Genomic DNA, 56,127 nt, shown 5'->3' with positions numbered 1-56,127 from the left:
TGTGTATCTTACGCCAGGTGCGCCGTTTGGACCCGCCGTGCTTGCGGGCATTCCATTCGCCTTCACCTTCCGACTTGATGCCAGTGCTATCGATAAGAAGATTCAACGGGCCAGTACCGCCGCGATACGGCAGGCTCACGTTCAGCGTCTTCTGACGACGGCAAAGAGTGCTGAAATCAGGTGCGGCCCAGTCCAGTCCGACCAACTTTAGCAGGCTTTGTACAAAACCAGTGGTCTGCCGTAATGGCAGTCCGAACAGAACCTTCAAGGTCAGGCAAGCTTGGATCGCAGCGTCACTGAAGCTATGTTGCCGACCGCGCTTGCCACTCGGCGGTGGCACCCAGACCATTTCAGGATCAAACCAGATCGACAGCGATCCACGCTGCTTCAGACTAGCATTGTAAGAAGACCAGTTTGTGGTCTTGTACTTTGTTGGGGTCCAGCTGCTCATACCTACTAGCTATCATGCTGGATTCACGACATGAATCCCTACAACCGATTTGTGCAACAAAGCCCCGAAAAACATTTCCGATATCGACTACTTCAATAGTCTTGGAAGCGATTGGGTCGTAATCTCAAAAGATCTTCAAAACAGCAAAAAGCAAGCTGAACGGGCCGCTATTTTGAGAAACAATGTCGTGGCATTTTACCTTGCCCCGTCGTTGCAAAAGAAGAAAATTGGAGAACAGGCCGCTGCGATACTGTGGCACTGGGACAAAATTCTTCTGCAACGATCCGCAGTTAGAAATGGGTTGTTTCAATTACCTGAAAACAGATCGAAGTTCAGGTCCTTGTAAGAACAGCGATATTTACCGAAGCCCAATACTTCCCTGTCGACACTTCAACCTTGCAGCCCAGCGCTGCCTCCTCCACATTTGAAATCACAGATTGTGAGTCCAAAAGGTTGCCATGACGAACCCAAACACCCTGCCCAGCACGCATGAGGTCCAAAGCGCCATTCACAGGGCGCGCGGCACCCGCGTGGGGCTGGCCGAGGATCTGACGCAACTCTCAGGAAAATCCGTCAACGCCTTTGCTCTCCCGTTCTAAACCCCCAACTCGGCCCGTTTCTTCTTGGTCAACTTGGCCACGACCAAATCATAAGACGTCACGATATGCTCACGCAGTGAGGTGTCGCTCATCCCGCGTTCCTCGTAGACCTGTAGCCATTTCATCCCCCGAGACGCCAGATAGGGGGCGGGACGGATGCCGGGTTCATCGCTCAATACCTCAAAGGCCAGATCGGTGGCCTTAAAGGTGAACGCGTCCTTCCCATCGTTCCAGCCACAAAGCGCAAACACTTTGCCGCCCACCTTCCACACATCCGCATTGCCCCATTGCACCACATGGCTGGTGGCTTTGAGGTCAGAACAGAAGGTGTTGAATTCATCGCGGGTCATGGGTGCATTCTGAGCGAACAAAGTGGTCCAAGACAAGCGCTTGTGTTCCGTCACAGGCCAAAAAAGGACTCTTCTCAACGATCCGAATTCCCGGAACGGCAGCGCTGCTGATCCAAGGGCGAACCTTGTCGAACTTGCCAATCCCCAGCCCGCAGCTAGTTTCAACGGATGCGCGTCCTTCTTATCAGCCTCCTCCTCAGCACACCCGCCCAGGCTTGGGAGGCCACGGTGGGCGAGATTTGCACGCTGACCCATGACACCGATGACGCACGTATCTTCCTGACTTACGACCCGGCACAGCCGCTGTATACGCTGACCGTCACGCGCAAAACTGACACATGGACAGTGACCCCTTGGTTTGCGATGCGGTTCAGCGGACGCAATCCGGTCGAAATCGCAACGCCGCGCCATGTCCTGTCGCAGGACACCTTTGCCCTTGGGGTCAGTGACACAGGGTTTGCGAACGTCCTTGACGGTTTGGAATACAATGATACGGCCTACGCCTTCACCCAGGACCGTGTTACCGAGTTTCCGCTAAACGGCGCCGCGCCCGAGGTCCGCAAATTTCGTGATTGCGCCGGTGGCCAGCTGTCGTGATCTCGTCAGAGGTGGTTGGAAATCGGTCAGTTCCTCCAAAATACCGCCACGCTGGGCAATCACCAATTGGGTCCATCAATCGTACATTTGATCAGGCACTCTCCAATAGCTTTGCAGGACAGGTGGGAAGGATCAGGCTGTTTTTCACACCGGTTGCGGCTAGGTGCCCCGATCTTGCGGTGCAAGCCGCTCAGGGCCGAACGAACTTGGCGTTTCCAACCGTGCGGTCTGTGGGCGCCTCACTGGTTGGCGGCGACGCTTGTTGTGTGAATGTCGGCGTGAACTTTTCGCAGGTCACGCCATCTCCATCCGGGTCGTAACGCTTGTGATAGCCCGGCTGACCTTCTCGGAACGGGCCAAATCCAATGGCATGCACTGCATCACATCCAGCCAATGCGATCAGATGAAGCACAGCGTCGTTGCGGTCATAGTCGGAAATCCGCAGAAAGATACCGGCTGCAAACACTGCCGTGGTCAGAGGTAAGAGAAGCACCATGATTAAGATGCGCACAGGGGACAGGGCCTTTCGCCGCATGGCGTCGGCCCGACGGTGTCGTTTGGACGAGCGCGGGTTGAGATCGCTCTCGTTTCGTGCAGGTTTCCCGAACAACATGGTCTCAGAATACTCCGGATATGTGGCAACAGTTGGACTGGTCCCAAGTAGATCAGGCATCTATCTATGACAATTATTGATAGCTCCCGGAGCCATGCGATATGACCAAAACCGGCCCATACCAGCCGACAGATGCCGCCGCCCGTGCCTTGGCAAAGGAATTGCTCACAAAGGCAGCATTTGCTGCGCTGGCTGTCTTGCGTCCAGACGGGCTGACGCCATCAATCTCTCGCATCGCGTTGGCCACGGATGACGCCGGGTGTCCGGTCTCGCTGATTTCCACGCTTGCGGATCACACACAAGCATTGCAAACAAACCCGTCTTGCGCCCTTCTGATCGGCGAGCCCGCCGACAAAGGCGAGCCGCTAACCCACCCTCGGCTGACACTCCATGCAATCGCACGGTTGGTAGAAAAGGAAACGCGCGAACACAGCGTTTTGCGCGCAAGATATCTTAGCTTGCGCCCCAAAGCGAAGCTCTATGCCGATTTTTCGGATTTTGGGTTTGTCCATTTTGATGTTCAGGATGGCGTTCTGAACGGCGGATTTGGCAAGGCATACCGCCTTACCCCTGACGATCTGTGACCCTCACCGCACCACGTGCACAGCACATTTTGCATGACGCACCACATGAGACGCGGTCGACCCCAACAGTAGATCCTGCATTCCCGGCCGGTGCGAGGCCATGATGATCAGATCCGGTTTGTGTTCTTCCGCCCAATCAAGGATTGTTCGGCCCGAATGGCCTTCGATGACCATGCCTGTCGCATTGGGCAGTTTTGCCGCCATATTGTCGAGTTCCGTTTGGATCGCCTTTCGCGCCTCTGTCAGATACTCAGCGGGCATGTAGGAAATCGCATAGTTCGGAATATGCTCGACCACATGCATCAACGTCACCTGTGCGCCAGGTGTTGCCAGAACTTCGGCCAGCTTCAGCGAGCCAGATGTATCCCGTTCCGCATCAAACGAAATGGGGACAAGAATGTTATGATACATGCTACGGACCTCCTTTTTGCGGTCCTAACGTGGACCAGAAATCTGGCGAATGCCTTGATCCAGGTCAGGATTCCCCAAAGGTTTCAGCAACGTCGTACATGACCGGCTCAAAGCTTTTGCACAGCTCGTTGATTTTGCGGTTTCGGTCGCGCATCTCGGGCGTGCGCAACATTGCCAGAAAGTCTTCCCGGCGCTCCCACTGAGAATAGTTGGCGATACGCGTCTGCGCGTCATTTACATGCAACCCCGCCGAAACGAACCCGGGTTGTTTAGAAATGAATTCTGCATAGGCATCGGTCAGTGATTCGAGCAGGTCCTGGCTGGTTCCAGGAGTCATTTCAAAGGTGGTAATAACAGTTTGAACGCTGGTGTTCTTGGCGATTTTCGGCATCTGGCTCCTCCTTTGGCTGACCCAAGCCTAGCATAGGAAATTGAAACGTCGCCTGTTTCCTTGAGCTTTCCCAACACTTTCAATTGGCACTCTGCATCTGCACGGACACCGACCAAGAAACGTGTGGCTGCCCGCCGTCGGGCAGCCATCCCTCAAGTCAACGCTCCATCCGCATCAGAACCGAGACTTCGCCTTGCAAATTCTCCGGCCAACGCAGCAATAATCCATCGCCTTTGCTGCCTTGCTCCAGCTCTACATAAGGTGTCGCGTGACGTACCGATCCAAAAACGCTCCGCAGCGGACCAAGAACAGTCACTGCATCGCAACTCCGAACCTTACCGTCGAACGGCAAATGAGCATAAGACCAAAGTGGCCAAGCGCTGGTCGCGGACGGCTGCCAATGCCGCAGTCGCAAGGGGTTCGCGGCCTTCACGCTCACACCATGATACGTATTGTCTTGGAAGGTCACGTTGACATGTCGGTTTTTGTCCAAATCGGCAAATGTGGTGTCCACCCTTTCCGCCCTGTCAATCCTACCGCCGCTGCTGCGGAATTTGTTCCCGGTGACAGCCAGACCGTTCAGGAAGTGCCCTGGACCATATGGGCGAATGACAATGTAACTGAACCAGGGCGGGGCTTCGCTGGAATAGAAGATGTTGTCAGCGATGCTCATTGCGCTGAACGAGTAGCCCGAAACATAACTGGGCGTGGAATCTCGCTCATTTGTCCATTCGACAAAACAGTTGTCCACGTAGTTCTCGGCAATGGTCGAGCTGTTGTAGGTCCCGATCATGATCAGACCGGCGGTACGGACACCTTGCGGGATGCTATCGCCCTGAAAGAAATGATTACCCAGGATCATGTTGTTGTCCCCACCCACAACAGCAAAATGCTTGAAACGCACCGCCCGGTTGTGCCTCAGCTTCACGTCATTCGCGTTTGTGTTCAGCGCGATTGAGTTGCGATCCGTGACAGCCAAGGATTCTTCCGAGGATAGGAACTGGCAATTGTCGATCAGCATCCCTTTACACCCGGTTCCAATCGACGAGATGCCACGATACTTTGGCCGGCTGACAAAGCAATCTGTCAGCGAGAATGTGCTGCCCGACGGCGCCAGTCGGATTGCGCTGCAACGCCCGTTGCACTGAAATTCAATCTGCTCCATGCCGAATTTCCGCAACGTACTAAAGCCGCTGAAATCCAAAAGATACTTGAGCGCTTGAAAGGCGAATGTCTGGGTGCCGGATGCGCTATAGATGGCCGCGTTCAGGATGATCTCTCCTGCACCGACATTCTTGGACCGCACATAGATCTCGCGCCCCACACCACTCCCCTGCACCAACGAGCCTACCGGAATATTCGCTATATTGGCCACATTCGTCAGTCGCTTTGAATCCGACGGATCGTAGGTCGCGACCGAGGTAAACGTTTCGAGATCCCAAGCCGAATTGCTTTTGACATCAAACTGCCCGTTGCGGATCACGCGGCGCGTGGAAAATCCGTTTTGCCTGTTGGGAACCGCAACAGCCATATCAATCGGTGCGTTGACCGAGATCTTGCGCCCTGCCAGATCCAGCGATTCATGATCCGCATTGTTCAACAACGCCTGAAACGCCTTTTTGAACGCAAGCTCCTCATCGCCAAAGGCTGCGTCATAGGTGGGAAAATCGAAATTCTTGGTCAGCAGCAGCATTTTGTCATCAGGCATCGTGACCGTGCCTTCGAAATCCATCTCGGATGCCATGCTGGTGCTTTCCGCCAGATGATATGTACCTTGTGGAACATAGACCCGGCGCCCTCCGGCCGCCTGATCCGCCGCCTCGAATGCCGCTGAATCGTCGGTGACACCATCTCCAATGGCGCCAAAGTCACGTACATCGACGATGCTGATCATCTCGCGCAGGAAAACGCCGGTTACATCGGTGATCTCGATATCGTCGACCCGCACCAGCGCGCCGTTGGCCCCTTCAATATCCAAACCAAAATGCCCGTACAGAGCCGAGACGCCCCAAGGCATATCCACACCGGGACGCTGTCCAGTGCCAACGATCGCCGTAATCTCATGCACTGTGCCATACCCTGAAAGTTGGGTGGCGGGGCCTTGCTCGGCCACGCCGGCCAAATGGGTATCCCCAGCAGCCCCGGCCCAGGCCGCAATCCGAACCTCAGGCAGCGGTCCGCTGATCGCCTTGACCCGTGCCTTGATCTGCAAGTAGCAGCCCGGCAAGATCGGTGTCTGACCCATATAGCGCAGCTTTTGCGTGGCAGAAACCTTCAATATCTCAAGACAGCCGCCAAAATCCGCATCCGCCGGAACAAAGGCACCAGTGCCCGATCCATCGTAAGTCGGCGAGCCCGGCGTGCCGTCACCCGCAGACCAAACCCCCAAACCATTCGCGAACTGAGGTGGCATGAATACGATGCCATCGGTGATTGCCTTGTTCATAGAAATCCCTTTCCCAATCGCGTCGCTCAAGTATGCGACACGTTCAAACCCAGTGTTCAGGTTCACCCCGAACGCGAAAGTCTGAGTATCCAACAGGGATTAACCGCCGCTCACATCACCGTGACGGTGGTGTTGCGTCAGGCTGCCGGATCGGCGTTGTCCAGCAGTTGCACACCGTTGATCTTCCAAGCGTTGTCCCGCTGCACCATCTGATAATTCAGAATATGCACCCGCCCATCACCATCGGTGATCATGACCTTTTGCCACAACGCTCCGGCAACCTCTCGCAGGTCCAGAAACCGCACATCTGCGGGCCGCCAGACCATGGGGTAACCGCGCTGCACCATGACCCCGAAATTCTCGGGGGTTCCGAACAGGCGCTGGATATTGGGGCTGGCAAAGGTAAAAGCGGTGACAAAGTCATCCGCCTCGAATGCCTGGATCTGCGCCGCGATATTCGCCTCGATCTCGGCGCTCTGGGCGAATACGCTTGGCGCAAGTCCGACACTCAGGCATATAGCAAGCAATACACGACGCATGGGGCCACCTCCTGTTCGAAGGATAGCCCCACACCGGGTCAGGTCAAATCAGGCCAGTTCCCCGGCCAACGCCTTGTCGATCAGCGCGATGGTTTCCGGCACGCCATAAAGCGCGATGAACCCACCAAACCGAGGTCCCTGCGAGGCTCCCAGCAATACCTCATACAGCGCGGTGAACCAGCCGCGCAACGGGTCAAACCGTTCACGCCCGACAGCATAAACCACCGATTGCAGCGCCTCGTCCTCGATGGGTCCGTCATACGACTCCAGTTCCGTCTTCAACGCTTCCAGCGCTTCACGCTCTTGATCCAACGGCGCCCGGTGCCGGCGCGTTGGTTTGACGAAATCATTGAAATACCGAACAGCAAAGCCCGCCGCCTGATCCAGATCGGGATGCGTCTCGGCCGTGGCATCAGGCGCATAGCGACGGATAAAGCCCCACAGTGCTTCTTTGTCCTCGGCCCCCGATACTGATGCGAGATTCAACATCATCGCAAAGGGCACGATCAGCGTGGACTCGGGAACATCTCCGCCATGGATATGCCAGACCGGGTTGTTTAACTGCGCCTTCAAATCCTGCCCGGGATAAGCCCGCAACTGCTGATGATACTCATCATAGGCTTTCGGGATTACATCAAAATGCATCCGCTTGGCCGTCTTGGGCTTCTGGTACATGAAATAGGCCAGACTTTCAGTCGGCGCATAGGTCAACCATTCATCAATCGACACGCCGTTGCCGGACGACTTTGAAATCTTCTGTCCGTGCTCATCCAGAAACAGCTCGTACGAGAAATGCTCAGGCGCACGTCCGCCCAGCGCCCGACAGATCGCGTCATAGATCTTTTCGTTGGTCGCGTGTTCCTTGCCGTACATCTCGAAATCAACGCCCAGCGCCGCCCAGCGCGCGCCAAAATCCGGCTTCCACTGCAGCTTGACGTTGCCGCCGGTGACGGGCAGCGTCCATTCCTTGCCGTCCTCGTCATCGAAGGTGACGGTATAGGTCTCGGCACAGACCTTTTTCATCGGCACATACAGAACCCGCCCGGTCTCGGGATGGATCGGCAGAAAGATGGAATAGGTTTGCTGCCGCTCTTCCCTCAGGCTTTTCAGCATGATGGCCATTACAGCATCATAGTTTTCGACTGCTCGCTTCAGGATCTCGTCGAACTGACCCGAGCGATAGAATTCCCGCGCCGAATAAAACTCATACTCGAACCCAAAGGTATCAAGGAATCGGCGCAGCATCGCATTGTTGTATTCGCCAAAGCTCGGGTACTCGCCAAACGGGTCCGGGACCGAGGTCAACGGCCGCTGCAAATGCTCTTCCAGCGCCTCGGGATTGGGCACGTTGCTAGGCACCTTGCGCAGGCCATCCAGATCATCCGAGAAACAGATCAGCTTGGTCGGAATGTCCGACAGCGCCTCAAACGCGCGTTTGACCATCGTGGTCCGCGCAACCTCACCAAACGTTCCGATATGCGGCAGACCCGAGGGGCCATAACCCGTCTCGAACAGCACATACCCCTTCTCCGGAGCGCCCTGCTTGTACCGTTTGAGCAACCGCCGCGCCTCTTCAAAGGGCCACGCCTTGGACGTCATCGCGGTTTCACGCAGGTCAGACATTAGAATTCTCCATCGGGAAACGTGCCAAACGCCCCATGCGCCCAGCCCGGCCCGGCCCCTGTTATTGTGCGGATGCAGCATGAGTCAATAAAGCGACTGGTATTTCTCAATACGCGACCGAAAAGGAACCTGTTAGCATTGCCAGGTGCGCCAAAAACGGTCACAACAACCTCTGCGCGATTTTTCTGCTTCGCTGTGACACCGGGGCCTGCCATGACGCGTGCCATGAAAAACACAACGAACGATCTGGAAACAAGGAAGACACATGCGACGCGAGACGACCAACAGGATCCGCTTTGTGCTTGAGGATATCCTACCACCGGTTCTGCGCGACAGCTCAGCGTTTCATTGGCTGGCGCGCCGTGTCTGGGGAACCCATATCAGCCGACTGGCTGAGTTCCGTGCCCGTTCGCCGTATCTGACAGACGAAGAGTATGAAGCACTCTATCGCGACCATCCCAGGGTTCATCATGGGACTGACAACTCCGAAGCATGCATTGAACGGATCGCAAAGGATATTGTTGGCCAAAGTGTCTGCGACGTAGGCTGTGGCACTGGTTTCCTGTTGCAACGTGTCGCTGCAGCGCGCCCCGATATCGAAAAGATGACTGGTGTTGACTTTGTGATCGACGACGTCGCCAACATCGACAATATTGATTATGTCGCAGCGCGAATCGAAGACCTGCCATTTGCCGACAACACCTTCGACACGGTGATCTGCACCCATGTGATCGAGCATCTTCTGGATTACCGCCGCGCCATCGCAGAGCTCCGCCGTGTCGCTCGCAAGCGTGTCATCATTGTTGTCCCCTTGGAACGCGAATACCGGTACAGCTTTAACCCGCACTTCAACTTCTTCCCCTATACCCACAGCTTTCTGCGCGCGGTACATCCAAGCCCCAAGGTTCATGTCTGCGAACGCATCGGTCGGGACATTTACTACTGTGAGGACCTCGCAGAGCAGTCGGTATCCGAGATATCGGCAAAAGATAAACCTGCATAACACTATGCATACCGACAGTAGTGGTCTGGTCAGAGCTATTATTGACACTGTTCATAAGCTGGGCCCGGCTGCTATTGGCTGAGACTATTGTGGTATGCAGCTGACCTGCGCGATCCGTGGCGCCTGCCGATCAAACAAAGTGTTGTACCTGCTTGCAGCCAACCATATCCTGCGCATCCGAACACTCAATGCAGGACCAGACCCATGAACGATCAAATGCCCCACCCCATGTCCCCACAGGATTGCCTTGTGGCGATCATGGTTGCGGTCTCTGCGTCTGATGAAACCATTCGCACGGCTGAGCTGGTCAAAATTGAAACTGCGGTCAACATGCTGCCAGTTTTTTCCGATTACGACATTGACCGCACCCGCCGCGTGTCGCAGATCGTGTTCGACCTGTTTGAACAAGAAGATGGGCTGGACGCGCTCTTTGGCCTGATCCGGGTCAATCTGCCTGAGCGTTTGAACGAAACCGCCTATGCGCTGGCCTGCGACGTTGCCGCAGCCGATGGGTCTCTGGCTGAAACCGAACTGCGCCTGCTGGAGGAAATCCGGTATGAACTGAATATCGACCGACTGCACGCCGCTGCGATCGAACGCGGTTCGCGGGCGCGTCACGTCGTCTGACCTTAGCTGCCGTACAGCGCGCCCCAGCGCTCGATCAAAGCCCGTTGCAGCTTGCGTGACCGCCGGTTCCAACTGCGCGCGCCGTCCGGGCGTTCGCGGGCCTCTCGCGGGATCGTGGCCCGATGATCCATATCGGCAGTAAAAATGGCGAAGGCCAGGTCCGAACCGTCTGCAGTGGTCAGAAAGCCACCCAGCCCTGAAACAAAATTGAGCGTCCCGGTTTTGGCATCCACCCGGATCAGATGATCCTTGATCGGTTTGCCGTTGGTGTCGGTCAAAGAAAACGGCTTCAACAACGGGCGCAGCGCACCTGTCCTCCGCGCCGCCACCAGCGCGGTCACCAGATCACCCGGCGTCATACGCGAGGCATCGCCCAGCCCGGAATGATCCACCATCGCGATCCCTTCGACCCCGTAACTCTCAGCTGCCCAGCGGTTCATCTCAGCAGCCGACTCCGCCAGGCTCTTTGGCTCAGCGCCCCGTGCAACCGAAGCAGCAAGTCCCACCATTTCTGCAGTAAGGTTGGTCGAGTATTTCAGCATCCCGCGCAGGATACTGTCCAAAGGTTCGCTCTGATGCAGAACCAGCACATCTCCGCGCGGCGTTTCGGTTGTCACCTGCACCCGGCCCAGAACGATTCCGTTGACCCGCGCCAACGTCTTGAACACATCACCGGCATATAGTGCAGGCTTGCGTACCGGTAACCACCGCGCGCCACCTTTACCCAAGGCACCTCTTGCGACGGTCCAGCGATCCTGACGGGCGCTCGGTTCGTAAGTATAGATCGGCAGCCGCCGGTCTTTGACCCGCATCCTCGCCATCTCAACCGACGGTGTGTAATGCGCACTACGCGCGTCCATCGTCACGTCATAACTCGTGGCCTCGCGCTTCCACTCGAAATGCACCCGGTTAAAGTTCAGAGATATCCCGCTGATCGCAGGGCTGTACCCGACATGATCCGGTTGCCCGGGATCCACGCTGAAGATATATGGCAGCGCGCCGTCATACACCTTGAACGCCCCGCGCACCTCGGTCACACCCACCTTGCGCAAATTGGCCGCCATCGCAGCCAGTGCATCGGTATCCAGCAGCGGGTCACCCCCGCCGACAAGGATCAAATCGCCCTTTAGAATTCCATTCTCGATAGGACCATTCGCCATCAGTGTGGTTTCAAATCGATGTGTTGGCCCCAGAACATCCAGTGCATAAAGGGCCGTCATCGCTTTGGCGACACTGGCCGGAGGTAATCCCTTTTCGTCACCAAAAGCTTCCAACTGCGCGCCGGTTTTCACATCCGCCACGGCAAACACAACGTCACCCTTTAACCCCGAGCCTTTGATGAACCGTTCGACGCCGCTCAGCTGCGGGCCACGCGCCTGCGGCCTCAAAGACACCAAGGGGGCCTGTGCCAAAGCCGCGCCCGGGATCAGAGATGCCCCCAACCCCCCCAGAAACAAACGACGTGAAATACGATCAACCATGGGTCAATTAAAATCCCAGAGATCACAACCAAACAACCACTGAAATGCACTATGCGCTCGGTGTGGCTATTCCGGCAACACCCCATCGCTCCAACCATCGCGCCCACGAATTTCAGTCGAGCTGACATTGACCATAGGTACATTCACGAAACACCACGCCGGAGCTTCAGCCTGCCCAAGCAGATGCCGCGCTTGCCCGTCGATCCGGTACTGCGCATAGACCCGCGCCGCCGGAGACATCCGGGCCGAGATCCTATCCCCCGGTCGCGCCACCACGCCCACCGGCACGCTATCCATGATCTGTCGCCAGTCTTTCCAACGGTGAAACTGCGCCAGATTATCGGCACCCATCAGCCAGATAAACCGGACCTGTGGATAAAGCTTGTTCAACGCCGCCAGCGTATCCGCCGTTGCCCGCGTTCCGGTCAGCGCCTCAATATCCGTCACCTCGACCCGAGGATGCTGCATCATCTCACGCGCAGCGTCTATGCGCTGCGCCAGCGGAGCAGGCCCGCGTTCCTTCAACGGATTGCCTGGCGATACCAGCCACCACACCCGATCCAGCCCAAACGCCTTCATCGCCTCGCGGGTCACATGCACATGCCCCTGATGCGGCGGATCAAAAGACCCACCGAACAGTCCAACGACCTGCCCGGGCCGCGCATATGGAATGGCAAATCGCTCCATCCTCTGCTGATGGTCAGAACTGTGGCGCGTTGTCAATCAACAGGTTGCACCACATCGCCCAACCTGACACGATCGGGCTGCACCACCTCGGTACACCAGCCGCCATGCCCGCGCGCTGCGGAATAGCCCCCCTTGCCAAAGGCTTCCTCCATTCGACTGCACGGCGCACAGATCACGGTGATGCGCAAAATCGCATCCCCCACCTGCACCTCGCGCCCGTTGAGCGCCGCCAGATTGATCCCCGAAACCACCAGATTCCGTCTCAGGATTTCGGGCTCCACCGGCCCCTGCCCCAGAAAGCTGCCAATTGCTGCCAGGTGCTCTTGTTGGATCAAGGTCACTGCCCGTTTGCCTGCGTGGCCTCGGTCGCCGTCGAACCCGTCGGCTGAGATCATGGCCGCGTCCGCGACCTCCATCCCAAGACGCCGCTCTGGCCGCAGACCGATCCAGTCAATTTGCCCGGACTTGGCCCAACCGTAAATGAGTTCTTTCAACGTCATTCAAACACCGAGCTTTTCGACTACAGAATAAGTCAGGCAGCAAGAAATTATCACGTCCGGCAGCATGCGCCTGAATGCGTTCAACCAATACTTTCGAAAGGCAATATCTTGTGGGCTGATATTGGCATTCGAGGCCGGTATCGGGATGCGAATATGATCCGCGGGTGAAACGGGTTTGTCGAAAATCTGTGACCGCGCATCAACTACATCAGACCAGAACCTAGTGATGCGGAACATGGCAAAAAAAGCTAAAGCAAGCACGATCAAATCTGCAAACAATGCCACGACTTCCCTTGATACCTGCAATACCTTCATCTCCTCAATGATCTCCACCGATACTCTTTTCCGGCGCAATGGGAAACACCTACCGCGCGCCAACTAATCCACAAAACCATATCCATTGCCCCCACCTCAACCATCCGCTATCACACCGCCCAACCTGATTTCCCCGACCCAGAGGACGCGACATGGCCGCCTATCAATATGTTTACCACATGCAGGGTGTCTCCAAGACCTATCCCGGTGGCAAGAAGTGCTTTGAAAATATCCACTTAAGCTTTCTGCCCGGTGTGAAAATCGGTGTCGTCGGCGTTAATGGCGCCGGTAAATCGACGCTGATGAAGATCATGGCCGGCCTCGACAAGGACTTCACGGGTGAGGCCTGGGCCGCCGAGGGCGCCAAGGTCGGCTATCTGCCGCAGGAACCGAAACTGGACGAAAGCCTCAGCGTTCGTGAAAATGTTATGCTGGGCGTGGCCGAGAAGAAGGCGATCCTTGATCGCTATAACGAACTGGCGATGAACTACAGCGACGAAACCGCTGATGAGATGGCCAAGCTACAGGACGAAATCGACAGCCAGAACCTCTGGGACCTCGACAGCCAGATCGATGTGTCGATGGAGGCGCTGCGCTGCCCAGCAGACGACGCCAACATCGCCACCCTCTCGGGCGGTGAAAAACGCCGGGTTGCGCTGTGCAAGCTGCTGCTCGAAGCCCCCGACATGCTGCTGCTCGACGAACCAACCAACCACCTCGATGCCGAGACCATCGCCTGGCTGCAACAGCACCTGATCGACTACAAGGGCACTATCCTGATCGTCACCCACGACCGGTACTTTCTGGACAGTATCACCGGCTGGATCCTCGAACTCGACCGGGGTCGCGGCCTGCCCTACGAGGGCAACTATTCCGCCTGGCTGGAACAAAAGGCCAAACGGCTGGAGCAGGAAGCCCGCGAGGACAAATCTAAGCAGAAAACCCTGCAGCGCGAACTCGACTGGATGCGCCAGGGACAAAAGGCCCGTCAGGCCAAATCCAAGGCCCGGATCAACGCCTATAACGATCTGGCAGACCAGTCCGAGCGTGAAAAGCTGACCCGCGCCCAGATCGTCATCCCCAACGGCCAGCGCCTTGGCGGCAAGGTGATCGAGGTCGAAGGTCTCGCCAAACACATGGGCGACAAGCAACTGATCGAAAAGCTCGATTTCACCCTGCCCCCCGGCGGCATCGTCGGCGTCATCGGCCCCAACGGCGCCGGTAAGTCGACCCTGTTCAAAATGCTCACCGGTCAGGAACAACCTGATGCGGGCACCATCTCGCTGGGTGACACGGTTGAACTGTCTTATGTCGATCAGTCCCGCGATGACCTCAAGGACAATGAAACCGTGTGGGAGGCGATCACTGGCGGTGCCGAGATCATCCAGCTGGGTGACGCGCAGGTCAATTCCCGCGCCTATTGCTCGTCCTTCAATTTCAAGGGCGGCGATCAGCAGAAAAAGGTCTCGCTGCTGTCAGGCGGTGAGCGCAATCGCGTCCACATGGCCCGCCTGCTGAAAGAGGGCGGCAACGTTCTGCTGCTCGACGAACCGACCAACGACCTCGACGTCGAAACCCTGCGCGCACTGGAAGACGCGCTGGTCGATTTCGCTGGCTGCGCCGTCGTCATCTCACACGACCGCTTCTTCCTCGACCGGATTTGCACGCATATTCTGGCGTTTGAGGGCGATGCGCACGTGGAGTGGTTCGAGGGCAACTTCGAGGACTACGAAGAGGACAAAAAGCGCCGTCTGGGACCGGACGCTTTGGAGCCCAAGCGGTTGAAGCATAAGAAGTTTGCGCGGTGAATGACTGGATAACCATCGTAGGTGCTTTGGGCGTTGGTTCTCTGGCTACAGTGATAACTCAATGGTTTCTCACTCGCTCTGATAGCCGGCGGGAGTTAAGATTTCAGGAACGTAAGGATGCTTATGTGGGCTTATGGCAAGCTATGCATCGCTCAGAGATCGAAGGCACCGACGAAGCCGCTTTACATGTAGGTCATTGGGTTGCTCGATGCGAACTTGTGGCTCCGCCTTCTGTACGCCTTACGGTAAACTCGCTGGTTGAGACAAAACCCGGATCTCTGGAGCGAAGGGTTGCGGTTGACAATGCACCGCGTGTTATACGTAGTGATTTGGGAGTTTCAGAGTAGCACGGGCACTCGCACCCACCTTACCTGCACCCCGAAACCGCACTTCAAAAAATAGGTAAAATCAACCATCCTTTAGCTTGGAGCAATTTGAAAAGAACCATAAATGTCAATGGATATACAATGCACATTCTAAGAATAGGATGCTTACTTTTACTTTCGTCAGCGTCAGTTGCAGCCGATCCTCTCGATACCGCTGCACAAGAGAAGTATGTGCTTTACCTATCGAGGGATGAAATGACTCCGGCCCAGAACCAAGTGCTTGCCGAGTGCATGATCGAAAGGCTTACGACTATGGGTAAGGAAATTCTGTTGTTGGCGGATTCGGAACGCGGCGCTGAGATCGCTATGCTCACTGCAGGGCACAATCCTGTTCATGACGATTGTATTTCGGAAGCCCTCGCTGGAGCCCCATAGTAAGCGTAGGACGGGTGCTCGAACTCATCACTCCCATACAGGTAACTGGTAGGCCGGGCTTTAGCCCGGCAATGCGCGCAACAGCGGCGAATTTGCCAACGTCCATCGACGGATTTCTTGACAACCATCCGATCGACCCGAGGGTCATGGTGAATGCCGGGCTGAAGCCCAGCCTACGAATTAGGGTCCTTCGATCCTACAGCTCTCCGAACATGCCCTCGGTGACCACACCACTCCATTCCGGATCAACCCGGCCTGCACGAATATCGCGATGTATCGACGAATACGGCCAATCGGTCGGGTGCTCCACCAACCCATGTTTTACGGGATTACCCCAACAATATTCCATGTGACTCCGGTAATCCCTATCGTCCCGAATGGTGTGCTCCCAAAACCGGCGTTGCCACACAGCGCTTTCGCGTTTGTTGACCCGTAGGCCGGGCTTCAGCCCGGCATATCTGCCAGATGTCACTACGGGCAGTTCTGTCGGCAAAGGTGCCGGGCTGAAGCCCGGCCTACGACTCGCTCTATTTACACGCATGGTAAACCGCGCCTTGATCGCACCCCACCGCGTCGCATAATGCGCATCCCTCGGCGGCAAGGTCCAATCCGCGTGCAAATGATCGGGCAATACCACAAACGCATCACACCAGAACGGCCGTTCCTCCTGCGCCACCGCAAAAGCCGTGCGCAAATGTGCCACCTCGCGCGTCAACAGGTCCGACGATCGGTCCGCCAATGCGACGGTAAAGAAATAGGTTGCTCCGGGATTGAGAACACGCCGGTAATTGCTCATAACGATCCATCAACCAAACCCGGCTTAAGAACAGGTAAATCAACCCACCGCGCGTTACTGCCGAAACCCAAACTCCGTCACATAGACCCTGGGGGACATCCCGCTGAACAGGTCACGCAGTTTCTCAAGCTCGGCCTCGGGCCCGTGCAATTCGACGCCGGTGATCTCAACCAGCATCTGTGTGCTTTCAAAGATGTGGCTGCCCACTTCCATGTGCCGGATCACCGCATCGGCGCTGTCATAATCCTCGCGGGATACCGCCGTGCCATCGGCCCCGAAACTGTAGGCCGAGGCCAGATGGCCGGTCTCTTGCTTACGCAGATCGATCATCTCAGCACAGTTCTTGCGAAAAGCGGCAGCATTCGCGGCGGGCACGGAAAAATATCCGACGACGGTTACAATCTGCGGTACGGACATGAAACTTCCTCCGACAATCTGTTTGAAATGAACATTGCCAGTCTAATCGTTTTCAGGACGTTTGCCAAAATCAGGTGCGGAGCCGGCGCTTCAAAATCGACCTGATGCTTTCGCGACTTACGTAAAAAACCACCACAATTTTTTGGCACGAAAAACAACCAAGTCACCAACAAAGCCGATCGGCGGATTCTTGTTCAAATTGAACAAGCGGCCCTCAAACCCTTGTACAAACCGTACAATCTCCCTTGTCACATGCGTTTCCGGGTGCCATATCCAAGGTGCTTACGTTTTTCTATTCGACCTACTGTCTCCGTTTCCGGCGCTCAGTCTATCGATACAGACAACGACGCCGGGCTGCCGCAACTCCGTGGGCAGCACTTAACAGGAGTAACGGATATGCCTGCAGGCACCGTAAAATGGTTCAACACCACCAAAGGTTTCGGCTTTATCGCACCTGAAGATGGCGGCAAAGACGTGTTTGTGCACATCTCATCCGTCGAGCGTTCGGGCCTTACAGGTCTGGCCGACAACCAGAAAGTCACGTACGAGCTGCGCGCTGGTCGCGACGGCCGCGAAAGTGCCGACGACATCCAGCTTGCATAAGATTCTGAAAGGGTGAGGTTTTTCCTCGCCCTTTTTATCTAATCTTTGTTTGATTGACCTTCCAAGCGACCACAGTTGCGCTCAGAAGGCATCACGTTTCAGTGACATTCTCCCACCAATTGACCAAATCCCCTATCATTTCATAATTAGTGATATGATTTCTTTGATCAATTTGAAGGGATTCACCATGTTCACACGCCGTATGTTTCTGGCCGGAACGGCTGTTAGCCTTGTCCCAGGCATCGTCGACGCCAAGAAAGCAGTCGAGTATGATGCGACGCCGCAATTCGTACGGATCAAAAAGCAATTTCTACCTGGTCAACTACTGGTCGTCCCGCGTTCGTTTTACCTTTATTTTGTGACAGAACCCCGCAAGGCGATCCGCTATGGGTGCGGCGTCGGCAAAGCCGGGCTGGAATTCACCGGTACGGCCACCATTGACGTCAAAAAAGAATGGCCGACCTGGCGGCCCACAAACGAGATGATCGAGCGCGACCCGGTCGCCTACGCCAAATTCAAAGACAACGACTTTGTCCAACCCGGAGGCAACGGCAACCCCTTGGGGGCGCGGGCGTTGTATTTGTTTCAAAACGGGGTCGATACATATTTTCGCATTCATGGAACAACTCAACCGCAGACAATCGGGCGGGCAGCGTCCAACGGGTGCATTCGGATGCTGAACGAACATGTTGTCGATCTATACAACAGGGTCCCCATCGGAACGGTTGTCACTGTCGTTTGACCAAGCCGTCAGGGTGCGGTCCGATCCACATCTGTCGCCTGCTCGATATGCAGCAATCCATTCGGCCAGGGCCGCGCCAGTTCCTTGGCCTGTTCTTCGGACGCTGTGAGCCATTGCTGCACCCCGGTCTGATCCAACAATACACCCATTCGGTGGTGGATCGGCTGTAAATCGGCATTTGGTTCGCATGTCACCGCAGCGAACTGATCGACTTGCAGGCCACCCGGCGCCTGCCACCGATCAGTGATGGCCGCAAAGAATAATGGCGCTCCGTCCGCCGAGGCGATCCTCCACGCCGTTTTTCGGCGCTTTTCTCCGGTCCATTCATACCAGCCGTCAGCCGGGACAACTGCGCGACCAACGCCTTCGAATGCCGCCTTTTCAAAAACAGTTTCTGATCGCGCGTTGATGATGGTTTCCATGACCGGTCGTCCGCGCGCATTGACGCGCCCAACAGGGATCATGCCCCACCGCATGGGAACCAATCCGCTACCGGTCAGCACCACCATCTCCTGTCCCGGCTGAATGTTGGCTCGCGGCAGTTGCATGCTGACAGTATCCGAGACACCCAGGATTGCGGCTATCTCGGATATCGGTCGTGTCAGAAAAAACCGCCCGGGCATTGCTCACTCCTGGTTGGCGACTTCATTGGCAAGATCCAGCACAAAGGGCCCAAGCGTTTCAACAATCTGAGACACCCCTTTGGCATTAGGGTGGATGCCATCCGCCTGCATGAACTGGGCAACCGCGTTGGGATCTCCGTCTGCGGCCAAGCCGTCAAAGAAGCTGTTCGCGTAATGGGTTTGATACGCCTGCGCCAGTTCCGGATAAATGGCATCAAAGTTTTGCTTATACTCGGCACCGTAGTTCCCGGGCGCCTGCATCCCAACCAGCAAAACGCCAACGTCCTCGGCCTGAGCCACGCTCAGAATAGCCTCAAGATTGGTCCGCGACACCTCCGGGTCGATACCGCGCAACAGGTCATTTCCACCCAGTGCGACGATCATCCCGTCCACATCGGACGTCAGTGTCCATTCAACACGCGATGCGCCTCCTGCCGTTGTATCGCCCGACACGCCAGCGTTGATCACTCGGACCTCTGTCCCCTGCGCTTGCAGCCAACGCTCAAGCTGGGGGACAAATCCATCTTCCTCAACCAGCCCATAGCCCTGCGTCAGGGAATCTCCCAAAGCGGCGATCACAACGGGCTCGGCTGTGGCCGTAAAACCGCAGCATACAAATAGCCCGGACATCAAAACCTTGCGCAATTCTGTAACTGCTCCATATCCCAAATGATTGCTCCCCTTTGGAAAGACCCATGGCAACATTAGTTCTAGAACTCCAAAATGCCGCTTTGTCGCTGGAAGGCAATGCCGGTCGCGTGAATATTCTGCATGACATTAGCTTGTCTGTTGTACAGGGTGAAACTCTTGGATTGGTCGGACCATCCGGATCCGGCAAATCCTCGCTGCTGATGTTGATGGGCGGATTAGAACAAGCCACCGGAGGCAGCGTGATTGCCTTGGGTCAGGATCTGACCGGCATGGACGAAGATACATTGGCCCGGTTTCGGCGCGATTCCATGGGTGTCGTGTTTCAGAATTTCCACCTGATCCCCACGATGACCGCACTGGAAAACGTGGCGACACCGTTGGAATTGGCCGGGCATTCTGACGCGTTTGACCGCGCCCAAGCAGAGTTGGACACCGTTGGATTATCCCATCGGCGCGATCATTACCCTGCCCAACTTTCGGGTGGCGAGCAGCAGCGCGTGGCATTGGCTCGGGCATCCGCCCCGCGTCCACAAATCCTGTTGGCCGATGAACCCACTGGAAACCTCGACGAAACAAATGGTGCTGCCATCGTCGATCTCCTGTTCGGGCTGCGCGACAAACATGGGGCCACTTTGGTGCTGGTTACACATAGCCATACGCTGGCCGAAAGATGTGACCGCGTTGTTCGATTGCGAGACGGCCGGGTCGAAGAGAAGGTCAAGCAAGAGGCCGCGGAATGAGCATGCGGCTGGCCGGGCGGCTGGCCCGACGCGAGTTACGGGGCGGCCTGCGTGGATTTCGCATCTTCCTGGCCTGTTTGGCCCTTGGCGTTGCTGCGATTGCGGCTGTCGGTTCGGTTCGACACGCAATCCAGGCGGGCCTGACGCAGGAAGGGGCGGCATTGCTGGGTGGCGATGCCCAGTTGGAATTCACCTACCGTTTTGCCAACGACGAAGAACGCGCCTGGATGGACCAGTCCGCACAACAGGTTTCCGAGGTCGTCGATTTCCGATCTATGGCCGTGGCACTTCGCGATACAGGACCTGAGCGAGCGCTGACACAGGTGAAGTCCGTTGATGATGCCTATCCGCTACTGGGATCTGTGTTGTTGAAGCCTGACATCCCGTTGGCAACAGCATTGGATGGCTCCGCTGAGCTACCGGGCGCAGTCATGGATCCGGCACTGATAGATCGCCTCGGCCTTTCGGTCGGGGACCTTTTCGCGCTGGGCACGCAGGATTTTGTGCTCATGGCTTCGTTAGAGACGGAACCGGACGGTGCAGCAGATGGCTTTGAATTGGGTCCAAGAACACTGGTGCGCACTGAAGACCTGCGTACCTCGGGCCTGCTAGAGCCCGGCACTTTGTTTTCGACAAAATACCGACTGGATCTGCCGTCTGATATCGCTTTGGCGGATCTCTCAATCGAAGCTGACCAGACCTTTGACGGCACTGGTATGCGATGGACCGATGCGCGCAATGGCGCGCCGGGCATTTCTGAATTCGTTGCGCGGCTCAGTTCATTTCTGGTGTTGGTCGGCCTGTCGGGGCTGGCTGTTGGTGGCATTGGTGTCTCTGCCGCCGTCCGGGCCTATTTGTCTCAGAAAACCGAAACGATCGCCACTTTGCGCACATTGGGGGCAGACAGGGCGACCATTTTCCAAACCTACATGATCCAGATCGGGTTGCTATCCGGGGTGGGTATCGTGATCGGTGTGACGCTGGGCGGGTTGGCACCTATGTTGATGGCGCCCGTTATCGAAAGCCGCCTGCCCATTCCAGCTGTCTTTTCGTTTTATCCGCAACCCTTGGCCGAAGCTGCCTTGTATGGGTTCTTAACGGCGTTTCTGTTCACACTCTGGCCCCTGGCCCGCACCGAGGAAGTGCGCGCCGCCACGCTGTTTCGGGATGCCTTGACATCCGCCAACCGGCTTCCGCGGGCCATCTATGTGTTGGCGACTGCGTTGGGGCTCGCTCTGCTGATCGCCTCTGCGTCCTGGTTCAGCGGGTCCACATGGCTCACACTTTGGACCAGCGGCGGGCTGGTTGGCGCTCTGCTGTTGCTGTCCCTGTCCGCCTTCGCGATCCGCTGGGTAGCCCGCACTGGTGCGCCCTTGGCGCGAGGCCGCCCAGCCCTTCGCTGGGCATTGTCCGCGATTTCTGACCCGCGCGAAGGCGCAGGGTCCGTCGTCCTATCGCTGGGTCTCGGCCTGTCGGTTCTGGCGGCGGTTGGTCAAATCGATGGCACCTTGCGCAACGCGATCTCGGGAAACCTCCCGGATGTGGCGCCCTCGTATTTCTTCGTCGATATCCAAAAGGATCAAATGCCGGGCTTTAATAAGCGCCTTGAAAACGACCCGGATGTCAGCCGGATTGAAAGCGCGCCAATGCTGCGTGGCATTCTTTCACAGATCAACGGGCGCCCTGCGCGTGAGGTGGCCGGGGATCACTGGGTCGTAGAGGGCGATCGCGGTCTCACCTATTCCATTCAACCGCCCGAGAACGCCCGCATCACCGCTGGCGAATGGTGGCCCGAAGATTATTCTGGCACACCACAAGTCAGCTTTGCCGCTGAAGAAGGCGAAGAAATGGGATTGAAGCTTGGGGATGAACTGACAATCAACATTCTGGGGCGCGATATCATAGCCGAACTGACCTCGTTCCGCGAGGTTGATTTTTCGACGGCAGGTATGGGGTTCATCATGTCGATGAATCCGTCCGCACTGGCAGGCGCACCCCATAGCTTCATTGCGACGGTATATGCCGAGGAACAAGCCGAAGCCGCAATATTGCGGGACCTGGCGGATCAATATCCCAACATCACAGCCATTCGGGTCAGGGATGCAATTGACCGCGTGTCCGGTCTGTTGGCTGGGCTGGCTGCTGCGACCTCATACGGGGCAGGTGTTTCATTGCTGACGGGATTCCTGGTTCTGATAGGCGCGGCCGCTGCTGGGGAGCCCGCGCGAAGATACGAAGCTGCTGTTTTGAAAACGCTAGGCGCTGACCGTCCCCGAATTCTGTTCAGCTTTGCCCTGCGCGCCATCCTCCTAGGTGCGGCAGCCGGCGGTGTCGCTTTGCTTACGGGCATCCTAGGTGGCTGGGCGGTTGCCACCTACATATTCGACACAAGTTTCTCGATCATTTGGGCATCAGCATTGGGCATCGTGATCGCGGGAGTTATCGTCACTCTGGGTGCAGGTCTGGCTTTTGCACTGCGTCCCCTGTCCGTGCGACCAGCGCGTATCCTACGCGCCAGCGATTGATGTCAGCGTCCGCAGGCAACGGGTTGGAGAATTCTCAGCAAGGGGTCATTGTCACAGACCAACGCATCTAGCGTGATATCATCCAACGAGGCGTAGAAGACTTCGGCCGCATCTTGCAACGCCACGCGTAGACGACACGCATCAGTCAATGGGCAGGTGTTGTCGGCATCTGCAAAGCACTCAACAATCGGAAAAGAGCCTTCGACGTGCCGAAAAACCGCGCCGATACGGATCTGATCTGCACGGCGCGCAAGTGACATTCCACCATTTCGGCCGCGTTGTGTGCTCAGGTAGCCCAACTGGCTCAATTGATTGATCACCTGCGCCAGATGATTTTCCGAGATGTTGCACGCTTCGGCTATCTCAGCTTTCGTCACCAGCCGATCCAGATGTGCTGCGCAATACATCAGAAGACGCACCGCTATGTTCGTCCGTTTGGTAATCCGCATATTGGCCTCCCTACATTCTTGATGCAGTCATATTGCATGTTCAGCAAAAAAGCGGTTTGACATACATCAATCTTCAAGAAGGACGCCGCCCACATGGCTGACCCCTATTTCTTTGGCTACGGCAGCCTTGTGAACCTGGCCACGCATGATTTCCCTGATCCCCAGCCTGCAACGCTGAAGGGGTGGCGGCGCGCGTGGCGGCATACCGACCTGCGACCTGTGGCATTCCTGACGGCGATCCCGGATGCAGATTCCGAGATCGAAGGGATGATTGCCCATGTCCCGGGCGATGACTGGGCGGCATTGGATGAACGGGAATGGGCTTATGATCGTGTTCCGGCAACTCAATCCATTTCGCACCCGCTGACACGGGACGTTGACATCGCGGTCTACGCGGTACCAAGAAACCGCCAAAACGAGGCAACCAACCATCACCCGCTGTTGCTGAGCTATATTGACGTCGTTGTGCAAGGATATCTGCGCGCTTTTGGTCCGGACGGCGCCGACCGGTTCTTTGCCACGACGGATGGATGGGAGGCGCCTATCCTGAACGACCGCGCCGAGCCGCGCTACCCGCGACATCAACAGCTGAAACATGCTGAAACCGAATTTGTAGACACCCGGCTAGCGCGCGTGTCCGCAAAGATTGTGCAACCCGCGTAAACTGAAAAGGCCAGGCTTTGCGGCCCGGCCTAGTGTTCAAATCTACTGTTTGGCTTAGGATTACCCGCGCGCCCGGATCACCTGCAGCAGCGGCAGCAACGTCGCCATCTCGGGGCCTCGTTCCATACCGGTCAACGCTTTGCGCAGCGGCATGAACAAGCCCTTGCCCTTGCGACCCGTCGCCTCTTTGACCGCTTGGGTCCAAGTGGCCCAGGTTTCGCCGTCGAAAGGCCCTTCGGGCAAAAGCGTCATGGCTTCGGCGATAAAGGCGCTGTCCTCATCGGCGATCAAGGGGTCTGCGCCGTCACGGCACAATTCCCACCAGCCTTTGAGGTCACTCAGCGTTGTGATGTTCTCCCGTGCCATAGCCCAAAACGGCTCTGCCTGATCTGCAGGAACACCAACCTCGGACACAGCATCCATAACTTCGGATAGTGGCAGGGACTGCAGATGCTTTGCTGTCAGCGGAAACAGATCCTGAGCGTCGAATTTCGTCGGCGCCGATCCAAATCGTGCAACGTCGAACCCCTCTATCAGTTCAGCCATATCCGACCGGAGCTCCACCGGATCGGAAGACCCAAGACGCGCCATCAGGCTCAACAGGGCCATTGGCTGCACGCCTTGTTCGCGCAGGTCACGCAAAGCCAGCGTGCCCAGACGTTTCGACAGCGCCTCACCCTGCGGACCGGTCAGCAGCGAATGGTGGGCAAAGCGCGGGCATTGTCCGCCCAGCGCCTTGATGATCTGAATCTGGGTGGCGGTGTTGGTCACGTGGTCCGAGCCGCGCACCACGTCCGTCACGCCCATCTCGGTATCGTCGACGACCGACGCGATCGTATAGAGAACCTGACCGTCGCCGCGGATCAGAACCGGGTCGGACACCGACGCTGCATTAATTGAGATGTCGCCCAGAATGCCGTCATTCCACTCGATCCGTTCGTGATCCAGCTTGAACCGCCACACGCCATTGCCACGCTCGGCCCGCAACGTCTCTTTTTCCTCCTCGGACAGAGACAACGCTGCGCGGTCATAGACCGGTGGCTTGCCCATGTTCAGCTGCTTCTTGCGCTTCAGGTCCAGCTCGGTTGGCGTTTCGAACGCCTCGTAGAAACGACCCATCTCACGTAGTTTGTCAGCGGCCTCGGCATAGCGATCCAGGCGATCTGACTGACGCTCGACCTTGTCCCAATGCAGACCCAGCCACTCCATATCCTGCTTGATGGCATCGACATATTCTTCTTTCGAACGTTCTGGATCAGTGTCGTCGATACGCAGAATGAACGTTCCGCCAGCCTTGCGAGCGATCAGATAATTCATCAAGGCGGTGCGCAGGTTGCCCACATGGATGTAACCGGTGGGTGACGGGGCAAAACGGGTGGTGGTCATGGGAGTCTCCTGTTGGCGCGGCTCTTGTCACATGGACGTGGTTTTGTCCAGCCGAAGCCGTCAGGTCGGCTCGACCGGCCACTTCTGCGCCAGATCATCCAGCCCGGCCCGGATCAACTCGGACAGGACCTCAAGATCGATATCTGCCAACTTGTTTACATACAGACATGACTTGCCGTGTTTGTGCTTTCCCAACCTCGACAGGATGTGACCGAAATCAGCGTATCCGGGCATAATGTATATGGAATGTGCGGCCTTGCGTGGCGAAAACCCGGTGGCTAGAAACGCGCCCTCGCGCCCGGATTTGTACCTGTATTGATAGCGGCCATACCCAATGATTGACGGCCCCCACAAGACCGGCTCAAACCGCGTTATTTTGCGGAACAAGGCATCAAGCACGCGCGCATCCTCGGCTTTGGCCTGTGGTTGAACAGCCGAAAGAAAGCTGTCCACGCTTTGCCCCGTTGGAATCGTCTTATTTTGAGATCGCGCCATGAACAAAATTTAACACGTAATGTTCATCCAGACAGCCCATGTATTGCGCGTATAATGTGGTCAGCGTCTTACGCTGACCTAATTCTTTCCATGGTGCTCAGACAGGGAGAAGCAGAAATGACCATTAATTTGACCCGCAGGGCGGCGTTGGGAGCCGCAGCAACCTTACCTTTTGCATCCGCAGCGGCACCTGTTTTCGCCGCAGGATCCGACAGCAAAGCAAACTCAACAATCGCAAAATCTTTCCAGTTGGGTGATTTCACCGTCACGACACTTTTGGATGGCAGCCTTCCCCGCGACGGCGCTCAGGAGATTTTCGGTGGTGGCGCGTCGGATGAAGATTTCGCCAAAGTGTCAGCCGACAATTTCATTTCGCCTGACGTTGCACAGTTCTTCTTTACACCGACATTGGTCAACACCGGGGCCGAGATGGTTCTGTTTGATACCGGGCTTGGGCAGGGTGGCATACAGGCTGCGCTAGCGGATGCGGGCGTCACCCCGGATCAGATCGACATTGTGGTCCTGACCCACATGCACCCCGATCATATTGGCGGCATGACAACTGATGACGCACCCACCTTCCCAAATGCCCGCTACATCACGGCAGCGTCCGAATATGATTTCTGGGCCGCTCAGGAGGCAGGCAATCGCGTGGGCGATCTGGTTGCAGCAAAGGTGACGCCGCTGGCAGAAAAGATGACCTTTATCGAAGATGGCGGCGATGTTGCTTCGGGTGTCACCGCAATGGCGGCGTTCGGGCACACACCGGGTCACATGGTGTATCATCTGGAAAGCAACGGTCAGCGTCTGATCCTGACCGCAGATTTGGCCAACCACTATGTCTGGTCTTTTGCCCATCCGGAGTGGGAGGTCCGTTTCGACATGGACAAGCCGGCGGCTACGGAGTCACGGCGCAACGTTCTGGGCCTGCTTGCGGCGGACAAGGTGCCGATGGTCGGATATCACATGCCATTTCCAGCTGCCGGTTATGTAGAAAGCCGCGGCGACGGGTTTCGCTTTGTGCCGGTCAGCTATCAGATGATGGGTTAACGACCGCCGAAACGCAGCGGTCCGAGTCGTTTCCGAAATCATGGCCCAGTAGCTTTCGGACAAATTTATCCCTGCGCGAACAAGCGCAGGGATATTACACCTCGGCCAAACGACCAGGTTCAACGATGTTTGCAATAGAGAAAACTCTTTGATCGCCGCGACAGGGTGACGTTTACCAGTCTAGGTCAGCGTGCTTTACGCGGCGCCGGACAGCTCAGCCCATTTCTGGCGAAGCGCCCCCGACAACCCAATAGCCTTCTCTGCGTCGTGTGCTGCTACATCTTCCTGCGAGATGAGAGAGGGGAATCCCGGACGAACCAGGGTTTCACACTTCTCTTCGTCGGACATTTGCGCGCCAATAAGATCAGCGATATCCGCGTCCAGCTTGTCCTCATCCAGCTCTTGGGCCGGAGATTCCATCGTCTGCCATTTCAAGGGCGAGTGAAGAGACCTATCGTATTCCTTGTACATTTTACCACCAAACCATTAACTCAGACAACCAACACCGGATGCGCCACACTCAGACAAGAAACCGTTTGTCAGACCGCTGCGAACTCAACAGCAATGCGTCACATCCGCCCCACATTGGGCAACATTCAAGCATAAATGTGGCAGAAACGTGTCGCCAAAACAAGCCTTACGTACCTTCTGAACCAGTCTATCGACATCATTTCAGGCACTTATCGCTACAATGCTATACAACATCGGCAAACTGTCTTCAGATCAGAGACAAACTAGGGGCCTCAATCGCGATCACGCCAGCGATTCACGATTGGATAGCGGCGGTCCAACCAAAACGCGCGACTGGTCAGTCGCGTGCCAGGCGCTGACTGAAACCGCTTGTACTCGCTGATATAGATCAGATGTTCGACGCGACTGGCATCGTCTTTGTCAAAACCCGCAACAACGCAATCAGCGACCGAGCCATCCTGATCGACAAGGATTTCCAGAATTCCATCAAGAACCGGATAGTCCGGAAGGCTGTCGCTGTCTTTCTGGTCTTCACGCAGTTCCGCGCTTGGGGGTTTGTCGATAACCGAGGGGCGAATGACCTCGCCCCCGGGTCCCATCATCCAGTCGCGATGATGGGCGTTGCGCCAGCGACAGGTTTCGAACACGCGGGTCTTGTACAGGTCCTTGATCGGATTGTAGCCACCATTCATGTCCCCATAAATCGTGGCATACCCAACGGCGACCTCGGATTTGTTGCCGGTGGTCAGCAACATTTCGCCAAACTTGTTCGAGATGGCCATTAACATCAAACCGCGCAGGCGCGACTGGATGTTTTCCTCGGTCAGGTCCGCGTCATGCCCGGCAAACAAAGGCGCCAGAGTGTCGGTTACAGCAGCGCGGCTGTTCGAGATCGGTACAAAGTCATACTGCACGCCCAGCGCCTTGGCGACAGCCTCAGCATCATCCAGCGACGCCTGGCTTGTGTATTCAGATGGCAACATCACACAACGTACGTTTTCAGCTCCGATGGCATCCACCGCAATTGCAGCAACCAAGGCGGAATCGACACCGCCCGACAGGCCAAGAAGCGCCTTTTTGAACCCGGTTTTACCCATGTAATCGCGTAGTGACTGAACCATCGCGCGGTAGTCCTGCTCCCACGCGTCGGGTTGCGGCACAATATCGGACGGCACGATCCGCCAGCCCTCGTCACCGCGTTCAAGATCTACGTCTGTTATGGCTTCGTCAAAGACCGGCATCCGGAAGGCAAGCTCACCACCCGGGTTTATCCCGAATGTCGCCCCATCAAAGACCTGATCGTCCTGCCCACCCACCATATTCAGGTAGATAACCGGCAATCCTGTCTCGACCACACGCGCAACCATGTGATTTAGCCGAACATCATATTTGTCCCGAAAATAGGGAGAGCCATTGGGGATCAATAGAAACTCTGCCCCGGTCTCTTCCAAGGTTTCTGCCACATCTGGATGCCAACCATCTTCACAAATCGGGCTGCCAATCCGGAAATTCCCCACGGAATAAGGGCCGCCAAGCGGGCCAGCATCATAAAGCCGCACCTCGTCGAACACAGTTTCATTCGGCAGATGATGTTTCAACACCTTGCTGGCGATCCGCCCACCCTTGAGGATCAGATAGGCATTGTACAGGTTATCATCTTCAACCCACGGTCCGCCTACGGCCAACGCTGGCCCATCGGCACAGCGCTTGGCCAACGCTTCGACCGCGTCTATCGCCGCCCGATGAAACACCGGCTTCATGATCAGATCTTGGGTGTTGTACCCGGTGATGAACATCTCGGGCAGCGCCACCAGATCGGCGCCCGCCGCGCGCGCCTGTTCCCATGCCAAGAATGCCTTTGCCGCGTTGCCCTCAATATCCCCTACAACAGGGTTGAGCTGCGCCAGAGTGATGCGGAAACGGTCGGCCATGCTGCCCTCTTGTCCTCGTCAGTCCTATTGCCATTTAGCAGATCGCACCGCGAGTAAAAGGCCAATGCGGCAAAAGCCGTTGCTCTGCCCTCGGCGGTACCCTAGTTTTGCGCAAAAGGAAGCACACAGTGATGACTGGGCAGGCAGGAACAAAAATGAAACTGATCCGCAACTCGATTGCCGCTGGGATTTTGACTTTGGCGGCGACCACCGCTGGCGCGCAGGACGGGACAGTCATCGTCAAAGATGACGAGGTCGGCGGCGTCTATGAAGGCACATTCCAGAATGGCCTGCGCCACGGAACCGGAACCTATCGCCTGCCCAGCGGGTTTGAATATACCGGACAGTGGGTCGAGGGCGAAATTCAGGGGCAAGGGGTCACACGCTATCCGGATGGCTCGGTCTACGACGGGACATTCGCCAAGGGGCAGCCTGAAGGGCAAGGCAAGATCATCTATGCCGATGGCAGCACATATGAAGGCGAATGGGCCAATGGCGCCATCAACGGCTCTGGTGTTGCCCAATATGCCAACGGCATGCGGTATGAAGGTGGCTTTCAAAATGCACGCCATCATGGCCAGGGGGTGCTGATCAGTTCCGATGGTCACGCCTATGACGGTGATTGGGTCGATGGTGTCAAACAGGGCAAGGGCAAGATCACTTACCCCGAAGGCGGCGTTTACGAAGGCGAGGTCGCAGCAGGACAACGCGTCGGTCAGGGTACGCTGACGATGCCTGATGGCATGGCATACACCGGGGCCTGGCAGCAGGACAGGATCAACGGCACCGGCCGCCTGACCCAGCCAAATGGTGACGTCTACGAAGGCGAATTGGTTGACGGCCGTCGTCAGGGGAAAGGCAAGACTACCTACTCCGACGGGGATGTGTATGAGGGCGATTTCGAAGATGACCTGCGCCACGGCAAGGGAACCTTCACCGGAACGGACGGCTTCATCTACATTGGCGACTGGAACCAGGGTCAGATCGAAGGGCTGGGTGAGGTCAGCTATCCTGACGGATCTGTCTATGTCGGTGATTTCAGGGCCGATCTAGCCGAAGGCAAAGGGCGTATAACCTATCCCAATGGCTCAACCTATGACGGGGATTGGATCGCAGGCGTCATTGAAGGCCGAGGTACAGCGACCTACTCCAACGGCGTGATCTACAAAGGCCAGTTCAAAAATGCGCAAAGCCACGGCAAGGGAGTTATGACCCGAGCCAATGGGTCGACCTATGACGGGGATTGGATCGAAGGCACACGTCAGGGTAAAGGCATGGCAACCTATTCTGATGGCACAGTCTATACCGGGGACTTCTTAGACGGTCAGCGACACGGTCAGGGCGAAATCGTTACGCCAGACGGTTTCAAATATACCGGCGATTGGTCCGAAGGTAAAATAACCGGTGCCGGAACAGCCACCTATTCGAACGGCGATGTGTACGAAGGCAACTTTGTCGACAACAAGCGCCAGGGTAGCGGCACAATGCGTTACGCCAATGGGCAAGAAGAATCCGGTGTCTGGGAAAACGGAGTTCTCCCGACCCAATCATCCAGCGACTCCAGCGCACCCGCCGCCGATCCGGAACCGGAGACTGCACCAGAAGGCGATCCAGACGCAGCTGCGCCCTCTGACGGCTAACTCCTCACCACGGCACGCGTTCTCTGCCCCATCGAATAGCTACCGGTATCCGCAGGCGTCGGTACCTCGGCCGCCCCCGACAGGTCCCGGGCATCCTCTTCCGCTTCGACGGCAGGAGCGCCCCAAACGTGAAGAGTTGAAATTTGGTTCTTTTCATTCTCGGCGGGCTCTGTATACATTCTGGTCCATGATCAACCACGCAGATATCCCTTTTGCCGACGCCGCGTTTCGCGGTGCCGACCTGCGTGGCCTACTGATCCTAATCCGCCTCTGAGCGTGCCATCCGGCGCGCCCGCTCAGAGGAGGACGGCTGCGCGCCACAGGCTTAGGACAGAATAGAAAGTGACCCCCATGACAAACGTAACCGACCAAGACCATGTCTTGATCTTTGACACCACTTTGCGCGACGGCGAGCAAAGCCCGGGCGCGACGATGACCCATGACGAAAAGCTTGAAATTGCCGAACTGCTGGATGACATGGGCGTCGACATTATCGAAGCCGGGTTTCCGATTGCCTCCGAAGGCGATTTCAAAGCCGTTTCAGAGATTTCTGAGCGGTCGAAGAACAGCCGCATCTGCGGCCTTGCCCGCGCCAATTTCTCCGATATCGAACGCTGCTGGGACGCGGTGAAACACGCCGAGAAGAACCGCATACATACGTTTATCGGAACCTCTCCGCTGCACCGTTCCATTCCGAACCTGACCCAGGACGAAATGGCCCAAAAGATCCACGACACGGTCAGCCATGCCCGCAACCTTTGCGAAAACGTGCAGTGGTCACCAATGGACGCGACGCGGACCGAGTGGGATTATCTGTGCCGGGTCATCGAGATCGCGATCAAAGCAGGTGCCACAACGATCAATATCCCGGACACTGTGGGCTATACCGCCCCTCTGGAATCGACCGATCTGATCAAACGCCTGATCGAAACGGTACCTGGCGCGGATGAGGTGGTATTTGCCACCCATTGCCACAATGACCTCGGAATGGCGACTGCAAACTCTCTGGCAGCCGTGGCCGGTGGTGCCCGCCAGATCGAATGCACGATCAACGGTCTGGGCGAACGCGCCGGTAACACCGCGTTGGAAGAGGTGGTGATGGCACTGCGCACCCGTAACGATATCATGCCTTGGAACACCGGCATCGACACCACCAAGATCATGCATATCTCGCGCCGCGTGGCGACCGTGTCGGGATTCAACGTGCAGTTCAACAAAGCGATCGTGGGCAAGAACGCTTTTGCCCATGAAAGCGGCATTCATCAGGACGGGATGCTGAAGAACCGCGAAAACTTTGAGATCATGCGCCCCGAAGATATCGGCCTGTCAGGCACATCGCTGCCCTTGGGCAAACACTCGGGCCGCGCCGCGTTGCGCGACAAGCTGAATACGCTGGGCTTTGAACTCGGGGACAACCAGCTCAAGGATGTCTTTGTCCGGTTCAAAGATCTGGCCGACCGCAAGAAAGAAGTGTTCGACGACGATCTGATTGCATTGATGACCTTGGACGAGGCAGATGACTACCTTCAGCTGGTGTCGATGAAAGTCACCTGTGGCACCGGCGGACAGGCTGAATCCACCGTCGAGATGGAAGTGGTTGGTAAGGATGTGATCGCGACCGAGCATGGTGACGGGCCAGTGGATGCATCATTCAAGGCCATTCGGGCGATCTATCCCAACCAAGCCCATCTGCAGCTTTATCAGGTGCACGCTGTGACCGAAGGAACCGACGCACAGGCGACTGTGTCGGTGCGCTTGGAAGAGGATGGCATGATCGCCACCGGACAATCTGCTGACACGGATACGGTCGTGGCCTCGGCCAAGGCCTATATCCACGCGCTGAATCGCCTGATCATGCGGCGGGAGAAATCCGGGCCCGGCATTGACGCGCGCGAAATCAGCTACAAAGACCTGACCTGACGACACGGCGAGGGCAAACTCTCCCGCAGCCGCAGCGGTTCGGCTACGCCGAACCACTTTACGGCTTTGGGCCCGGCACCGCGCAAATGCGCGGTGCCGGGCCCAACTCGATTGACTGCATCTCTGATGCGGGCAATCGGGGCGGGAGTGTTCGTTCAGTTGAATGTAGGGGTCAGATCTTTTCAAACAGTTCAGATAGCCTGTTCGCCTCTTCTTCCAATCCAAACGGGGCATTGACGATCAACATTCCCGACCCGATCATGCCGTGGCCCTGTCGCGCAGCGGGAAATGTCACCTCGTGGTGTAAAAGTCTGGGCAGGTGCAGATTGTTGAATTCAGAATTCATTTTCAAATGCCGGTTGTCGGTCAAAATCGGATACCAAAGGGCAATCACACCAACATTCCACTTGCGGTGCAATTTGTTGATAATACCTGGCAATCGGTCATATTCCGACTTCATCTCATAGCTGGGGTCAATCAACAGCATTCCACGACGGGGCGTGGGTGGCAGCAATGACTGGGCCAACTCATACCCGTCCTGTTTGTAAGCCTTGGCATTTCCAGATGTTAACACCTGCTCTAAGGCCGCGTGTTCCTGAGGATGCAACTCAGCAAAGTGCAGGCTATCCTGCGGCCTCAGCAGATTGGTCGCAATCAAAGGCGAGCCCGGGTAACAGGCCCCACCAAACCGAGACTGCGCTGCAGAGATAGCGCAGGCAAGCGGATGGTTTGCTTCAAACCAATCTTCGCGCTGAACCCTTTCAATGCCCGCCGCAGCTTCCCCGGTCTTGAGCGCCTCGTCTGAATCCAGACGATACAGACCGCGCCCGGCATGGGTTTCAACATAGCTCAGGGGTTTGTCTTTTTGCGTCAGGTAGGACAACGCCCAAGCCAGTAATGTGTGCTTTTGGACGTCGGCCAGATTTCCAGCGTGGTAAATATGTTGATATGAGAGCATGTTGCCTTCTAAAGTCCCTACCAATGAGGCGAAAAGGTGCTGATTACTGCAGAATCAGCCCTTTTACCGGGCGAGTTGGCACCCTATAAGTCATCCGTCCCGGAACCGTCGAGTCGCGGGCAGTAGAAAACATCTGACAGACAGGATCAGGGGAAACATGGGGATCTTTGACAATCTGGGCGGCCTGTTCACAGCGGACATGGCAATCGACCTCGGCACGGCCAACACTTTGGTGTATGTCAAAGGGCGCGGTGTGATCCTATCGGAACCTTCCGTGGTTGCATATCATGTCAAGGACGGTGTGAAGAAAGTCCTGGCCGTAGGCGAAGACGCCAAGTTGATGCTGGGCCGCACACCCGGGTCGATCGAAGCCATCCGGCCGATGCGCGAAGGGGTCATCGCTGACTTCGACACCGCCGAAGAAATGATCAAGCACTTCATCCGCAAGGTCCATAAACGGTCCACATTCTCGAAGCCCAAGATCATTGTCTGCGTCCCACATGGTGCAACGCCCGTTGAAAAGCGTGCAATTCGACAGTCTGTCTTGTCTGCGGGCGCGCGCCGCGCGGGCCTGATCGCCGAACCCATCGCTGCAGCAATCGGTGCCGGCATGCCGATTACCGACCCAACCGGGAACATGGTTGTCGATATCGGTGGCGGAACAACCGAAGTTGCGGTCCTGTCGCTGGGCGATATCGTATATGCCCGCTCGGTTCGCGTTGGTGGCGACCGGATGGACGAAGCCATCATCTCGTACCTGCGTCGCCAGCAGAACCTGTTGGTGGGTGAATCCACCGCCGAACGGATCAAAACCACCATCGGCACGGCCCGTATGCCCGACGATGGGCGCGGTCAGTCAATGCACATTCGCGGCCGCGACCTTCTGAATGGTGTGCCGAAGGAAATCGAGATCAGCCAAGCTCAGGTCGCCGAGGCACTGTCGGAACCTGTCCAGCAGATTTGCGAGGCCGTGATGACTGCTTTGGAAACGACTCCGCCCGATCTGGCCGCAGACATCGTGGACCGTGGTGTCATGCTGACAGGTGGCGGCGCCTTGCTGGGCGATTTGGACCTGGCGCTGCGCGAGCAGACCGGTCTGGCCGTATCAATTGCCGATGAAAGCCTGAATTGTGTGGCTTTGGGTACCGGCAAAGCACTAGAATACGAAAAACAGCTGCGCCACGCGATTGACTACGAAAGCTAAGGCGCGCACCCTCTGATACGAGGGTAGAATATCGGGCGCGAGCAACACGGGAAGGAGTCCTGTGGCAAAAGACCGATCACAGCGCGATGACTATACGACCCCCTTGCGTCGCTTGTTTCTGGGGATCGTTGTCCTATGCCTGCTGGGAATCTTTGTCGTCTGGCGTATCGACAGCCCGCGCGTAGAACGCTTTCGCGCGCAAGTTATAGATACAGTTGTGCCCTCGATGGAATGGGCAATGGTTCCGGTCACTGCCGCCGTCAATCTGGTGCGCGATTTCCAAAGCTACCAGAGGCTCAGTGAACAGAACCAGGAATTGCGCAGCGAACTGCGTCTGATGCGGGCGTGGAAAGAGGCCGCGCTGCAGTTGGAGCAAGAGAATGCCAGATTGCTGGATCTGAACAACGTGCGTCTGGATCCGCGCCTGACCTATATCACTGGCGTTGTGATGGCAGACAGCGGATCGCCCTTTCGGCAGTCCGTTGTGCTCAATGTGGGGGAACGGGACGGAATCGTAGATGGATGGGCCACGATGGATGGGATCGGGCTGGTTGGTCGCATTTCAGGCGTTGGCTCGGATACCTCGCGGGTCATTCTGATGACAGATGCGTCCAGTGCCATTCCCGCCACTATTCAACCGTCGGGGCAGACGGCTCTGATCGCTGGGGACAACACACCTTCTCCGGCTGTCGAGTTTCTGGAGAACCGCGAGCTTGTCCGTCCCGGCGACCGCGTGATTACCTCGGGTGATGGCGGTGTTTTTCCGGCAGGTTTGTTAGTTGGCCAGATTTCCGTCGACCCAGGAGGGCGGTTGCGCGTGCGCCTGTCGGCTGACTTTGAACGGTTAGAGTTTTTGCGCGTTCTACGGTACAACGCGGCGCCGTTTATTCGCGACACCGGGGGCATCGTCGGGCCGGAACGCCCCGAAGCTGCCCTTGCCCCAGGGGAGGCAGGTGATGGATGAAGCTGTCTCACACCTCTGGAGCATGCGCGCACTTTACGCCCTACTTGCTGTTTTCATCTTGTTTTTGCACCTGTTGCCACTGAATACGCAGCCGGATCGCTGGCCGTTTCCTGAGATTCTAATTGCAGTTACATTTGCATGGGTCTTGCGACGTCCCGACTACGTTCCGACCCTTCTTGTTGCAGCGGTCATGCTCTTGGCAGATCTGTTGCTGCAGCGACCACCTGGTTTGTTGGCAGCTCTGGTCATTCTTGGCACGTCTTATCTGCGTTCGGCGGCGACTGGGATGCGGGATGCGGGATTCGTCGGGGAATGGATATCCGTCGGAGTAGTGATCACCGCAATATTCCTTGCAAACCGGGTTGCTCTATCCCTCTTCTCGGTTGAACAATCCGCTGTCGGACCTGTGGTCATCCAACTGGTACTGACGATCATTGCCTATCCTGCGATTGTCATGCTTAGCCAAAGCGTATTTGGTGTACGGCGCATTTCCGCAGCCGATGCCAGTACCGTAGGATCCCGGGCATGAAGAACCGTCAAGCAAAACCCAAGGGCCTCGCCCATAAGCGTTTGCCACGCCGCGCACTGGTGTTGGGCGGGCTGCAGGCTGCCTTCATTGGCGGGCTGGCCGCGCGCATGCGGTTCATGCAGGTGGATCAGGCCGATCAGTATCGCCTGCTGGCGGAAGAAAACCGCATCAACATTCGCCTGATCCCTCCGACGCGCGGACGGATTTATGACCGGAACGGGCAGGTCATCGGTCAAAACACGCCGTCCTATCGCATCGTCATCGTGCGCGAAGATGCCGGCGACTTGGACGAGGTAATTGCAAAGCTCTCTGAGCTGATACCACTGAACGAGGACGAGATTGACCGCGCGCGCACCGAGATGCGCCGCTCAGCTCCCTTCCTGCCGGTCACTCTTGCTGATCAGGTGACTTGGGAAGATATCTCAAAGGTCGCTGTCAATGCACCAGCCCTGCCTGGTGTGACACCCGAAGTCGGTTTGACGCGCCAATACCCCAGCTACGAAGATTTTGCCCACATTGTAGGATATGTCGGCCCGGTCAGCGACTATGATCTCAGCCAGATCAATGACCCCGAACCGGTGTTGCATATCCCCCGCTTCCAGATCGGCAAAGTCGGACTGGAAGCCAAACAGGAAACCTCACTGCGTGGTAAAGCCGGAGCCAAACGGGTTGAAGTCAACGCGACGGGCCGCGTGATGCGCGAGTTGGATCGACAGGAAGGTCAACCTGGTGCCGACCTGCAATTGTCGATCGATGCCGACCTGCAGGAATACGCACAGGCCAGACTGGCTGGCGAAAGCGCTGCAGCCGTCGTTTTGGATTGTGAATCGGGTGATATCCGGGCCATCAGTTCGGCCCCTAGTTTTGACCCTAACCTTTTTGTTCGGGGAATCTCGGTCGCGGACTATCAGACCCTGACACAGGACAAATATCGTCCGTTGGCAAACAAAACCGTGCAGGGAACCTATCCTCCCGGATCGACCTTCAAGATGGTCACTGCTCTGGCCGCGCTTGAGGCCGGTGTGGTCGGCCCAGGCAACACGGTCTATTGCCCCGGTCACCTTAAAGTTGGCAGCCGTCGGTTCCACTGTTGGAAACGCGGCGGGCACGGCACAGTCGATCTGGGGCTTTCGCTGAAACGCAGCTGCGATGTCTACTACTATGATGTTGCTCTGCGCGTGGGGATAGACAAAATCTCGGACATGGCGCGCAAGCTTGGTCTGGGTGTGAAACACGACATCCCGATGTCGGCAGTGGCCGCTGGTTTGGCACCAAATCAGGAATGGAAACGGCGGGTTCACGGTGAGGAATGGCTGGTCGGCGACACCGCAAATGCCTCGATCGGTCAGGGATTCATGCTGGCTTCACCTTTGCAACTGGCCGTCATGACGGCACGCATCGCAACTGGGCGGGCTGTGTCGCCCCGACTGGTGCGTTCGGTCGATGGGATTGAACAACCCTCCGGCGCGGGTGAGCCATTGGAAATTAGCCGGTTCAACCTCGATCAAGTCCGAAAGGCTATGTTCTCGGTTTCGAACAACCGCCGAGGGACAGCCTATCGCAGCCGAATCATCGCCGATGAATTCCGAATGGCAGGTAAGACCGGCACAAGTCAGGTGCGCAACATTACCAAAGCCGAGCGCGCAGCGGGCGTGATCCGCAACAAGGATCTGCCTTGGGAACGCCGCGACCACGCTCTGTTCGTTAGCTTTGCCCCCTACGACAATCCAAAATATGCAGTCGCGGTGGTCGTCGAACATGGCGGCGGCGGCTCCAAAGCGGCGGCTCCTGTTGCGCGGGATATCATGTTGCAGACGCTCTACGAAGGAACACCTCCGCTCGAAGCGTATCCAGCAGGCGACCGCGAACGCATCAAAGAACAACAAAAACGGCTAGAGGGTGACCGTCGCCCCAAAGCGCGACCTGACGACAAGGATCGTGCATGAGTTATCTTGAATATGCCGTCAAATCCACGCCGTCCGGATTTCGCAAATTCTTCTACATGAACTGGCCACTGACGCTGCTGCTCATCAGCGCGGCCTGCGCCGGATTCCTGATGCTGTATTCAGTAGCAGGCGGATCTTGGATGCCCTGGGCCGAGCCGCAAATGGAACGGTTTGGCCTTGGCTTGGTGGTGATGTTCATCATCGCTTTGGTGCCGATCTGGTTCTGGCGGAACATGTCGGTATTGGCCTATCTGGGCGCTATCGCTTTGCTGATTTTTGTCGAGCTGTTCGGGACCGTCGGGATGGGGGCTCAGCGCTGGATTGACCTTGGGTTCATGCGCCTACAACCGTCCGAGGTGATGAAAGTCACGCTGGTCATGCTGCTGGCAGCTTACTACGACTGGCTGCCATCTTACAAAACTTCGCGGCCGTTGTGGGTGATAATCCCCGTTATCCTTATCCTGATCCCGACATTCATGGTGTTGCGCCAACCCGACCTTGGCACTTCGATCCTATTGTTGGCCGCAGGTGGCGGGTTAATGTTTCTGGCCGGTGTGCATTGGGCCTATTTCGCCGCGGTCATTGCCGCCATCGTCGGCCTGATTGCCACCGTGTTCAACAGTCGGGGCACCGAATGGCAATTGCTCAAAGACTACCAGTTTCGCCGCATCGATACGTTTCTGGACCCGTCCACCGACCCATTGGGCGCGGGCTATCACATCACGCAGTCGAAAATCGCTTTGGGGTCCGGTGGCTGGAACGGGCGCGGGTTCATGCAGGGCACGCAATCACGCCTGAACTTCCTGCCCGAGAAACACACGGACTTCATCTTCACAACGCTGGCCGAAGAATTCGGGTTCGTCGGCGGGATTACCCTCTTGGTGCTCTACACACTGATCCTGATTTTCTGTCTGGTAACGGCACTGTCAACCCGGGATCGGTTCTCGTCTCTGGTGACACTTGGCATTTCGTTGAACTTCTTCCTGTTCTTCGCCGTCAACATGTCGATGGTTATGGGGCTTGCTCCTGTCGTTGGCGTCCCCCTACCTATGGTCAGCTATGGCGGGTCGGCGATGCTGGTCCTGATGGCAGCCTTTGGCATCGTGCAAAGCGCCCATATTCACCGACCTCGTTGATCTGAAAGGCCCTCAATGCCCGTGAACGTCCTGTTTTCCGCGCGCCCTGCCCTTTGGCCTGTGTACGAACCACTGCTGACCAAGGGCCTCAACGACGCCGGGCTGAATTTTAGATTGTCGACGGAGTTTGAGCCGGATCAGGTAGATTATGTGGTCTACGCCCCAAATGGCGGTCTGCAGGATTTCACACCGCTTACGCGGCTCAAAGCCGTACTCAGCCTTTGGGCCGGGGTCGAAACCATTGCAGGAAATGAAACTCTGACCGTCCCGTTGGCGCGCATGGTGGATCACGGGCTGACCCAGGGCATGACCGAGTGGGTCATTGGCCATGTTCTGCGCTACCACCTTGGGATGGATAAACACATCAAAGTTCAGGACGGTGTCTGGACCTCGGATGTACCGCCTCTTGCCACCGAACGCAAAGTTTGCGTGCTGGGCCTTGGTGCATTGGGACAAGCCGTGGTAAAAGCTCTCTCCGCACTAAATTTTCAGGTCATTGGTTGGAGCCGAACGCAGAAAGAGATCCCCGGCGTGACCTGTCTGCACGGGGCGGACGGTTTGAAATCAGCGCTGTCCCAAGCCGAGATTGTGGTGCTGTTGCTCCCTGACACGCCAGCAACGGAAAACACGATGAATGCCAAAACCCTGGCGCTGCTTCCCAAGGGCGCCCGGATCATCAACCCGGGCCGCGGCCCGTTTATCAATGATGATGCCCTGCTCGACGCTTTGAACTCGGGTCAGGTTGGTCATGCGACGCTGGATGTGTTCCGTATTGAACCGCTGCCACCCGAGCACACCTACTGGGCACATCCCAACGTGACCGTCACACCGCATATCGCATCAGAAACCCGCCCGTTCACCGCCGCGCAGGTAATTTGCGAGAACATTCGCAGAGGCGAAGCGGGTGAGTCATTTCTGCATCTGGTGGACCGCCAGTTAGGCTACTGACGGCCCAGTTTTCTTACGCCGCGACCAACCCGCGCCCTTTGAGCAGCGCCTCTACGCCGGGCAGGCGACCACGAAACGCCAGATACAGATCTTCTGCCTCGCGCGATCCACCAGTCGACAGGATGTTCTCCTCAAGCGCCTTGGCCCGTTCCGGATCAAAGGCGCCTCCGGCCTCTTCAAAAGCCGCGAAAGCATCTGCATCCATAACTTCGGACCACATATAGCTGTAGTAGCCGGAACTGTAGCCATCACCCGCAAACACATGGGCAAAATGTGGGGTCGCATGGCGCATACTGATCGCCTGAGGCATCCCGATTTCAGCAAGAACCTCAGCTTGCTTCGCCATTGGGTCCGCTGGCGCGTCGCCGTCGTGAAACGCCAGATCAACCAAAGCCGAAGCAACGTATTCCACGGTCTGGAACCCCTGATCGAAGTTCGCGGCTTGCAGGACCTTCTCCAGCATTTCTTGCGGCATCGGTTCGCCGGTTTCCGCATGGGTTGCGAATTCGGCCAGAACTTCGGGCACTTCAAGCCAGTGCTCATACAGCTGGCTGGGCAGTTCCACAAAATCGCGCGCAACGCTTGTCCCCGAGATACTCTCATAGGTCACATTGGACAGCATCTGGTGCAACGCGTGGCCGAATTCGTGAAACAGCGTGCGCGCATCATCATAAGACAGCAGCGCAGGATCGCCCTTGGCAAAGTTGCAGACATTGATGACCACGGGGGTCTGTACCTTTGGAAATTTCGCTTGTGCCCGCATCGCACTACACCACGCACCAGACCGCTTTGAGCCGCGTGCAAAATAGTCGCCAATGAACACCGCAACATGACGCCCCTTCCGCGTCACCTCCCATGCCCGGCAATCCGGATGGTAGAGCGCTACATCCAGCGGTGCAAACTCTAAACCAAACAGGCGATTGGCGCAGGCAAACGAAGCCTCGATCATCCGATCAAGTTGCAGATAGGGCTTCAAAACTGCCTCATCCAAGTCGTGCTCGGCTTTCCGGCGTTTCTCTGCGTAGTATCGCCAGTCCCATGCTTCCAGCGGACCATTGATGCCATCGTCCTGCATCATCTGTGTCAAAAGACCTGCATCCGCATCTGCACGGGATTTGGCAGGCTCCCACACCTGCATCAACAAATCGCGGACGCGATCAGGCGAGCGGGCCATTTCAGTTTCAAGCTTGTACTCGGCAAAGCTGCCGTATCCCAGCAGCTTCGCCCGTTCCTGACGCAATGCCAAGATTTCCGCGGCAATGGCGCGGTTGTCGGTTTCGCCACCATTTGCACCACGCGCAGCCCAGGCGCGATAGGCCTTTTCCCGCAGGTCGCGACGCGGTGAGAATTGCAGGAAAGGCACAATCAGCGACCGTGAAAGCGTGACGATTGCCGCTTCCGCCCCCTTCTCCTGACCTGCGGCCCGGGCCGTGTCAGTGACGAAATCCGGCAGGCCCTGCAAATCGTCTTCGGACAGATCCATGTACCAATCCCGCTCATCCGCCAACAGGTTTTGCGTGAACGACGTACCCAGCGTCGCAAGGCGCGACTTGATGTCTTGCATCCTTGCATCGTCATCGCCCTGCAATGCGGCACCCGCGCGGACAAAACTGCGATGGGTCAGCATCAAGACGCGGGCCTGCTCATCGCTCAGGTCCAACTCATCCCGATGGTCCCACAAGTCCGCCACTCGCTGAAACAGCGCTTTGTTCGACGAAATGCCCGAGAAATGCGCCGACAGTTTCGGAGAAAACGCGCGCTGCAATTCTTCGCGTTTTGCGTTGCTGTCCGCACCGGCAATGGTGAAAAAGACCGACAGAACCTTATCTAGTTGCTCGCCTGCGGCCTCCAATGCTTCGACTGTATTGGCGAAGGTTGACAGCTGCGGGTTCTTAGCAATCGCATGAATCTGGGTGTTATGTGCCTGCATCGCCTGATCCAGAGCGGGGGCGAAATCATCATCCGAAATGTCAGCAAATGGGGCAATTTCGAAGGGCGTGGTCCAATCGGACAGGATCGGGTTGGTCATTCGGGTCTCCTTTGACCCTATAGCTATGCAGGCTTGATCAGATGATCCAGTGCGATCCGCAGTTATTCCGTTACGGTGCCACAAATTGGGCAATCGGCGCGGCGTGACAACGTGATCTTTCGGCTTTCGCCGTAAAGCGCATCATAGATGAGCATCTCGCCACGCAGGGCCATACCTGCGCCGGTGATCACCTTGATCGCCTCAACCGCCATCATCGATCCCACCACACCGGGTAATGGCCCGATCACGCCCGCTTCGGCACAGGACGGTGCCAGACCATCAGCCGGCGCTTCTGGAAAGATACACTGGTAACACGGGGCGCCGTTGGTCGGGTCAAAGATACTCAACTGCCCTTCCCATTGGGACAATGCCCCCGAAATCAATGGCTTTCCCGCCGCCACCGCAGTTCTGTTCGCCAGATAGCGCGTTTCGAAATTGTCGGTGCCATCGAGGATCAGATCAAAGTCAGCGAACAAGTCCAGCGCGATCTCTTCATCAAGGCGACGATGATAAGGCAAGACCACAACATTCGGGTTTTGTGCCTCCATCGCCTGCTGCGCGGAAAACACTTTGGGCATTCCGATATTGGCATCGCGATGGATCACTTGCCGCTGCAGATTGGCATTTTCGACGACGTCATCGTCGATCACCCCAATCGTACCGACACCAGCAGCCGCAAGGTATTGCAGCGCCGGTGCCCCCAACCCGCCAGCGCCGATCACCAGCACACGCGCTTTTTTGAGCTTTTTCTGCCCCGGCCCACCTAATTCACGAAGGACGATGTGACGGGCATAGCGGTTCAGTTCGGTTTCGGTGAAACGGTCAGACGGTGCGTCTGGCTTCTGTGCCGACGTTTGATCCGCACGTTTCCGTAGCGCCTTCAACCCTCGACCGTACAACAAAACCAACGCAACAAACCCCATCATCATCAGCCACAAGGCGGCAGATCCACCTGTTGCTTCACGCAAGGGATGCCCGTCCGGCAGGATCAGCTGCGCCAGAACAACGCCACCCAGCAGGACGCCAATCGACAGCATGCGCGCCGCACGAGACACACGGGCGAGATACCCGATCCCCCACAATCCAGCAGCGAGGATCAGAACCAACAGCATCAGCCGCGTCCGGTGGAGCCGAAACCACCTGCTCCGCGCTCGGTATCACCCAAAGCATCGGCCAACTCGAATGCCGCCTGAACGACCGGGGCCATCACCAGCTGGGCGATGCGCTCGCCGTGGGTCACTTCAAACCGTTCTTGGCCCGCATTCATCAGGATCACTCCCAATGGCCCGCGATAATCGCTGTCGATGGTGCCCGGCGTATTCGGCAGTGTGATCCCATGTTTCAGCGCCAGGCCCGAGCGTGGCCGGACCTGGACTTCGTACCCCAAAGGGATCTCGATCCGCAGACCGGTGGGCACCAAAGCGCGCTGACCGGGTTCCAACACAATCGGTGTGCCATTTGGCAGGTTCGCACGAACATCCGCACCGGCCGCCCCGGGCGTTTCATACCCGGGCAAAGCCACGGATGCGTCAGCGCCTTCTTCGCGGATCACACGAATTGCGACCATTTCTTTACCTCTTCTTTCAGGGCTACAACTTCAACCTGCCAGAGCCACAGCAATTTTCTGCGCCAGACGGTCAGCCACGGCGTCTTTGCCCATGCGCGGCCATTCTTCAACGCCAGAGTTGGAGATCAGAACGACCGCGTTCTCGGACCCGCCCATGATACCGGTGGTCGGGCTCACATCATTGGCCACGATCCAGTCGCACCCCTTCCGATCCCGCTTGGCAGTTGCGTTTTCAAGAACGTCATTTGTCTCGGCGGCAAATCCAACCACAAGCGCCGGACGCCCCTGTTTCATATGCGAGACGCGTTTCAGAATATCCGGGTTTTCGGCAAACGCCAGCGATGGCAGCCCATCCCGACTTTTCTTCAGTTTGCGATCCGAGGCCCCGGCCACGTGCCAATCCGCGACGGCCGCAGCAAAGACACCCGCATCGACCGGAAGTGCCGCATCGACCGCATCCGACATTTGTTGCGCGGTTTCGACACACACAACCTGCACGCCATCGGGTGGCGGCACATCGGCTGGGCCAGTGACGAATACCACATCAGCGCCCAACGCAGACAGAGCACGGGCCAGCGCGGTTCCCTGTGCCCCTGATGACCGGTTGGCGATGTAACGCACCGGATCGATAGGTTCATGGGTCGGACCGGACGTGACCAGAATTCGTTTCCCTTTTAACGGGCCATCAGCAAGCTGTGCCTCGATTGCGGCAACAACCTCCGACGGTTCTGACATCCGTCCCGGGCCGTATTCGCCACACGCCATATCACCCTCATTAGGGCCGACAAAACGCACGCCATCTTCCTTTAACTGTTCCAGATTGCGCTGCGTTGCCGGATGCTCCCACATACGCACATTCATGGCCGGGGCGCACAAAACGGGCGTATCTGTTGCCATCAGCAGGGTCGAGGCCAGATCATTCGCCAGCCCCCCCGCCATTTTGCCCAACATGTCTGCAGTAGTCGGGGCGACGACGATCAAATCAGCGGAGCGGGATAATTGGATATGCCCCATCTCGGCCTCGTCCGTCAGATCAAAAAGGTCGCGATAAGCCTTCTCGCCCGCCAGCGCCGACACCGAGAGTGGTGTCACAAATTCTTCGGCGGCGCGGGTCAGAACCGGGGTAACTGTCACCCCGCGTTCCTTGATCCGCCGGATCAGATCCAACGACTTGTAGGCCGCGATCCCTCCGCCAATGATCAGCAGAATACGTTTGGATGCCAGCATGCTCAGCCCTTCCCGTCCCGGTCGGCCCCGACATTAGGCAACGCCACCGCGTAGTTCCAGCGCTTAATTCTGTGTCTCGAAGGCTATGCAAGGGTCTTCGCGATCCACGCCCAAGCTGTCGATCACTGCGTCGAATGCGCCATCCACGACGCCATCCTCGGATTGACCCATGGCAAAAACTTTCAGGTCCGGCTGCAGACGAGACAGGAATGTAGGAATTCCACGATCCTTGCGGGCGTGACCATTGCCTGTGATCACGGCAACCGGACCGTCAGTTTCATCCATTGCCCGTAAGATTGCACGCGCCAAAACCGCGTCTCGCAGCCGCTGGATGGCGACCATCTGCGGCAAAGCCTCGGCCGGTATGGCGTTGCAATGGGCAGCAAGTTGATCGGCTTCACGCGCGGCCTGATTTTCTGGCGACAGGGGAACCGTAAGCCCATAGCGTGCTGCGTCAGCGCCCAGCGCGGTGGCTGCACCACGCTCCATCGCTGCCCGGGCTGCGGCGCGCGGCACCATCGCGCCATAGACCGGGGCGTTCGACGCCTGAAACACGGGATAGTACATGCTGAGCGGTGGCCAACCCGTTTCAGCCCACCTAAGGATGCGGCCCAGCTCCTCCGGATTGGACACAGCCGTTTGAGCAAGGCGCTGAGCGCCTTCTTCCGTCACCATTTCCCAGACAACAGCCGATGGCGCAATGGCTTCGATCGCCTCGGTTTGCACCAGATGATGCTGAGGGTTGTCATGAACCTCTCCCAGGATGATCACGTCGGCGGATTGCATCGACGCAAGTGCATCTTCGGGGATCAGGTCTTGGGTCAGGCCCGGGCGCGCCATGGCAACCGTAACCGCAACTGAACACACCAGAATCGCAAGTTGTTTCATGCGATGAAGTGTTGCACCTCGCGCGATTGCGCTTCAAGGTTCTTGCGCATTTTTCCGAAGGCCGCGGCCTCTAACTGACGCACCCGTTCCTTGGACAAACCCAGCTCATTTCCAAGGCTTTCAAGGGTTCGGGCGGGTTCGCGCAGCTTGCGTTCGCGCACGATAAATCTTTCGCGATCATTCAGCGATTTCATCGCTGTCAAAAGCCATTCGCGCAGCTGTTCCGTGTCGTGATTAAGCTCGACCTCTTCGGCAGCCTGCGTCCGTTCATCTTCAAGCGCATCTATCCACTCGCGCCCGTCCTCATCCGCCGATTGCACCGCGTTCAGCGAGAAGTCCGAGCCTGACAGACGCCCTTCCATCATTTCGACATCGCGCAAGGGCACCCCGATTTCGGTCGCTATCATCTGATGCAGCTGATGTTTATCGAGTTCCTGTCCTTCGCTTGCTGCCTCGCGTTCCAGACGGGCCTGCACGCGGCGCATGTTGAAAAACAGTGATTTTTGCGACGATGTCGATCCGGTTCGTACCATCGACCAGTTGCGCATAACATAGTCCTGAATGCTGGCTTTGATCCACCAGACTGCGTAGGTCGAAAACCGCACACCGCGATCCGGGTCGAACTTGTCTGCAGCTTTCATTAACCCAAGACCTGCCTCCTGGATCAAATCGTTCATCGGCGCGCCATATCGCTTGAATTTGGCCGCCATCGAAATAGCAAGCCGCATGTAAGCCGTGATCAGACGATGCAGGGCCTGTTCATCCCGTTCGTCGCGCCAGGCATATGCCAACCGCAGCTCGGTCTCAGCATCCAGTAACTCGGCCTTCATCGCTTGCCGCGACATTGAAAAATCGGACGCGTAATCAAGTGCCATGAAACTCTCCCCTTTTTCGCTGGCGCGGGCCGGGCTTGCCTTGCCGATCTATGGTCGATACGCAGAACAAAACCAGATGGATCACCCGAAAGGTAAGAATTATGAATCCCGATTTAACCTTTGTGCTTGGAGGAGCCGCATCGGGTAAGTCGGTTTTTGCCGAGCAACTGGTTGTTTCGTCTGGAAAAAACCGCGTGTATCTTGCCACTTCACAAGTGTTTGATGACGAGATGCAAAAGAAGATCGAGCGCCACGTATCGCAGCGCGGCACAGGTTGGCAAACGGTCGAAGCGCCCCTTGATCTCGCACCGGTTTTGGTTGACCTCGACTCTGATCAAACCTGCCTAATCGACTGCGCCACCATGTGGCTAAGCAATCATCTGTTGGCCGAAAGCGATCTGGATCAGGAACAGTCCGCATTGCTGGCAGCGTTACAGACGTGCCAGGCACAGATTGTCATTGTCTCAAATGAAGTTGGCCATGGGATTGTTCCGGAAAACGCGCTCGCCCGGCGATTCCGCGAGGCGCAGGGGCGGTTGAACATTGCGCTGGCAGCGCAGGCCAATCTGGTCGTTCAGGTAACCGCTGGCTTGCCCCTGGTTTTGAAGGGTACCCTGCCGTGACACGCCTGCATCTGGTCCGACACGGTCCAACCCATGCCAAGACGATGGTGGGATGGTCCGACCTTCCGGCTGATCTGAGCGATCATGCGGCCATTGCGAGGCTGCAGAATCACCTTCCTGTGGACGCGATCGTTGTATCCTCGGACCTGTCGCGGGCGATTGATACAGCGACAGCGATACAAGGAACACGCCACCGCCTACCGCACGACCCTGATCTGCGTGAAATCAACTTTGGCAGTTGGGAGTTGCGCGGATTCTCCGAGATCGAGGCAGAAGACCCCGAACGCGTTTTTGCCTATTGGGACAACCCCGGTGATGTGCGTCCACCTCAGGGTGAAAGCTGGAACGAAGTCCGAGCCCGGGTTGATGTCGCGATTGACGCCCTGATAGCCCGTTACGCCGACGCCGATCTGGTGATCGTCGCCCATTTCGGAGTGATCCTGACCCAGGTTCAACGCGCCATGAACCTTGAGGCACAGCAGGCATTCTCTCACCGGATCGACAACCTTTCAGTCACGGATATTGCCCATGATGGTAGCATCTGGACCATGGGCACAATCAATCACCTGCCGTGATGACGCAGCGCACAAATCACTGATTTACTGATATGTGAACCTGCGCCATCGTCGGTACATGACTTATGAATTGTTTATTGGCGATCGATTGTTTTCCAGTTGGTCCTTGCGCGGCTGGTTGATGCTGGAAAAGTTCGACCTGCCCCATCGCACTCATTTGGTTGGCCTGTACTCGGGGACCATGGCAAAAGATTTGGCGCCGCTTGCACCCGCTCGATTGGTTCCGGCGTTGCGTTTACCCGATGGCGCGGTTGTGGGCGAAAGCCTTGCCATGGCCGAAATCTTGGCCGAACGTCACCCCGAAGCAGGGTTGTGGCCGAAAGACCCCAATGCCCGTGCAACTGCGCGATGGCTGTGTGCCGAGATGGTCGCCGGGTTCAACGCCCTACGCGGCGAGTGTCCCATGCAACTGCGTCACGCGTGGCGAGGGTTCGCGCCCTCGACAGAGACCTTGGCTGATGTGTCCCGCATCGAGTCGCTTTGGGCCCATGCACGACAGATATCTGGCGCGACTTCGGGTCCACTTTTCGGAGCTTATTCATTGGCTGATGTGTTTTACACACCGGTGGCTGCGCGGATCATAGGATATGGCCTGCCTGTCTCCGCAGCTAACCACGCCTATTGCATGGATCTGCTGTCCGACGTCTCGGTCAGGCAATGGCGTGCGATGGGCTTAACCGTAAACTATGACCCCTTTCCTTATCCTAAGGACCTGAGGTCTGACGTCTGGCCTGTCGGAGGCACATCGAAAGCCAACCCGGTCGAAAACGGTCCATCAATAAATGCGACATGCCCATATTCAGGCGAGACGGTGACTGATTTTCTGGAAATGGACGGTCAGTGTTGGGGCTTCTGCAACCCGTTTTGCCGCGACAAAACTGTGGCGGACCCAGAAGCCTGGTCAAAATTCACCGCCATGATCGACGCCGTTAACGATTCCTAAACCGCGGCCATGGCAGCAACGTCCTGTTAACCAAGAACAGGACTGCCATGGTTGCCCGCGCCCATACTGTTGCCTTTCAAGGCGTCGATGCCCGACCGGTCGAGGTACAATGCGCCGTGTCGCCCGGCCTGCCCGCGTTTTCTATCGTTGGCCTGCCTGACAAGGCAGTGTCCGAGGCACGTGACCGTGTCCGCAGCGCGCTTAGTGCGATGGCGATTGCGTTGCCGTCCAAACGGATCACGATCAACCTGTCGCCAGCTGACCTGCCGAAAGAGGGCAGCCATTTCGACTTACCGATCGCCGTGGCCTTGTTGTCAGCGCTCGAGATCATTCCGGCTGACGCCGCAGAAGGTGCCGTTGCCCTGGGTGAGTTGTCGTTGGACGGATCCCTTGTGCCCGTGGTCGGAGCCTTACCCGCCGCGATGACGGCTGCCCAAGAAGAGCGCGCGCTGCTCTGCCCCCGCGCATCTAGCGCCGAGGCGGCTTGGGTCGATGCAACACAGGTGATCGGAGCGGACTCGTTAGGGGATGTCGTGCGCCATTTCTCGGGCCAATCGCCCCTGCCAGCAGCCCGGCCCGGCGAGGTCAACCTGACACCCAGCGCCCGCGATTTACGCGACGTGAAAGGTCAGGAACGGGCCAAGCGGGCCTTGGAAATCGCGGCGGCCGGGCGACATCACTTGATTATGATCGGCACACCCGGTTCTGGTAAGTCCATGCTAGCGGCCCGTTTGCCGGGTATTTTGCCGCCATTAACGGCGGTGGAAGCCCTCGAAACATCCATGATTCAGTCCCTCTGCGGGTTGTTGAGCGAAGGTGGCATCTCCCGCTCGCGCCCCTTCCGGGAACCTCATCACACTGCATCCATGGCCGCGATCGTCGGGGGCGGCAAAGGGGCCAAACCGGGTGAGATTTCGCTGGCACACAATGGGGTTCTGTTCATGGACGAATTCCCCGAGTTTCCACGAACGGTTTTGGAAACCCTGAGACAACCTGTCGAAACTGGCGAGGTTATGGTGGCGCGCGCAAATGCCCATGTGAAGTACCCCTGTCGTTTCATGCTGGTCGCTGCAGCAAACCCTTGCAAATGCGGATATCTGACCGATCCGTCACGTGCGTGCTCGCGTGCGCCGGGATGCGGCGAGGATTACTTGAACCGTATATCCGGCCCGTTGATGGACCGGTTCGATATGCGGATCGAGGTTCCTCCGGTCGGCTTCACCGACCTTGACCTGCCACCGTCGGGTGACAGTTCCGCCACGGTTGCAACACGCGTAGAACAAGCCCGTGCAATTCAGGCCGCGCGGTTCAGTGACACCCCCTTAGTCCGCCAAAACGCAGATATCGAGGGCGCTCTGTTGGAGGACATAGCCTCGCCAGACGCCGAGGGAAAAGAGCTGCTGTTGAAAGCGGCTGACCGGTTTGGCCTGTCGGCCCGCGCCTTTCACCGGATCTTGCGCGTTGCGCGCACCATCGCTGATCTGGAAGGCGCACCGGACATCTTAAGGCCCCATGTGGCCGAGGCGCTGAGCTTTCGCATCAGCGCCAAGGTCATGGCTTAAAGCTTGGCCTCAATGGCTTGCCAAATTTTCTCGGCGATGTTGTCACCGTTAAACCGTTCAAGCTCCTGAATGCCGGTGGGCGACGTCACGTTGATTTCGGTCAGGTAGTCGCCGATAACGTCGATCCCCACAAAGACCTGCCCTTTTTCCTTCAGCAGGGGGCCGATGGCGGCGCAAATCTTCATGTCGCGATCCGTCAGACCAATCTTTTCAGGGCGACCGCCAACATGCATGTTCGAACGCGTTTCACCTTCCGCAGGAACCCGGTTGATGGCCCCAACCGGGTCTCCATCGACCAAAATGACGCGTTTGTCTCCGTTGCGAACATCCGGCAGGAATTTTTGTATGATCAAAGGCTCTCGGGAAAACCCGGTGAACAATTCATGCAGCGAGGTCAGATTGCGATCATTTGCGTCCAATCTGAACACCCCTGCGCCGCCATTGCCATACAGCGGCTTGAGGATGACATCGCCATGTTCTTCTTTGAATGCTTTGATCGTCTGCAGATCACGGGCAATCGTCGTTGGCGGCGTCAAATTCGGAAATTCAAGAACCAATAGTTTTTCGGGGTAGTTTCGAACCCAAAACGGATCATTGACCACCACTGCCTGCCCTTTGAGCCGGTCCAGCAAATGCGTTGAGGTGATGTAGTGCATGTCGAACGGAGGATCCTGACGCAGCCAAACAACATCGAAATCCGCCAAGTCCACTTCACGCTCAGGGTCCAGCACAGCAGGATCACCGGCGACGCGTTGAACGGTCATATCGTGTCCACGCGCCGTAATGCGCCCTTGCTGATAGGCCAGTTGGTCGGGTCCATAGAAGAACAAAGTGTGCCCGCGCAACTGCGCCTCCTCCGCCAGACGGAAAGAACTATCGGCGTTGATATCCACGGCCCCGATCGGGTCCATTTGAAAGGCGATTTTCATGGCGTGTCCTTCAAGCTTCACGCCCGATACATGGCCCAGCAGGTCGGGTGGTTCAATGGTGTTTACGCATGACCAAAGGCGTTTTCGAGAATTTGAATTGCGCCGGACGCATCCACAAGCGCCGCATCAAAGCGAACATTCGTCAATTGTCCGCCTGGCTCATTTTCCAGAAATTGCGCCGCCGAGGCACAGATACGTTCCATTTGTCGGGGCGTAATCCGGGCAGCCGCCATCTCGAAACTCGCGCTTTTCTTGACCTCTATGAAAACCAGAATGTCCGCTCCACGCGCGATCAGGTCGATTTCGCCGCCTGCCTCACGCCAACGGTGATGCGCGATTGTATAGCCGCGCCGCTCATAGTTAGTTGCAACCTGAAGTTCAGCAGCTTGCCCGGAATGGAAGGAAACCGAACCGCGAACAGATCGCTTGACCATCTCATCCCTTTCCCAGTTTCAGCGCTTTTTGATAAATCGGGCGCCGCGGCAGGTTGTACATTTCTGAAACCAGATCTGCCGCATCCCGGACGGAATGCGTTTCCAATGCCCTTTGCAAAGCCTCTTCTACATCAGACTCGTTAACGCTTTGCGAATGGCTGCGGTCCACCAGCAACACAACTTCACCCTTAACGGTTTTACCTTTGTAATCCTCAGCCAGTTGGCCGAGTGTGGCCCGCCGAACTTCTTCAAACTTCTTAGTCAGCTCGCGACACAGCGCCGCCTGGCGGTCTGCGCCTAAAACATCTGCCAAATCAGACAAGCTGCCTGAAATACGTTTCGGCGATTCGTAGAACACAAGTGTGCCGGGTATATCGCGCAGCGCCTCAATCCGGGTACGCCGTGCGCCAGAGGCGTTTGGCAGAAAGCCCGCAAAAAAGAACGCGTCTGTCGGCAGACCTGCCAGCGTCAAGGCAGCCAAAACGGCAGAGGGGCCAGGGGCACAGGTCACCACATGTCCGGCTTCTGCAGCCTGCTTGCCAAGGTCGTACCCCGGATCAGCGATCAGCGGCATTCCAGCTTCGGACGCGTAAGCCACCGACAGGCCCTGTGCCAGGGCATCCATGATCTTGCCGCGCGCACCGGTGCCACTGTGATCGTGGTACGCTAGGATCCGTCGCCCCTCCAGCGGTACACCGTGGATCTCCATCAGACGGCGCAAGCTGCGCGTGTCTTCGGCGGCGATCATGTCGGCCGAGGCCAGTGTATCCAACGCCCTAAGCGTAATATCGCGCGCCGTCCCGATCGGAGTGGCAACAAAGTACAGGCCCGCAGCCAATCTTACCTTTTGGAAATTCAAAGCTGGACCCTCACAGCGTGACGTTTATTATCGCGGCTCGATAGAACAGCAGCACCTATAGCCGCCGGACCAGGGAGTTTTCATTTAGATGTTTACCGTTTGCAAGCCCGTACGCAAGCTGGCGCAAGCCGGCGCCGCCCTGGCCATCGCAGCTTTTCTGGCCGCATGTGAACCGGGTGCTATTGGCGGTGGGCCGTCGATCAACACATCCAAACCCGTTCCGGTCGCACTGCTGGTTCCCCGATCCGGCGATGCCGCATTGGCGCAAAGCCTGGAAAATGCAGCACGTCTGGCAATGTCGGATTTGCAGAATGTACAGATTGACCTGCGAGTTTATGACACGGCAGGCAACGCAGGCACCGCTTCGACCGTGGCACAACAGGCTGTTGCGGATGGGGCCAAGATCATCATCGGTCCGGTTTATGCTCAGGCCGCTAATGCAGCTGGCCTTGCGGTACTGAATAGCAAGGTCAACGTGTTGTCCTTTTCGAACAATACCAGCATTGCGGGCGGTAACGTCTTTGTATTGGGACCGACCTTTCAGAACACGGCCAATCGTCTGGTCAACTATGCTGGCAGCCAGGGCAAGACCGGAACCGTCATCGTACACAGCAATGATGCCGCTGGTCAGCAAGGTCGCGCGGCAATCGCCACAGCTTTGGGAGGCAGCCGGGTCAACAACGCCGGAACAGTCGGATATGACCGCTCACAGCAGGGCGTGATCAATTCGGTGCCGAATATCAAGGCAACCGTCGGTTCAAGTGGCGCGGATTCAATTTTCCTCACCGCGACGACCGCCGGTGCGCTTCCACTTTATTCTCAGTTGCTGCCTGAGGCGGGCGTTTCGCCATCGACCACACAGTTCATCGGCCTGACCCGTTGGGATATCCCACCCCAAACGTTGGAGCTGCCAGGCGTTCAGAGCGGTTGGTTCGCACTACCCGACCCGTCCAAAGCGCAAAGCTATCGCCAGCGGTACAACGCGACATACGGCGTAGCCCCTCATCCTATCAGCGGCTTGGCCTATGACGGAATCGCAGCCATCGGTGCTTTGGTCGGTCAAGGAAAATCCGATGCCCTGACGGGAGCAGCGCTAACGCAGAACGCCGGATTCCAAGGTGTTGGCGGCATCTTCCGTTTGCGCCCGAATGGCACCAATGAACGCGGTCTGGCCGTCGCCACGATCCAGAACAAACAGGTGGTTGTGATTGACCCTGCCCCACAAAGCTTCTCTGGCGCCGGTTTCTGATCGGCCCAATCGGGTCGCTCTGCCCAGCGGAGATCTGATCTGTTCGGCCGAGGACATTTTCGACAGCATCAGTGTCAACACAAAGTTGGCCGAGGCTTTTGAAGAGACGTCAGACAACGCATCAATGCGCGCGGAAACTGTGCGCATTCTGCGGGATGCACAAAAACTCGGCCGCATGGCGATCGCTGATGCCTTTGCGGCCCAACCATTTGAGGCGCGTCGTCTGACGCGGTCGTACACCTATTTGACAGACTGTCTTGTCTGCACGGCCATGCAGGTGGCCAGTGAGCGGTTGCACCCCCTTGCCACGCCTACGCGGGGCGAAAAAATAGCGGTGCTTGCCGTTGGCGGATATGGACGCGGGGAAATGGCGCCGTCATCGGATGTCGATCTGCTGTTCCTGACCCCATACAAAATTACCGCCTGGGCGGAGAGCGTGATTGAATCGATGCTCTACATCCTGTGGGATTTGCGGCTGAAAGTCGGTCACTCGTCACGAACAATCAAAGATTGCCTGCGTTTGGGCACTGATGATTTCACGATCCGCACAGCTATGCTGGAGCAACGCTATCTGGCCGGGGACAAGGCGTTGGCCGAGGAACTGGATCAGCGCCTGAAAACCGATCTGTTTCAAGGCAGCGAGCGCGAATTTATCGAAGCCAAACTGAAGGAACGAGAAGAGCGGCACCACAAACAAGGTGAACGCTATGTGGTCGAGCCCAACGTAAAAGAGGGCAAGGGCGGTCTGCGCGATTTACAATCGCTCTACTGGATCGCAAAATACGTCTACGGCGTACAGGATGTGGCTGAATTGGTGCCCTTGGGGCTGTTTACACCCGAAGAATTCAAGACTTTTGTCGAAGCCGAGAATTTCCTTTGGGCCGTCCGCTCGCACCTGCACTTGGTGACCCGTCGCGCGACGGAACAACTGACTTTTGACATGCAGGTCGAAGTGGCGGCCCGTATGGGATACGAAGATCGCGCCGGACGTCGCGCCGTCGAAGTGTTCATGCAGCGGTATTTCCGTGAAGCGACCCGGGTCGGTGAGCTGACGCGGATCTTTCTGACAAAGCTGGAAGCGCAACACATGAAGGGCGCGCCTTTGCTGGAGCGCATTTTCCGACGCCGGCCACGGGTCAAACAGGGCTACACCGTGGTGCATGGCCGCCTTGACGTTGCTGATCCTGATAAGTTCTTGTCCGACAAGCTCAACCTATTGCGTTTGTTCGAAGAGGGGCTGCGTACAGGCATGCTGATCCACCCGGATGCGATGCGTCTGGTGACGGCAAACCTGAACTTGATTGATGACGACATGCGCAACGACAAAGAGGCGCGGCGCATTTTCCTTGATCTGATGCTGAAACACGGCAATCCAGAACGCGCGTTGCGGCGCATGAACGAACTGGGCGTTCTGTCGGCGTTCCTACCTGAATTCGAACACATCGTCGCGATGATGCAGTTCAACATGTACCACAGCTATACGGTAGACGAACACACGATCCAGACCATCGTCAATCTGGCGCAAATCGAACGCGGTGAATTGATCGAGGCGTTGCCACTGGCCTCGTCGATCTTGAAAGGCGGCGTGAACCGTAAAGTGCTGTATGTGGCGCTGCTGCTTCACGACATCGCCAAAGGCCGCCCCGAAGATCATTCGATCCTAGGCGCGCAGATTGCGCGAAAAGTGGCCCCACGGCTGGGGTTGAACAAATCGGACTCGGAAACTGTGGAATGGCTGGTGCGCTATCACCTTCTGATGTCCGACATGGCCCAGAAACGCGATATCTCGGATCC

Annotated in this window: 57 protein-coding genes (1 of these 57 cut by a window edge); 26 read left to right on the top strand and 31 right to left on the bottom strand. The window is 57.1% G+C overall.

Translation table 11 applies throughout. The annotated features are described in order from the left end of the window. A partial coding sequence (locus tag D9K61_RS06875; RefSeq protein ID WP_120632494.1) for an IS5 family transposase occupies positions 1-451 on the bottom strand: 451 nt, incomplete at its 3' end. A gap of 458 nt (positions 452-909) precedes the next feature. On the opposite strand from D9K61_RS06875, the gene D9K61_RS06865 reads away from it, so the two are divergent. Then, entirely contained in the window at positions 910-1,050 is a 141-nt protein-coding gene (locus D9K61_RS06865) for a hypothetical protein (RefSeq protein WP_254055699.1), read from the top strand. Here D9K61_RS06865 and D9K61_RS06860 read toward each other — a convergent pair. Continuing rightward, positions 1,047-1,400, bottom strand: a complete 354-nt coding sequence (locus D9K61_RS06860; RefSeq protein WP_120632492.1) for an MmcQ/YjbR family DNA-binding protein — start codon at positions 1,398-1,400, stop codon at positions 1,047-1,049. The genes D9K61_RS06865 and D9K61_RS06860 overlap by 4 nt on opposite strands. 168 nt (positions 1,401-1,568) lie before the next feature. Here D9K61_RS06860 and D9K61_RS06855 point away from each other — a divergent pair, with 168 nt between their 5' ends. Then, positions 1,569-1,997, top strand: a complete 429-nt coding sequence (locus D9K61_RS06855; RefSeq protein WP_120632491.1) for a hypothetical protein — start codon at positions 1,569-1,571, stop codon at positions 1,995-1,997. Between the two features lie 190 nt (positions 1,998-2,187). Here the strand turns inward: D9K61_RS06855 and D9K61_RS06850 are convergent, their stop codons facing one another. Further along, the gene (locus D9K61_RS06850) at positions 2,188-2,670 is read right to left on the bottom strand and encodes an excalibur calcium-binding domain-containing protein (RefSeq protein WP_254055698.1); all 483 of its coding nucleotides are present in this window, start codon (positions 2,668-2,670) and stop codon (positions 2,188-2,190) included. Positions 2,671-2,711: 41 nt separating this feature from the next. Here D9K61_RS06850 and D9K61_RS06845 point away from each other — a divergent pair, with 41 nt between their 5' ends. Continuing rightward, complete coding sequence (locus tag D9K61_RS06845; protein ID WP_120632490.1) at positions 2,712-3,194, top strand: HugZ family protein; 483 nt, start codon at positions 2,712-2,714, stop codon at positions 3,192-3,194. A gap of 3 nt (positions 3,195-3,197) precedes the next feature. Here the strand turns inward: D9K61_RS06845 and D9K61_RS06840 are convergent, their stop codons facing one another. From D9K61_RS06840 to D9K61_RS06820, 5 genes are all read right to left on the bottom strand, one after another. Beyond that, positions 3,198-3,605 carry a universal stress protein gene (locus D9K61_RS06840; protein WP_120632489.1) on the bottom strand — a complete coding sequence of 136 codons (408 nt, stop codon included), beginning with the start codon at positions 3,603-3,605 and terminating at the stop codon, positions 3,198-3,200. Positions 3,606-3,669: 64 nt separating this feature from the next. After that, positions 3,670-3,996 carry an antibiotic biosynthesis monooxygenase gene (locus tag D9K61_RS06835; protein WP_120632488.1) on the bottom strand — a complete coding sequence of 109 codons (327 nt, stop codon included), beginning with the start codon at positions 3,994-3,996 and terminating at the stop codon, positions 3,670-3,672. Positions 3,997-4,153: 157 nt separating this feature from the next. Further along, positions 4,154-6,442 (bottom strand): glycosyl hydrolase family 28-related protein, encoded by a 2,289-nt coding sequence (locus D9K61_RS06830; protein WP_120632523.1) that lies wholly within the window; start codon positions 6,440-6,442, stop codon positions 4,154-4,156. Positions 6,443-6,579: 137 nt separating this feature from the next. After that, complete coding sequence (locus tag D9K61_RS06825; protein ID WP_120632487.1) at positions 6,580-6,981, bottom strand: DUF4864 domain-containing protein; 402 nt, start codon at positions 6,979-6,981, stop codon at positions 6,580-6,582. A 48-nt stretch (positions 6,982-7,029) separates the two neighbouring features. After that, entirely contained in the window at positions 7,030-8,604 is a 1,575-nt protein-coding gene (locus tag D9K61_RS06820) for a lysine--tRNA ligase (RefSeq protein WP_120632486.1), read from the bottom strand. A gap of 265 nt (positions 8,605-8,869) precedes the next feature. Between D9K61_RS06820 and D9K61_RS06810 the strand changes: the two genes are divergently transcribed. Together D9K61_RS06810 and D9K61_RS06805 are read left to right on the top strand one after the other, a co-directional pair. Next, positions 8,870-9,607 (top strand): class I SAM-dependent methyltransferase, encoded by a 738-nt coding sequence (locus tag D9K61_RS06810; RefSeq protein ID WP_120632484.1) that lies wholly within the window; start codon positions 8,870-8,872, stop codon positions 9,605-9,607. A gap of 204 nt (positions 9,608-9,811) precedes the next feature. After that, positions 9,812-10,234: a tellurite resistance TerB family protein gene (locus D9K61_RS06805; RefSeq protein ID WP_120632483.1), complete on the top strand. Its 423-nt coding sequence runs from the start codon at positions 9,812-9,814 to the stop codon at positions 10,232-10,234. 2 nt (positions 10,235-10,236) lie between these two features. Here the strand turns inward: D9K61_RS06805 and dacB are convergent, their stop codons facing one another. From dacB to D9K61_RS06785, 4 genes are all read right to left on the bottom strand, one after another. Further along, positions 10,237-11,715, bottom strand: a complete 1,479-nt coding sequence (gene dacB / locus D9K61_RS06800; RefSeq protein ID WP_120632482.1) for a D-alanyl-D-alanine carboxypeptidase/D-alanyl-D-alanine-endopeptidase — start codon at positions 11,713-11,715, stop codon at positions 10,237-10,239. 66 nt (positions 11,716-11,781) lie between these two features. Beyond that, positions 11,782-12,402: a nicotinate-nucleotide adenylyltransferase gene (locus D9K61_RS06795; RefSeq protein WP_120632481.1), complete on the bottom strand. Its 621-nt coding sequence runs from the start codon at positions 12,400-12,402 to the stop codon at positions 11,782-11,784. Positions 12,403-12,434: 32 nt separating this feature from the next. Continuing rightward, entirely contained in the window at positions 12,435-12,902 is a 468-nt protein-coding gene (locus tag D9K61_RS06790) for an MOSC domain-containing protein (protein ID WP_162946777.1), read from the bottom strand. Then, positions 12,903-13,235 carry a hypothetical protein gene (locus D9K61_RS06785; protein WP_120632480.1) on the bottom strand — a complete coding sequence of 111 codons (333 nt, stop codon included), beginning with the start codon at positions 13,233-13,235 and terminating at the stop codon, positions 12,903-12,905. It abuts the gene before it with no gap. 134 nt (positions 13,236-13,369) lie between these two features. On the opposite strand from D9K61_RS06785, the gene ettA reads away from it, so the two are divergent. Continuing rightward, positions 13,370-15,025 carry an energy-dependent translational throttle protein EttA gene (ettA, locus tag D9K61_RS06780; RefSeq protein ID WP_120632479.1) on the top strand — a complete coding sequence of 552 codons (1,656 nt, stop codon included), beginning with the start codon at positions 13,370-13,372 and terminating at the stop codon, positions 15,023-15,025. A gap of 957 nt (positions 15,026-15,982) precedes the next feature. Here the strand turns inward: ettA and D9K61_RS06770 are convergent. Both D9K61_RS06770 and D9K61_RS06765 read right to left on the bottom strand, forming a co-directional pair. Next, positions 15,983-16,582: a transposase gene (locus D9K61_RS06770; RefSeq protein ID WP_120632477.1), complete on the bottom strand. Its 600-nt coding sequence runs from the start codon at positions 16,580-16,582 to the stop codon at positions 15,983-15,985. Positions 16,583-16,636: 54 nt separating this feature from the next. Further along, the gene (locus D9K61_RS06765; protein WP_120632476.1) at positions 16,637-16,999 is read right to left on the bottom strand and encodes an antibiotic biosynthesis monooxygenase; all 363 of its coding nucleotides are present in this window, start codon (positions 16,997-16,999) and stop codon (positions 16,637-16,639) included. A 396-nt stretch (positions 17,000-17,395) separates the two neighbouring features. On the opposite strand from D9K61_RS06765, the gene D9K61_RS06760 reads away from it, so the two are divergent. Together D9K61_RS06760 and D9K61_RS06755 are read left to right on the top strand one after the other, a co-directional pair. Continuing rightward, positions 17,396-17,602, top strand: coding sequence for a cold-shock protein (locus D9K61_RS06760; protein WP_120632475.1), 207 nt, complete (start codon positions 17,396-17,398; stop codon positions 17,600-17,602). 187 nt (positions 17,603-17,789) lie between these two features. Continuing rightward, positions 17,790-18,344: a L,D-transpeptidase gene (locus D9K61_RS06755; RefSeq protein WP_120632521.1), complete on the top strand. Its 555-nt coding sequence runs from the start codon at positions 17,790-17,792 to the stop codon at positions 18,342-18,344. Between the two features lie 8 nt (positions 18,345-18,352). Here the strand turns inward: D9K61_RS06755 and D9K61_RS06750 are convergent, their stop codons facing one another. Both D9K61_RS06750 and D9K61_RS06745 read right to left on the bottom strand, forming a co-directional pair. Next, positions 18,353-18,967 carry an SOS response-associated peptidase gene (locus D9K61_RS06750; RefSeq protein ID WP_120632474.1) on the bottom strand — a complete coding sequence of 205 codons (615 nt, stop codon included), beginning with the start codon at positions 18,965-18,967 and terminating at the stop codon, positions 18,353-18,355. Between the two features lie 3 nt (positions 18,968-18,970). Further along, positions 18,971-19,672: an arylesterase gene (locus tag D9K61_RS06745; protein WP_120632473.1), complete on the bottom strand. Its 702-nt coding sequence runs from the start codon at positions 19,670-19,672 to the stop codon at positions 18,971-18,973. Between D9K61_RS06745 and D9K61_RS06740 the strand changes: the two genes are divergently transcribed. Further along, a complete protein-coding gene (locus D9K61_RS06740) occupies positions 19,663-20,358 on the top strand; it encodes an ABC transporter ATP-binding protein (protein ID WP_120632472.1) in 696 nt (231 codons plus the stop codon). The two genes, D9K61_RS06745 and D9K61_RS06740, sit on opposite strands and share 10 nt — an antisense overlap. Then, positions 20,355-22,883 carry an ABC transporter permease gene (locus tag D9K61_RS06735; RefSeq protein ID WP_120632471.1) on the top strand — a complete coding sequence of 843 codons (2,529 nt, stop codon included), beginning with the start codon at positions 20,355-20,357 and terminating at the stop codon, positions 22,881-22,883. Before D9K61_RS06740 ends, D9K61_RS06735 begins: the two co-directional genes overlap by 4 nt. Positions 22,884-22,885: 2 nt before the next feature. Here the strand turns inward: D9K61_RS06735 and D9K61_RS06730 are convergent, their stop codons facing one another. Beyond that, a complete protein-coding gene (locus tag D9K61_RS06730; RefSeq protein WP_120632470.1) occupies positions 22,886-23,332 on the bottom strand; it encodes an Rrf2 family transcriptional regulator in 447 nt (148 codons plus the stop codon). 93 nt (positions 23,333-23,425) lie between these two features. Between D9K61_RS06730 and D9K61_RS06725 the strand changes: the two genes are divergently transcribed. After that, the gene (locus D9K61_RS06725) at positions 23,426-23,995 is read left to right on the top strand and encodes a gamma-glutamylcyclotransferase family protein (RefSeq protein ID WP_120632469.1); all 570 of its coding nucleotides are present in this window, start codon (positions 23,426-23,428) and stop codon (positions 23,993-23,995) included. Positions 23,996-24,055: 60 nt separating this feature from the next. On the opposite strand, the gene gltX is transcribed toward D9K61_RS06725, so the two are convergent. Beyond that, a complete protein-coding gene (gene gltX, locus D9K61_RS06720) occupies positions 24,056-25,381 on the bottom strand; it encodes a glutamate--tRNA ligase (protein WP_120632468.1) in 1,326 nt (441 codons plus the stop codon). A gap of 60 nt (positions 25,382-25,441) precedes the next feature. Next, positions 25,442-25,876 carry a DUF1801 domain-containing protein gene (locus D9K61_RS06715; RefSeq protein ID WP_120632467.1) on the bottom strand — a complete coding sequence of 145 codons (435 nt, stop codon included), beginning with the start codon at positions 25,874-25,876 and terminating at the stop codon, positions 25,442-25,444. Positions 25,877-25,993: 117 nt separating this feature from the next. Between D9K61_RS06715 and D9K61_RS06710 the strand changes: the two genes are divergently transcribed. Next, positions 25,994-26,926, top strand: a complete 933-nt coding sequence (locus D9K61_RS06710; RefSeq protein ID WP_120632466.1) for an MBL fold metallo-hydrolase — start codon at positions 25,994-25,996, stop codon at positions 26,924-26,926. 195 nt (positions 26,927-27,121) lie between these two features. On the opposite strand, the gene D9K61_RS06705 is transcribed toward D9K61_RS06710, so the two are convergent. Next, positions 27,122-27,346: a hypothetical protein gene (locus D9K61_RS06705; RefSeq protein ID WP_254055697.1), complete on the bottom strand. Its 225-nt coding sequence runs from the start codon at positions 27,344-27,346 to the stop codon at positions 27,122-27,124. A gap of 323 nt (positions 27,347-27,669) precedes the next feature. After that, positions 27,670-29,328 (bottom strand): NAD+ synthase, encoded by a 1,659-nt coding sequence (locus D9K61_RS06700; protein ID WP_120632464.1) that lies wholly within the window; start codon positions 29,326-29,328, stop codon positions 27,670-27,672. Positions 29,329-29,483: 155 nt separating this feature from the next. On the opposite strand from D9K61_RS06700, the gene D9K61_RS06695 reads away from it, so the two are divergent. Together D9K61_RS06695 and D9K61_RS06685 are read left to right on the top strand one after the other, a co-directional pair. Next, positions 29,484-30,968: an MORN repeat-containing protein gene (locus tag D9K61_RS06695; RefSeq protein ID WP_120632520.1), complete on the top strand. Its 1,485-nt coding sequence runs from the start codon at positions 29,484-29,486 to the stop codon at positions 30,966-30,968. 351 nt (positions 30,969-31,319) lie between these two features. Next, the gene (locus D9K61_RS06685; protein WP_120632462.1) at positions 31,320-32,888 is read left to right on the top strand and encodes a 2-isopropylmalate synthase; all 1,569 of its coding nucleotides are present in this window, start codon (positions 31,320-31,322) and stop codon (positions 32,886-32,888) included. Positions 32,889-33,060: 172 nt separating this feature from the next. On the opposite strand, the gene D9K61_RS06680 is transcribed toward D9K61_RS06685, so the two are convergent. Next, on the bottom strand, positions 33,061-33,846 hold the full coding sequence (locus D9K61_RS06680; protein WP_120632461.1) for a 23S rRNA (adenine(2030)-N(6))-methyltransferase RlmJ: 786 nt from the start codon (positions 33,844-33,846) through the stop codon (positions 33,061-33,063). A 157-nt stretch (positions 33,847-34,003) separates the two neighbouring features. On the opposite strand from D9K61_RS06680, the gene D9K61_RS06675 reads away from it, so the two are divergent. From D9K61_RS06675 to D9K61_RS06650, 6 genes are all read left to right on the top strand, one after another. Continuing rightward, positions 34,004-35,050 (top strand): rod shape-determining protein, encoded by a 1,047-nt coding sequence (locus D9K61_RS06675; RefSeq protein WP_005978801.1) that lies wholly within the window; start codon positions 34,004-34,006, stop codon positions 35,048-35,050. Between the two features lie 61 nt (positions 35,051-35,111). Continuing rightward, positions 35,112-36,014 carry a rod shape-determining protein MreC gene (gene mreC / locus D9K61_RS06670; RefSeq protein WP_120632460.1) on the top strand — a complete coding sequence of 301 codons (903 nt, stop codon included), beginning with the start codon at positions 35,112-35,114 and terminating at the stop codon, positions 36,012-36,014. Beyond that, a complete protein-coding gene (locus tag D9K61_RS06665; protein WP_174235082.1) occupies positions 36,007-36,543 on the top strand; it encodes a rod shape-determining protein MreD in 537 nt (178 codons plus the stop codon). Before mreC ends, D9K61_RS06665 begins: the two co-directional genes overlap by 8 nt. Next, positions 36,540-38,489, top strand: coding sequence for a penicillin-binding protein 2 (mrdA, locus tag D9K61_RS06660; protein WP_120632458.1), 1,950 nt, complete (start codon positions 36,540-36,542; stop codon positions 38,487-38,489). Before D9K61_RS06665 ends, mrdA begins: the two co-directional genes overlap by 4 nt. Further along, entirely contained in the window at positions 38,486-39,625 is a 1,140-nt protein-coding gene (gene rodA, locus D9K61_RS06655; RefSeq protein WP_120632457.1) for a rod shape-determining protein RodA, read from the top strand. The genes mrdA and rodA overlap by 4 nt, the downstream gene beginning before the upstream one ends. Positions 39,626-39,640: 15 nt before the next feature. After that, the gene (locus tag D9K61_RS06650) at positions 39,641-40,573 is read left to right on the top strand and encodes a glyoxylate/hydroxypyruvate reductase A (protein ID WP_120632456.1); all 933 of its coding nucleotides are present in this window, start codon (positions 39,641-39,643) and stop codon (positions 40,571-40,573) included. A 13-nt stretch (positions 40,574-40,586) separates the two neighbouring features. Here the strand turns inward: D9K61_RS06650 and D9K61_RS06645 are convergent, their stop codons facing one another. From D9K61_RS06645 to D9K61_RS06620, 6 genes are all read right to left on the bottom strand, one after another. Continuing rightward, positions 40,587-42,602: a M3 family metallopeptidase gene (locus D9K61_RS06645; RefSeq protein WP_120632455.1), complete on the bottom strand. Its 2,016-nt coding sequence runs from the start codon at positions 42,600-42,602 to the stop codon at positions 40,587-40,589. 62 nt (positions 42,603-42,664) lie between these two features. Beyond that, on the bottom strand, positions 42,665-43,714 hold the full coding sequence (locus D9K61_RS06640; RefSeq protein ID WP_120632454.1) for a molybdopterin-synthase adenylyltransferase MoeB: 1,050 nt from the start codon (positions 43,712-43,714) through the stop codon (positions 42,665-42,667). Further along, positions 43,714-44,169 carry a dUTP diphosphatase gene (dut, locus tag D9K61_RS06635; RefSeq protein WP_120632453.1) on the bottom strand — a complete coding sequence of 152 codons (456 nt, stop codon included), beginning with the start codon at positions 44,167-44,169 and terminating at the stop codon, positions 43,714-43,716. The genes D9K61_RS06640 and dut overlap by 1 nt, the downstream gene beginning before the upstream one ends. A gap of 30 nt (positions 44,170-44,199) precedes the next feature. Further along, on the bottom strand, positions 44,200-45,396 hold the full coding sequence (gene coaBC / locus D9K61_RS06630) for a bifunctional phosphopantothenoylcysteine decarboxylase/phosphopantothenate--cysteine ligase CoaBC (RefSeq protein WP_120632452.1): 1,197 nt from the start codon (positions 45,394-45,396) through the stop codon (positions 44,200-44,202). A 63-nt stretch (positions 45,397-45,459) separates the two neighbouring features. Further along, the gene (locus D9K61_RS06625) at positions 45,460-46,284 is read right to left on the bottom strand and encodes a ChaN family lipoprotein (protein WP_120632451.1); all 825 of its coding nucleotides are present in this window, start codon (positions 46,282-46,284) and stop codon (positions 45,460-45,462) included. Further along, a complete protein-coding gene (locus tag D9K61_RS06620; protein ID WP_120632450.1) occupies positions 46,281-47,159 on the bottom strand; it encodes an RNA polymerase factor sigma-32 in 879 nt (292 codons plus the stop codon). Before D9K61_RS06620 ends, D9K61_RS06625 begins: the two co-directional genes overlap by 4 nt. Before the next feature lie 101 nt (positions 47,160-47,260). Here D9K61_RS06620 and cobU point away from each other — a divergent pair, with 101 nt between their 5' ends. The 4 genes from cobU to D9K61_RS06600 are packed head-to-tail and all read left to right on the top strand — an operon-like array spanning position 47,261 to position 50,862. Beyond that, on the top strand, positions 47,261-47,782 hold the full coding sequence (gene cobU / locus D9K61_RS06615) for a bifunctional adenosylcobinamide kinase/adenosylcobinamide-phosphate guanylyltransferase (RefSeq protein WP_120632519.1): 522 nt from the start codon (positions 47,261-47,263) through the stop codon (positions 47,780-47,782). After that, on the top strand, positions 47,779-48,357 hold the full coding sequence (locus tag D9K61_RS06610) for a histidine phosphatase family protein (RefSeq protein WP_120632449.1): 579 nt from the start codon (positions 47,779-47,781) through the stop codon (positions 48,355-48,357). The genes cobU and D9K61_RS06610 overlap by 4 nt, the downstream gene beginning before the upstream one ends. Positions 48,358-48,415: 58 nt before the next feature. Beyond that, positions 48,416-49,300 carry a glutathione S-transferase gene (locus tag D9K61_RS06605; protein ID WP_120632448.1) on the top strand — a complete coding sequence of 295 codons (885 nt, stop codon included), beginning with the start codon at positions 48,416-48,418 and terminating at the stop codon, positions 49,298-49,300. Positions 49,301-49,347: 47 nt separating this feature from the next. Next, the gene (locus tag D9K61_RS06600; protein ID WP_120632447.1) at positions 49,348-50,862 is read left to right on the top strand and encodes a YifB family Mg chelatase-like AAA ATPase; all 1,515 of its coding nucleotides are present in this window, start codon (positions 49,348-49,350) and stop codon (positions 50,860-50,862) included. Here D9K61_RS06600 and gshB read toward each other — a convergent pair. The 3 genes from gshB to rsmI form a co-directional block, all read right to left on the bottom strand. Continuing rightward, positions 50,859-51,791 (bottom strand): glutathione synthase, encoded by a 933-nt coding sequence (gene gshB, locus D9K61_RS06595; RefSeq protein WP_120632518.1) that lies wholly within the window; start codon positions 51,789-51,791, stop codon positions 50,859-50,861. The genes D9K61_RS06600 and gshB overlap by 4 nt on opposite strands. A gap of 62 nt (positions 51,792-51,853) precedes the next feature. Beyond that, positions 51,854-52,225, bottom strand: coding sequence for a YraN family protein (locus D9K61_RS06590; protein ID WP_120632446.1), 372 nt, complete (start codon positions 52,223-52,225; stop codon positions 51,854-51,856). 1 nt (position 52,226) lies between these two features. Next, the gene (rsmI, locus tag D9K61_RS06585) at positions 52,227-53,084 is read right to left on the bottom strand and encodes a 16S rRNA (cytidine(1402)-2'-O)-methyltransferase (RefSeq protein WP_120632445.1); all 858 of its coding nucleotides are present in this window, start codon (positions 53,082-53,084) and stop codon (positions 52,227-52,229) included. An 88-nt stretch (positions 53,085-53,172) separates the two neighbouring features. Here rsmI and D9K61_RS06580 point away from each other — a divergent pair, with 88 nt between their 5' ends. Both D9K61_RS06580 and D9K61_RS06575 read left to right on the top strand, forming a co-directional pair. Then, a complete protein-coding gene (locus tag D9K61_RS06580; RefSeq protein ID WP_120632444.1) occupies positions 53,173-54,333 on the top strand; it encodes a penicillin-binding protein activator in 1,161 nt (386 codons plus the stop codon). Continuing rightward, a protein-coding gene (locus D9K61_RS06575) for a [protein-PII] uridylyltransferase (protein ID WP_120632443.1) crosses the window boundary here: on the top strand, positions 54,293-56,127 show its 5' portion. 985 nt of this gene lie beyond the right edge of the window; the window shows 1,835 of its 2,820 coding nt (coding positions 1-1,835); it begins with the start codon at positions 54,293-54,295; its stop codon lies off the right edge, out of view. The genes D9K61_RS06580 and D9K61_RS06575 overlap by 41 nt, the downstream gene beginning before the upstream one ends.

Source organism: Ruegeria sp. EL01 (genome assembly GCF_900313035.1).
GTDB lineage: Bacteria > Pseudomonadota > Alphaproteobacteria > Rhodobacterales > Rhodobacteraceae > Ruegeria.
Note: the sequence above shows the minus strand (reverse complement) of the source record. Positions and strands in the feature narration are given on the sequence as shown.

What these genes read in the sequence shown, in the direction of transcription:
- D9K61_RS06640 (WP_120632454.1), bottom strand. Translation starts at nt 43,714, where the DNA reads ATGCTGTTGGTTCTGATCCTCGCTGCTGGATTGTGGGGGATCGGGTAT.
- D9K61_RS06600 (WP_120632447.1), top strand. Translation starts at nt 49,348, where the DNA reads ATGGTTGCCCGCGCCCATACTGTTGCCTTTCAAGGCGTCGATGCCCGA.
- dut (WP_120632453.1), bottom strand. Translation starts at nt 44,169, where the DNA reads ATGGTCGCAATTCGTGTGATCCGCGAAGAAGGCGCTGACGCATCCGTG.
- D9K61_RS06580 (WP_120632444.1), top strand. Translation starts at nt 53,173, where the DNA reads ATGTTTACCGTTTGCAAGCCCGTACGCAAGCTGGCGCAAGCCGGCGCC.
- D9K61_RS06705 (WP_254055697.1), bottom strand. Translation starts at nt 27,346, where the DNA reads ATGGAATCTCCGGCCCAAGAGCTGGATGAGGACAAGCTGGACGCGGAT.
- D9K61_RS06605 (WP_120632448.1), top strand. Translation starts at nt 48,416, where the DNA reads ATGACTTATGAATTGTTTATTGGCGATCGATTGTTTTCCAGTTGGTCC.
- cobU (WP_120632519.1), top strand. Translation starts at nt 47,261, where the DNA reads ATGAATCCCGATTTAACCTTTGTGCTTGGAGGAGCCGCATCGGGTAAG.
- D9K61_RS06740 (WP_120632472.1), top strand. Translation starts at nt 19,663, where the DNA reads ATGGCAACATTAGTTCTAGAACTCCAAAATGCCGCTTTGTCGCTGGAA.
- D9K61_RS06700 (WP_120632464.1), bottom strand. Translation starts at nt 29,328, where the DNA reads ATGGCCGACCGTTTCCGCATCACTCTGGCGCAGCTCAACCCTGTTGTA.
- D9K61_RS06735 (WP_120632471.1), top strand. Translation starts at nt 20,355, where the DNA reads ATGAGCATGCGGCTGGCCGGGCGGCTGGCCCGACGCGAGTTACGGGGC.
- D9K61_RS06590 (WP_120632446.1), bottom strand. Translation starts at nt 52,225, where the DNA reads ATGGTCAAGCGATCTGTTCGCGGTTCGGTTTCCTTCCATTCCGGGCAA.
- D9K61_RS06805 (WP_120632483.1), top strand. Translation starts at nt 9,812, where the DNA reads ATGAACGATCAAATGCCCCACCCCATGTCCCCACAGGATTGCCTTGTG.
- D9K61_RS06755 (WP_120632521.1), top strand. Translation starts at nt 17,790, where the DNA reads ATGTTCACACGCCGTATGTTTCTGGCCGGAACGGCTGTTAGCCTTGTC.
- D9K61_RS06770 (WP_120632477.1), bottom strand. Translation starts at nt 16,582, where the DNA reads ATGAGCAATTACCGGCGTGTTCTCAATCCCGGAGCAACCTATTTCTTT.
- D9K61_RS06820 (WP_120632486.1), bottom strand. Translation starts at nt 8,604, where the DNA reads ATGTCTGACCTGCGTGAAACCGCGATGACGTCCAAGGCGTGGCCCTTT.
- D9K61_RS06745 (WP_120632473.1), bottom strand. Translation starts at nt 19,672, where the DNA reads ATGTTGCCATGGGTCTTTCCAAAGGGGAGCAATCATTTGGGATATGGA.
- D9K61_RS06795 (WP_120632481.1), bottom strand. Translation starts at nt 12,402, where the DNA reads ATGGAGCGATTTGCCATTCCATATGCGCGGCCCGGGCAGGTCGTTGGA.
- D9K61_RS06695 (WP_120632520.1), top strand. Translation starts at nt 29,484, where the DNA reads ATGAAACTGATCCGCAACTCGATTGCCGCTGGGATTTTGACTTTGGCG.
- D9K61_RS06680 (WP_120632461.1), bottom strand. Translation starts at nt 33,846, where the DNA reads ATGCTCTCATATCAACATATTTACCACGCTGGAAATCTGGCCGACGTC.
- gshB (WP_120632518.1), bottom strand. Translation starts at nt 51,791, where the DNA reads ATGAAAATCGCCTTTCAAATGGACCCGATCGGGGCCGTGGATATCAAC.
- D9K61_RS06760 (WP_120632475.1), top strand. Translation starts at nt 17,396, where the DNA reads ATGCCTGCAGGCACCGTAAAATGGTTCAACACCACCAAAGGTTTCGGC.
- coaBC (WP_120632452.1), bottom strand. Translation starts at nt 45,396, where the DNA reads ATGCTGGCATCCAAACGTATTCTGCTGATCATTGGCGGAGGGATCGCG.
- D9K61_RS06725 (WP_120632469.1), top strand. Translation starts at nt 23,426, where the DNA reads ATGGCTGACCCCTATTTCTTTGGCTACGGCAGCCTTGTGAACCTGGCC.
- D9K61_RS06855 (WP_120632491.1), top strand. Translation starts at nt 1,569, where the DNA reads ATGCGCGTCCTTCTTATCAGCCTCCTCCTCAGCACACCCGCCCAGGCT.
- D9K61_RS06850 (WP_254055698.1), bottom strand. Translation starts at nt 2,670, where the DNA reads ATGCCTGATCTACTTGGGACCAGTCCAACTGTTGCCACATATCCGGAG.
- D9K61_RS06710 (WP_120632466.1), top strand. Translation starts at nt 25,994, where the DNA reads ATGACCATTAATTTGACCCGCAGGGCGGCGTTGGGAGCCGCAGCAACC.
- D9K61_RS06860 (WP_120632492.1), bottom strand. Translation starts at nt 1,400, where the DNA reads ATGACCCGCGATGAATTCAACACCTTCTGTTCTGACCTCAAAGCCACC.
- D9K61_RS06830 (WP_120632523.1), bottom strand. Translation starts at nt 6,442, where the DNA reads ATGAACAAGGCAATCACCGATGGCATCGTATTCATGCCACCTCAGTTC.
- rodA (WP_120632457.1), top strand. Translation starts at nt 38,486, where the DNA reads ATGAGTTATCTTGAATATGCCGTCAAATCCACGCCGTCCGGATTTCGC.
- D9K61_RS06730 (WP_120632470.1), bottom strand. Translation starts at nt 23,332, where the DNA reads ATGCGGATTACCAAACGGACGAACATAGCGGTGCGTCTTCTGATGTAT.
- D9K61_RS06790 (WP_162946777.1), bottom strand. Translation starts at nt 12,902, where the DNA reads ATGACGTTGAAAGAACTCATTTACGGTTGGGCCAAGTCCGGGCAAATT.
- D9K61_RS06835 (WP_120632488.1), bottom strand. Translation starts at nt 3,996, where the DNA reads ATGCCGAAAATCGCCAAGAACACCAGCGTTCAAACTGTTATTACCACC.
- D9K61_RS06650 (WP_120632456.1), top strand. Translation starts at nt 39,641, where the DNA reads ATGCCCGTGAACGTCCTGTTTTCCGCGCGCCCTGCCCTTTGGCCTGTG.
- D9K61_RS06825 (WP_120632487.1), bottom strand. Translation starts at nt 6,981, where the DNA reads ATGCGTCGTGTATTGCTTGCTATATGCCTGAGTGTCGGACTTGCGCCA.
- D9K61_RS06810 (WP_120632484.1), top strand. Translation starts at nt 8,870, where the DNA reads ATGCGACGCGAGACGACCAACAGGATCCGCTTTGTGCTTGAGGATATC.
- D9K61_RS06750 (WP_120632474.1), bottom strand. Translation starts at nt 18,967, where the DNA reads ATGCCCGGGCGGTTTTTTCTGACACGACCGATATCCGAGATAGCCGCA.
- D9K61_RS06675 (WP_005978801.1), top strand. Translation starts at nt 34,004, where the DNA reads ATGGGGATCTTTGACAATCTGGGCGGCCTGTTCACAGCGGACATGGCA.
- D9K61_RS06845 (WP_120632490.1), top strand. Translation starts at nt 2,712, where the DNA reads ATGACCAAAACCGGCCCATACCAGCCGACAGATGCCGCCGCCCGTGCC.
- mrdA (WP_120632458.1), top strand. Translation starts at nt 36,540, where the DNA reads ATGAAGAACCGTCAAGCAAAACCCAAGGGCCTCGCCCATAAGCGTTTG.
- D9K61_RS06715 (WP_120632467.1), bottom strand. Translation starts at nt 25,876, where the DNA reads ATGGCGCGATCTCAAAATAAGACGATTCCAACGGGGCAAAGCGTGGAC.
- ettA (WP_120632479.1), top strand. Translation starts at nt 13,370, where the DNA reads ATGGCCGCCTATCAATATGTTTACCACATGCAGGGTGTCTCCAAGACC.
- D9K61_RS06620 (WP_120632450.1), bottom strand. Translation starts at nt 47,159, where the DNA reads ATGGCACTTGATTACGCGTCCGATTTTTCAATGTCGCGGCAAGCGATG.
- D9K61_RS06685 (WP_120632462.1), top strand. Translation starts at nt 31,320, where the DNA reads ATGACAAACGTAACCGACCAAGACCATGTCTTGATCTTTGACACCACT.
- gltX (WP_120632468.1), bottom strand. Translation starts at nt 25,381, where the DNA reads ATGACCACCACCCGTTTTGCCCCGTCACCCACCGGTTACATCCATGTG.
- D9K61_RS06645 (WP_120632455.1), bottom strand. Translation starts at nt 42,602, where the DNA reads ATGACCAACCCGATCCTGTCCGATTGGACCACGCCCTTCGAAATTGCC.
- D9K61_RS06625 (WP_120632451.1), bottom strand. Translation starts at nt 46,284, where the DNA reads ATGAAACAACTTGCGATTCTGGTGTGTTCAGTTGCGGTTACGGTTGCC.
- D9K61_RS06665 (WP_174235082.1), top strand. Translation starts at nt 36,007, where the DNA reads ATGGATGAAGCTGTCTCACACCTCTGGAGCATGCGCGCACTTTACGCC.
- D9K61_RS06765 (WP_120632476.1), bottom strand. Translation starts at nt 16,999, where the DNA reads ATGTCCGTACCGCAGATTGTAACCGTCGTCGGATATTTTTCCGTGCCC.
- D9K61_RS06840 (WP_120632489.1), bottom strand. Translation starts at nt 3,605, where the DNA reads ATGTATCATAACATTCTTGTCCCCATTTCGTTTGATGCGGAACGGGAT.
- dacB (WP_120632482.1), bottom strand. Translation starts at nt 11,715, where the DNA reads ATGGTTGATCGTATTTCACGTCGTTTGTTTCTGGGGGGGTTGGGGGCA.
- D9K61_RS06865 (WP_254055699.1), top strand. Translation starts at nt 910, where the DNA reads ATGACGAACCCAAACACCCTGCCCAGCACGCATGAGGTCCAAAGCGCC.